Consider the following 55,407-nt stretch of genomic DNA (forward strand, 5'->3'; position numbering starts at 1 on the left):
CTCTCGTCGTGATCCTCGGCATCCTCGAGGTGTCGCTGTCCTTCGACAACGCGGTCATCAACGCGACGGTCCTGCGCCGGATGAGCGAGTTCTGGCAGAAGATCTTCCTGACCATCGGCATCATCATCGCCGTCTTCGGTATGCGGCTGGTCTTCCCGCTGGTCATCGTCTGGGCCGCGTCCGGCCTGGGCCCCGTGGCGGCGCTCCGTCTCGCGCTCAACCCGCCCGCGGACGATGCCGCCTACTTCCCCGACGGCAGCCCGTCGTACGAGACGCTGATCACCGACGCGCATCCGCAGATCGCCGCGTTCGGTGGCATGTTCCTGCTCATGCTGTTCCTCGGCTTCATCTTCGAGGAGCGCGAGCACACCTGGCTCTCGTGGATCGAGAAGCCGCTGGCCAAGGCCGGCAAGCTCGACATGATGTCCGTGATCGTCGCCGGCATCCTGCTGGTTCTCGCGGCCGAGTTCATGGCGGAGGACGACAAGATCTCCACGGTCATGGTGTCCGGCGTGCTGGGCATGGTCACCTACATCGCGGTGAACGGCCTCGGCAATCTGTTCCACGTCCCCGGTGAAGACGAGGAGGAGGAGACCTCCGGCGGGCCGTCGGACCTCGCGAAGGCGACCGGCAAGGCCGGCTTCTTCCTGTTCCTCTACCTCGAGGTCCTCGACGCGTCCTTCAGCTTCGACGGCGTCATCGGCGCGTTCGCCATCACCGCCGACCCCATCATCATCGCCCTGGGCCTCGGCTTCATCGGTGCGATGTTCGTGCGGTCGCTCACGGTCTATCTGGTGCGCAAGGGCACGCTCGACGACTACGTGTACCTCGAGCACGGCGCCCACTGGGCCATCGGCGCACTGTCGATCATCCTGCTGGTCTCGATCGGCGTGCACATCAACGAGATAATCACCGGACTCGTCGGTGTGGTCCTCATCGGACTGTCGTTCCTGTCCAGCGTGCGCCGTAACCGGCGCCTCGCGGCCGAGGGGCATGCCGACGACGCCAAGGTGCACATCCAGGAGTGACGGGCGGACCTCAGAGTTCGTCGATGTCGATCAGGCCGTCCTGCAGGGCCCGCGCGACCAGGGATGCCTTGGTCGGTGCGGGCCGGCCGACGGCCGCGTACTTCTGACGGATCCGCGTCAGGTGGGTGTTCACCGTTCCGAGCGAGAGGAACATGCTGGCCGCGACGGCCGGCTTGGAATCGCAGCGGAACCAGCTGATGAGCACCTCGATCTCACGAACCGTGAGGTTGGGGCGCTGGTAGGTGGTGCTGTCGGTGTGGCCATGCGTGCGAACGGTGGCCGAGCCGTCCTGATCCGGACGGCGCCATGTCGTGGTCGTCACTGGTGTGCCCTTGTTTCTCGTGTCCCTGGTTTCGGTCGAACTGCCGGTTTCTTCAACAGTCTCTCACCGAACAGTCGGTTTTGTCATCGTCCCCCGGAGGATGACTCGTCACGAACTCTGCCGGACGACTGCACACATTCTGTAAAAGGCGCAGGTCGACGGACGGCTCAGCTGTCGATGCGGCTGCGCAGAACGTCCCGGGCCGCCGGCCATTCGTCGTCGGTCATCGAGAACAGCGCCGTGGTGCGCCACGTTCCGTCGACGCGGCGACGATGCTTGCGCAGCAATCCCTCGAACTGTGCGCCGAGCTTGCCGATCGCCGCGCGGGACTGCTCGTTCAGCGCGTCGGTGTGCCACTCCACGCGCACCACGTCGGCGGAGCCGAAGGCGTGCTCGAGCAGAAGGAACTTCGACTCGGGGTTGATCCTGGTTCCCTGGGCCGAGCGCGAGAGCCAGGTGTATCCGATGGCGACGCTCCGGTTCGAGGCGTCGATCTGGTAGTAGGACGTCGTGCCGACCGCGACGCCGGTACGCGCGTCCCGCTGCAGGAACGCCCGCCGCGCCGTGTCCGCGAGGGCGGTGTCGATGTACGCGCGGGCGGTCGTGTCGTCGGACACGACGGATCCGGTCCAGCGGAAGATCGCGGGGTCGTCCGCGGCCGCCGCGAGCGCGCCCGCGTGATCGGGCGTCAGCGGCTCGAGGTGCACGTGCTCGCCTAGCAGGGGGACGGGGTCGAACGGCGTGCTCACACGGGTACCTCCGCTTCGGCGTCGGTCCGGCGGCGCGGGGACCGGGTGGGACGGGCGTCGAGAGTGCGGCGACGGGACCGTGCGAACAGGACGACGAGAACGACCAGCAGCACGGCGCGCACCCACACCCCGAACACCACGACGTTCTCCTCGGTGGTCGCGTCACTGCCACTCGACAACGCGGCGAAGTACCGGAAGACGCCGACACCGAGTACGACGTCGGTGATCAGGTAAGCCGTCACCACGTGCCAGGGAACGTGCAGCAGGACGAAGAACGGGACGAGCCACAGCGTGTACTGCGGTGAGTGCACCTTGTGGAACAGAAGGAACGCCACGAGCATCACCGCGCTGGTCTGCACCCAGGGGTAGGTGCCCTCCGCGAGACGTCGACGCCAGCCGAACCACAGCGCGGCGGCGAACGACACCAGCACCAGCAAAGGCGAGAGCACCGAGACCAGGCTCTGGTACGCCTGGTCGTTGGCGGCGCTCATGTCCGGCGTCGCCGACGGCACGTCGTAGAGGATCCGCAGTCCCCAGTACCAGATCGAGTTGGTCGTGATGTCGGCCTGCCGCATGCCCTGGAAGGCGAACGACGCCCGCCATCCGTCGTAGCCGAGGATCGCGAAGGGCAGGTTGACGGCGGCCACCACGGCAGCGGCGACGGCGATCACTCCGGCTGCCCCGCGCACGTCGAGTCGGCGCGGCGACCGGCGTGCGGACACGGGGGACTCCACCCCGCCCACGCCCCCGGCCAGGACGTACGACGCGAGCGGGAGAACGAAGGCGCCCGGATAGAGCTTGAGGCAGAAGCCCACCGCCAGGAGTGCCGACGCCAGATACGCCCGACGTCGGAGCGGCATGCGGGTGGACATCACGTACACGGCGCCGACGGTCGTCGCCACCACGGGGAGTTCCCAGTTGTGGAACGCGTAGAGAACCAGCGCGGGGCCGGCCGACCAGAGCAGCGCGACGCGGCCGCCGAGGCGTCCGAGCATCCAGGCGGTCACCGCGCCGAACGGTGCGAGCAGGAGCGCCGAGTAGAGGAGGAACTGGGCGTCGGTGTGGCTCGCCAGACCGCCGACCCACATGAGAAGTCCGCTGAGCACCGGGTACTCGACGGTTCCGCCGGTGAGTGTGCCGTCGGCGGAGATACCGCCGGTCAGGTAGGGGAACAGGTGCTGATCGATGCCGCGGTCGAGCCACAGGAACTGGATGTCGGAGTAGCAGACGGACGAGTCCTTGATGCGGTCGAACGCCAGACTGCGTCCGGTCTCGTCGAAGGGTGCTCCCGCGCACCGCGCCTTGTTGACGTAGCCGAGCACCATCGTGATCACCGAGATCGCGGTGACGGCGGCCGCCGTGGCGACCCCGGCGCGGCCGGAGATCGTCGCGCGGCCGGTGGTCATGAGGACAAGAGTAGGTGCCCCGGACCTCGCGCCGTGCTGTCCGCACCGTCGATCCGCCGATTTCGTGGTGAGCCGCGGTCCAGGTACCCTGGACCGGTTGCTGACGCAACGACCCTCCTGTCACGGATCGTCCGTGACCGTTTCACAGTCCATAGGAGGTGATGAGGTCTTATGCGTCATTACGAACTGATGGTCATCCTCGACCCCAATCTCGACGAGCGCACGGTCGCCCCGTCGCTGGATACGTTCCTGAACGTCATCCGCAAGGACGGCGGCAAGGTCGACAAGGTCGACGTGTGGGGAAAGCGCCGTCTCGCCTACGAGATCGAGAAGCACGCCGAAGGCATCTACGCGGTGATCGACATCAACGCGGAGCCCGCCACGGTGTCGGAGCTCGATCGCCAGCTCGGACTGAACGAATCGGTGCTGCGCACCAAGGTTCTGCGCCGCGGCAAGTGATCCCTCGTGTCACCGTCTCGCCCTAGGCTGACGGCAACCGAGAAGATCATGCGCTGACAAGGCACGAGAAAGAGGAATCATGGCAGGCGAAACCGTCATCACCGTCGTCGGGAACCTGACGGCCGATCCCGAACTCCGATTCACCCCCGCAGGTGCAGCGGTCGCGAACTTCACCGTCGCGTCCACGCCCCGCACGTTCGATCGTCAGTCCAACGAATGGAAGGACGGCGACGCACTCTTCATGCGCTGCAACATCTGGCGCGAGGCTGCGGAGAACGTCGCGGAGTCGCTCACCCGCGGTGCGCGAGTCGTCGTGACGGGCCGGTTGCGGCAGCGTTCCTACGAGACGCGTGAAGGCGAGAAGCGCACTGTCGTCGAACTCGAGGTCGACGAGGTCGGTCCCTCCCTGCGGTACGCGACGGCCAAGGTCAACAAGGTCAGTCGTGGCAGCGGCGGAGGCGGCGGCAACAGCGGCGGCGGGTTCGGTGGTTCCTCCGGTGGATCGGGTGGCTCGTCGAGCCGTTCGTCCGGTGGCAGCTCGGGCGGTGACGATCCGTGGGGCAGTGCCCCGCAGGCATCGGGATCGTTCGGTGGCTCCCGTGGCGGCGGCGACGACGAACCGCCGTTCTGATCCGGTACGCACCACACATGCAGTGAATCAAGATTCGGAGATTGTCCATGCCTAAACCGCCGTTGCGCGACAAGGTGATCAAGAAGAAGGTCTGTGCCTTCTGCAAGGAAAAGAACACGTCCATCGACTACAAGGACACGACGTTGCTGCGTAAGTACGTCAGCGACCGCGGCAAGATCCGCGCTCGTCGTGTCACCGGCAACTGCGTCCAGCACCAGCGGGACATCGCCATCGCAGTCAAGAACTCGCGTGAGGTAGCACTGCTGCCCTACGCCGCGACTGCGCGATAAGGGGAAAGGTAACCATGAAGCTCATCCTCACCGCTGATGTCGACAACCTCGGCGCACCCGGAGACACCGTCGAGGTCAAGGACGGCTACGGACGTAACTTCCTGCTGCCCCGTGGACTGGCCATCGCGGCCACCCGCGGAGCACAGAAGCAGGTCGAGGGCATCCGTCGTGCCCAGGAAGCTCGCGCCGTGCGCGGGCTGGACCATGCCAACGAGCTCAAGCAGGCCATCGAGGGCCTGACGTCCGTGACGCTGTCGGTGCGAACCGGCGGCTCGGGCAAGCTCTTCGGTGCGGTCACCGCAGCCGACGTCGCCGCTGCCGTCAAGAGCGCCGGTGGCCCGGTGCTCGACAAGCGCAGCATCGAACTGCCGAAGTCGCACGTGAAGTCCACCGGAACGCACCGCATCACCGTGGCGCTGCACCCCGATGTGACGGCGTCGTTCGACCTCGAGGTCACCGCCTCGTAAGCATCACCGACACGCAGTACCGAATGCCCCGGCCGATTCTCGGCCGGGGCATTCTGCGTTTGCGTTCGTTCTTTTCCTGCCTGTCTCGGCCGTCCTCCGGCGTGGGCGAGGTGGTGATTCTGTACGCGGTGAGTGTTTCCGGGTGGGTCCACTGGCACCGTCCCCACACCTCGGAGCAGACGCGGCCCGAGCACCGTCCGGCGCCGAGGGTGCGCCGAAACCTTTACGTACTCTTCGAGATGTCTTGACCAACGATGCGCCCCGAGGAGAGACCGGGCGTTCTGCACCGACGAAACCGCACAGACCCACACCATCCGTGTCCGCCTGGAGGCTTCACCGTGACTGCACAACTCGATCGCTCGTCCCCCGCCGAACCACCCGTACCCGCCCCGAGCCCCACACCGCGCGACCGGCTGGCGAGCGTCGCCCGGTACGACGTGCCCGCGTCTCTCGTGGTGTTCCTGGTGGCGGTACCGCTCTCCATCGGAATCGCGGTGGCCTCCGGCGCTCCCGTCATGACGGGCCTCATCGCGGCCGTCATCGGCGGCATCCTCGCCGGTGCGCTGGGTGGGTCCCCGCTGCAGGTGAGCGGGCCGGCCGCCGGCCTGACCGTGGTGGTGGCCGAGTTGGTGAACCAGTTCGGTTGGCGCATCACGTGTCTCATCACGGTGTTCGCCGGTGTGCTGCAGGTGGTGCTGGGTCTGAGCCGTATCGCCCGCCAGGCGCTCGCCATCTCGCCGGTGGTGGTGCACGCGATGCTGGCCGGTATCGGTATCACCATCGCGCTGCAGCAGATCCACGTGCTGCTCGGTGGGGAGAGCCGGAGTTCCGCCGTCGCCAACATCACGTCTCTGCCTTCGTCGATCCTGAACGCCGAGGCGGCGCCGGTCGCCATCGGCGGCGTGGTCGTTGCGCTGATGCTGCTGTGGCCGCGCATCACCGGCCCACTCGGTAAGGTCCCCGGCCCGCTGGTGGCCGTGGTCGCGGGAACCGGTCTCTCACTGGCCTTCTCGATGAACGTCGAACGAATCGATCTGCCCGGCAACCTGATCGAGGCCGTGGAGTTGCCGGCATTCCCGGACGGGCAGTGGGCAGCGTTCGCGACCGGTGTGCTGACCATCGCGTTGATCGCGAGCGTCGAGAGTCTGCTCTCCGCCGTCGCCATCGACAAGATGCACTCGGGCAGACGCACCAACTTCGATCGCGAACTCATGGGTCAGGGCGCCGCCAACATGGTGTCCGGTGTCGCCGGCGGACTGCCCGTCACCGGCGTCATCGTGCGCAGCGCCACCAACGTCCGATCCGGCGCCCGATCCCCCGCTTCGGCTGTGCTGCACGGTGTCTGGGTTCTCATCTTCTCGGTCCTGTTCATCGGTGTGGTCGAGCTGGTCCCCTACGCCGCACTGGCAGGTCTGCTCGTCATGATCGGCGTGCAGCTGGTCAAGCTCGCGGACATCCGCTCGGCTACGAAGACCGGCGACGTGGTGGTGTATGCGGCGACGGTCGTCGGTGTCGTCACCCTCAATCTGCTCGAGGGTGTGCTGATCGGCCTCGCCATCTCCGTCCTGCTGGTGTTGCGCCGCGTGCTGTGGGCACGGGTGCGTGCCGAGCAGCTCACCGAGGACTCCTGGCGCGTCGTGGTGGAGGGATCGCTCAGCTTCCTGTCGCTTCCTCGCCTCACGCGGGTGCTGCAGTCCGTTCCTGCCGGCCGATCCGTGACGATCGAGCTGACCGTCGACTTCCTCGACCACGCGGTGTACGACGCACTGCACGAGTGGACGAAGCAGTACGAGGCGACGGGCGGCACCGTCGTCGTCGACGAGGTCGGCGCCGTGGACTTGGCATCGGCCACGGCCGGGCCACCGAAACGCATGCCCCACATGCTCTCCGCGCGCACGTTCATGCCGTGGTCGCAGTGGCAGACCGTCGACAGCCACTCCGGGCCGTTCACCGCCGACGCCGTCACCCCGGCGGCGCTCCGGCCGGTCCTGGCCGGTGTCGAGGAATACCACCGTCGCAGCGCGTCGTCCATGCGCCCGCACCTCGAGAAGCTGAGCGAGTTCCAGGACCCGGACACGTTCCTCTTGAGTTGTGTCGACTCGCGCGTGCTGCCGAACACGATCACCAGCGCCGGACCCGGAGACCTCTTCACCGTCCGCAACATGGGCAATCTGATCCCGGTCGGTGATCCGGACACGTCGCTCGAGGCCGCTCTGGAGTACGGCGTGAACACGCTCGCCATCAGTTCCGTCGTGGTCTGCGGCCACTCCGGCTGTGGAGCCATGCGGGGGCTGCTCGCGGACGCCCACGACGCCGACGGGGTGGTGGGTGAGTGGCTCTCGCACGGCCGGGCGAGCCTCAGTGCGTTCCGGAGTGGCCACCCCGTCGCGCGGGATGCCGCAGAGCTGGGGTTCTCCGAGATCGACCAGCTCGCCATGGTGAACGTGGCAGTACAACTGCAGACCCTGTCGCGTCACGCCGTGGTGGGCAAGGCGGTCGCCGAGGGGAGGCTCGAGGTGGTGGGACTCTTCTTCGACATTCCCACGGCGCGGGTCGTGCTCGTCGACGCGGCCTCGGTCACCGAGCTCGATCAGGAGCCCGCGCAGAACTGACCAGGGTCTCCACGGGGCGCCGCGATGCACTGCATCGCGGCGCCCCGTCGCGTGTCCGGCGGCTGTTATCCGGACCGGATCAGAATCACTCGGCGGTTTCACCGGCGGATACCGACATGTGACCCAGGTCATGTTGATAACTCCAGCCACGGAGACCTGACACGCCCGACATGTCAAGTCGGCAGGACACGCCGAGTGCGGATTCATCCACAGAGAGAAAAATTGAGAAATCGCCCTGACGTGCACTGATGGGCTGTGTGATCTTGTTGCTGCACAGGTTCTGCACAGGTGGTCAACACGACTCGCCTGCGTTGTCCACACCCCGTCCACAGATTGCTCAACAGGCCCGTTTGGTGCTGGCGGACCGAGCACCTAACGTCCCTCCGGCACACCATCGACGGGCCTCGTCGACCGCCGGACAGCCGCTCGCGCACGCGCGTGCAGTCACGTGTTCGGACCGTGTCGGAGGCCGGGGGTACAACGTGGTGAGCACGGACTCGGCCGACACGGCCGAGGACGGACGAGATCTCCGGGGGCGAGCTTCGGTCGAGCGAGAGGGCGGCGAACTTCTGTGGCAGTCGTGGACGATCGGGGAACGAACGACTACCAGGGGCCGTCCGAGGCGCCCGGTGAGGACTTCGGTCGTCAGCCCCCTCAGGACATGGCTGCCGAGCAGTCGGTACTGGGCGGCATGCTGCTCAGCAAGGACGCCATCGCGGACGTCCTGGAGGTTCTGCGTCCCGGCGACTTCTACCGCCCGGCTCATCAGATGGTCTACGACGCCATCCTCGATCTGTACGGCCGCGGCGACCCCGCCGACCCGGTCACCGTCTCCGCGGAGCTCGAACGGCGCGGCGAGCTCAAGCGCATCGGCGGCCCGCCCTACCTCGTCACGCTGACGCAGACGGTCCCCACGGCGGCCAACGCGTCGTTCTACGCCGAGATCGTCGTCGAGAAGGCGATCCTGCGTCGCCTCGTCGAGGCCGGTACGCGCATCGTCCAGTTCGGCTACGCGGGCGCGGACGGTCAGGACGTGTCCGAAGTCGTCGACCGGGCTCAGGCCGAGGTGTACGAGGTCACCGAGCGTCGTACCGCGGAGGACTTCGTCCAACTCGAAGAGCTGCTGCAGCCCACGATGGACGAGATCGACTCCATCGCCAGCCGCGGCGGCATGTCGAACGGTGTCCCCACCGGCTTCACCGAGCTCGACGAGGTGACCAACGGTCTGCACCCGGGCCAGATGATCATCGTCGCGGCGAGGCCTGGTGTCGGGAAGTCAACTCTCGGAATGGATTTCATGCGCTCGTGCTCCATCAAGCACGGCATGGCCAGCGTCATGTTCTCGCTCGAGATGAGCCGCACCGAGATCGTCATGCGTCTCCTCTCCGCCGAGGCCAAGATCAAGCTCGGCGACATGCGCTCGGGAAAGATGACGGACGACGACTGGACCCGCCTCGCCCGCAGGATGAGCGAGATCAGCGAGGCACCACTCTTCGTCGACGACTCCCCCAACCTCACCATGATGGAGATCCGCGCCAAGGCGCGGCGACTCAAGCAGCGACACGATCTCAAGCTCATCGTCATCGACTACCTGCAGCTGATGTCGTCCGGCAAGAAGGTGGAGTCGCGTCAGCAGGAGGTCTCGGACTTCTCGCGATCGCTGAAGCTGTTGGCCAAGGAGCTCATGGTTCCGGTTGTCGCCATCTGTCAGCTCAACCGTGGTCCCGAGCAGCGCACGGACAAGAAGCCGATGGTCTCGGACCTTCGTGAGTCCGGCTCGCTCGAGCAGGACGCCGACATGGTCATCCTTCTCTACCGTCCGGATGCGACCGAGCGCGACGATCCCCGCGGCGGCGAAGCCGACCTGATCCTCGGCAAGCACCGCAATGGACCCACGGCCACCATCACGGTGGCGCACCAGCTGCACCTGTCGCGCTTCGTCGACATGGCGCGCGGCTAGTCCGCCGAGGCCGGCTGGGAGATCGAGGCGGAGAAGGACACGTCGACGTCGTCGACGACCTTCATCGATCCGAGCAGCTGGGAGTAGGGCTTCACGCCGAAGTCCGTCTGCGTCACCACCGCGTCGAAGGCGACGTGCGTCGTCCCGTCGGAGGTGGAGACCGAAAGGTCGACGGTGTGCTCGCGTGTCACGCCGTGGATCGTCAGCGTGCCGTCGAGACGGTAGCCGTCCTTCGTCGACTCGACGGTGGTCGCGTCGTAGCGGATCTCGGGATGGTCCAACGCGTCCAGCGTGCCGAGGGCGTTGGACCGCGCGAGCATCTTCTCGGGGCCGAACATCGGTGTGACGCCGCCCTCGCCACTGACGACCTCCATGGAGTCGACGCGCACCCGAACCGTGACGGCCGTCGGAGCGCCGTCCGACTCGTCGACGGTGACGCTCCAGTCGCGGAACGCGATGGTCAGCCGGTGCCCCATCTTCGACGCTCGACCGGTCACCCCGGTGTGGACGTTCAGCGTGCCGTCCGCAGCGGTCAGGGTCCTGCTCGAGGTGGTCATCACCCGACTGTATCCGCGCTGCTGGGGCAGAATGCGTGGCCGTGACCACACATGGCTTCTCGGACTACGTCGCGCATCCCCGCCACGGGCCGCTGCCGATGATCCTGCTGGCCGTCACGGTCGTCACCGGTGCGATCGACGCGCTCAGCCTGCTGGCTCTCGGTCGAGTGTTCGTGGCCAACATGACGGGCAACGTCGTGTTCATCGGTTTCGCACTGGGCGGGGCGGCCGGTTTCTCGTTGTGGGGCTCGGTGCTCGCCCTGGTCGGATTCCTGGCGGGCGCGATGGTCGGTGGAACACTGATCACGCGGGCCGGTGGTCGACGAGATCATCTGCTACGCAACGCACTCGGGGTCGAGTTCGTCCTCGCGCTCGCATCGCTGATCGCCGCGATCCTCATGGTGGACGGTCCCGGCCGCGGATACGTCATCGTCGTGCTGCTCGCGCTGGGCCTGGGGCTGCAGAACGCGGCGGTGCGGCATCTCGCCGTCCCGGACATGACCACCACCGTGCTGACGATGGCCCTCACCGGCATCGGGTCCGATCTCCGGAAACGGGACGGGGCGGCTGTACTGCGTCGGCTCTCCTCCGTCGTCGCCATGTTCCTCGGTGCGATCCTGGGCACCGTGGTGGTGTTGCATTCGGGTGTGGTGGCGACGCTGGTGCTCGTGGCCGCGCTGTTCGCGGCGATCCTCGTGGTCGTGTGGGCGGTGGGGCGCCGCGAGCGACCATGGCAGGTCGCCGCCTGACGTCGGTCAGTCGAGGCTGACCGCGACCACCGTGTTCCGGCCGCGTCGCTTCGCGTCGTACAGCGCATGATCCGCGGACACGAGCAGCGGCGAGACGGACTGCGGGGCGTAGCTCGTCCAGGCCAACCCGATGCTCACCGTCGCCGTGCGCGACGAGAGGACGTGCAGCCGTTCGTGATCGCGGCGGATCGAGTCGGCGATGGAGGCGGCGTCCTCCTGATCCGCGTGCGGGAGGAGGATCGCGAACTCCTCACCGCCCATGCGCCCGGCGATCGCGTCGTCCGGTAGGGCACCGAGGATGCAGGCGGCGCTGCGGACCAACGCGATGTCGCCCACGGCGTGGCCGAGCGTGTCGTTGATGGACTTGAAGTGGTCGAGGTCGAGCATGAGCAGCGCGACCGGCCGCGAGTCGGTGATGAGGGTGTCGAGGCGCTGCTGGCTCCGTCGCAGGAAGGCGGCGCGGGAGAGGACGCCGGTGAGACTGTCGTACTCGAGGGCCTCGCGGAGCTTGTTCTGCACGGCCATCCGGTCCAGCGACACGGCGGCGACCAGCAGCGGTCCGAGTGCGACCAACGCGACGGACAGCACCGCGGAGGCGCCGTCCTGGCCGTCCGCGCCCAGCAACCCACCGGTCTGGAGTTCCCCGCGTCCGAGGAAGAGCAGCGTCCACGCGGACCACAGTGCGGTGAGCAGCGCGGTGCCGAAGATGGGGATGCGGGTGGCGCACCAGAGCAGCGCGGGCAGCGGCAGCGCGAGCAGCAACGGGCCCTGGACGATGAGACCGGCCAGCATCAGCAGGACGGTCAGCGCGATCGGTGCCGTCTCACCCGTGATCAGGCGCCGGAGCGAGGCGGGGCCGGTGCGGCGGCGCGGCGTCGACGCGCGGAAGGACAGTAGGACGGGGACGATCAGCAGGTAGCTCGTGAGCTCGGATCCGAACCAGCTCAGAGCCTCGACGGCGGGTGCGTGCGGTCCCAGCCGGCCGCTCGAGAGGGTGGCGACGGTCGTCGACAGGAGGGCGGCGACGACGATGCCGAGGCACATTCTGGCGAAGTCCGCGGATCCCGCGAGGGTCATAGGCTCGGGGTGCCGCCGCCGGATCACCAGCGTGCCTCCGAGGACCCCGACGATGTTCGCGACATTGAACGCGAGCGCAGCGTAGACGTCGGTACCCGAGACGAGGTCCGCGGTGACGAGGGCGAGCAGCGCTGCGACGGCCGCCGGCGCGGTGAAGGTGCGGGGCCAGCGTACGAAGACGCTCAGCGCCACCGCGTTGGCCACCCACACCGAGGCGAGAAGTCCCGGTGGCCGCGAATGGATTCCGATGATCGCCGCGATGAAGACGGCGGCGGTCAGGAGGGCGATGTCGGTCGCGGCGCGCGCGGCCGGACTGCGCATGTCCGGCTCGGGTGTCGCAGGCAAGGTCGTCCTTCGCATGGACGGGAACCCCCTGTGACATCTCAGTCGTCCCCAACGGCTTCGTTGTTATCGAGTGCAGTATCTACTACCGCAACCGCACGTGGCGACCGATGCGACAGACTGCTCACTCGCGCTGAGGCGCCGCGCTCGCCCACGTCTCCGGTTCCGGTACGGGGACCGATATTCAGTCCACTGCCGGTCGGTGGACTGGACTCGAGCAGCGGACGGGCGGACAGACTCGAGACATGAACGCCCGCGACCTCGCACTCCGGACCACCCTGCTCGTGGGTGGCCTCACGCTCTACGGCACGTCGATGGCCATGATGATCACCGGTGGTCTCGGGCTCAACCCGTGGGACGTGTTCCACCAGGGGCTGGCCGCACGGCTCCCGATCAGTTTCGGGGCGATCACGGCGGTGACCGGCGTGATGGTGCTGCTGCTGTGGATCCCGTTGCGTCAGCGGCCGGGCATCGGAACCGTCGCGAACATCGTCATCATCGCGGTGAGCGTCGACCTCGCGCTGGACTGGCTGCCCGATGTCACCTCGGTCCCGTCACGCGCAGCGCTGCTCACCGGAGGAGTCGTGCTCAACGGACTCGCCACGGCGGCCTACATCTCGGCCGGCCTGGGCGCGGGTCCGCGCGACGGCCTGATGACAGGACTCGTCGCGCGGACCGGACTGTCCGTGCGCCTGGTGCGCACGGCCATCGAACTCGCGGTGCTGGGAACCGGATGGCTCCTCGGCGGCACGGCCGGTGTGGGGACGGTGCTGTACGCGCTCGCGATCGGGCCGCTGGTGCACTTCTTCCTCGGCGTGATGCCCCAGAAGTTCACGGCCCAGAAGTTCACGGCCCGGAAGTGCGCGGTGCGAGCAGGAGGAGATCACTCCTCGGTGGAGAGCTCCGAACCGGCCGACAGGATCCCGACCGAGACACCGTAGGGAAGGAAGCGGACCTTGCGATTCGGATCCACGTTGTCCCGGTGGGCACGCAGAGCATCGAGTTCGGTCGCGAAGACTTGATCGACGCTCGCCGACCCGTCGGAGTCGACGGAGTAGACGGCCCACACCCCGTCGCCCTTCTGACCCGTGGTCTCCGGCTCCGGGGTGGACTTGGTAGCGGCGGGCGTGAACATGCCGACCCACGGAGCGCCTCCGCCCGACTGATCGGCCATCTTCATGGCCTGGCCCAGCATGTCCCGCAGGCCCTCGCCCGCTTCGCGAGCGACGCGCTCGAAGTCCTCGGGATCGAAACCGAACTGTCCTTTACCGCTCATGGTGTACCTCGCAGAGTGTGGTGTGACGGGCTTTACTCCCCCAACGACCGGTGAGCTTCATCCGTTCCCGGGTCAGTAAGGCGCGGACGGGTACACCATGACGGCAAGTACCCCTCGACGAACGGACATCACCGCATGACGAAGCTTCTGTACGTGGTCACCGGATCGGATCACTGGACGCTGAAGGACGGAACCGCGCACCCCACCGGGTACTGGGCGGAGGAGCTCGTCGAGTCGCACCGGACCTTCACCGAGGCCGGCTGGGACATCGTCGTCGCGACGCCCGGTGGTGTGACCCCGACCGTCGACGAGGGATCGCTGGCCGTCGAGGCGAACGGCGGCGACGAGGCCAAGGTCGCCGACCTGAAGTCGTACCTGGAGTCGGTGAAGGACGTGCTCGCGTCACCCGCGCGCCTCGAGGACCAGACGGCGTCGTCCTTCGACGCGATCTTCGTCCCCGGTGGCCACGGTCCGATGGAAGACCTCGCGGTGTCGGACGACTTCGGCGCCCTGGTCACCGAGTTCCTCGACTCGGGCAAGATCGTGTCGGCCGTGTGCCACGCACCCGCCGCGCTGCTGTCGGCGAAGCGCGACGACGGCAGCTGGCCCTTCTCCGGCTACCAGCTCACGGGCTTCACCAACCAGGAGGAGGAGCAGGCCGGACTGGCCGACAAGGCGCCCTGGCTGCTCGAGACCCGTCTGCGCGACGGTGGAGCGAGCTTCTCGGCGGCGGATGCCTGGTCGCCCCACGTCATCGTCGACCGCACCGTCTACACCGGCCAGAACCCGGCATCGACCAAGGCATTGGCGGATCGTCTCGTCTCTGCTCTGAGCTGACGGCACCCTCGCTGACTCCCGGCGCCCGCTGACCCTCCCTGCCGCCCCCGCGAGTACGTCCACACTGTCGCGATTCCCCGCCGATTCACGACGGTTCGGACGTACTCGCCGGGAGCGGGCGGGGGGAAGGGGGTCAGACCATCGCGGCTGCAGCCCGCTCGGCGAGGTCGAGCAGCGGTTGCGGGAAGACCCCGAGCACCACGGTGGCGACGGCCGAGACGGCGACGGCCACGGTCGCGCCCGTTCCGTGGGTGATCGTCGCCGAGGGTCCCTCCGGTTCGGTGAAGAACAGCACCACGATGACGCGGATGTAGAACGACGCGGCGATGGCACTGCTGACGACGCCGACGATCACCAGCGCGGCACCGCCGTCCTCGAGTGCGGCCTGGAAGACGGCGAACTTGCTCGTGAAGCCGCTCGTCAGCGGGATGCCGGCGAAGGCGAGCAGGAACAGCGCGAAGGCCGCTGCGGTCAGGGGCGACGATCGTCCGAGGCCCGCCCACCGGGACAGTTCGGTGACCTCGCCGCCCTGATCCCGCACGAGGGACACCACGGCGAAGGCGCCGAGTGTGCTGAAGGCGTAGGCCGCGAGATAGAACAGCGTGGCGGACACGCCCGCCGCTCCCGCGGAGACACCCGTCAGGATGAAGCCCGCGTGGGCGATCGACGAGTACGCCAGCATCCGCGTGACGTCGGTCTGCGCCACCGCGATCACGGCTCCCACGAGCATGGTGACGATGGCGACGGCCCACAGCATCGGCCGCCACGCGTCCTGGAGATCGGGCACGCCCACGACGAGAATGCGCAGCAGCGCGCCGAAGGCCGCCACCTTCGTGGCCGAGGCCATGAACGCGGTCACGGGCGTGGGTGCGCCCTGGTACACGTCGGGGATCCACGAATGAAACGGCACCGCACCGACTTTGAACAGCAGGCCGACGGCCACGAGACCGACCCCCAGCACGCCGAGAACCTGGTCCCCGTCGGCCACATCGGCGATGTCGTCGAGTCGGACGCTGCCCGCGTAGCCGTAGAGCAGCGCCGTGCCGAACAGGAAGAAGGCCGACGAGAACGCTCCGAGGAGGAAGTACTTGAGCGACGCCTCCTGGGACAGCAGACGCCGACGACGCGCGAGCCCGCACAGCAGGTACAGCGGGAGCGAGAGCACCTCCAGCGCGACGAACATGCTCAGCAGATCGTTCGAGGCCGGCAACACCATCATGCCGCCGACGGCGAACAGGGTGAGCGGGTAGATCTCGGTACGGGTGACCCGGGCGGTGACGGCACGGGCCTCGGCGACCGTGCCCGGCACCGTGGACGCCGCGGGCGTGAAGGCATCGACCGCAGCCACTTCGGGATGGTCGGACGAGCGATGCGCCATCAGTACGACCGACGCCGCGGACACCGCGACGATGACCCCCTGCAGGAACAGTGTGGGCCCGTCCACGGCCACCGACCCCACCGCGGCGACGGTGCTGGTTCCGGCCAGCGCGACGACGGCGGCGAACGCTGCCGCGAGTGCGCCGAGGGCGAGCACGAGGTGGGTGACGCGGCGCCGATCGGCGGGAACGAACGCCTCGACCAGGACGCCGATCACCGCGGCCGCCAGCACGATGATCATGGGCGACAGCAGGCTGTACTCGAGGGACGGGGTGTCGATGGTCATGGCGCGGCCACTCCTGTCTCGAGTTGCTCGACCGATGTGCGTTCGACGGCCGGCGTGAGGATGTCCAGCGCGGGTCTCGGGTACACGCCCAGCGCGATGACGAGCACGAGAAGTGGAGTGACGACGGCGATCTCGCGTGGCACGAGATCGCGGATCCGTTCCGAGCCGGCGGCGACGGGCCCGGTCATCACCCGTTGATACAGCCACAGCACGTAGATCGCCGAGAGCACCAGCGCCGACGCCGCGATCACCGCCGCGACGCCGTAGCGCGGGAACGTTCCCACGAGGACCAGGAATTCGCTGACGAACGGGGCGAGTCCGGGAAGCGACAGAGTGGCCAGTCCGGCGACGAGGAACGTGCCGGCGAGCACGGGCGCCACCTTCTGCACACCCCCGTGGTCGGCGATGAGCGCGCTCCCGCGCCGGGTGACGAGGAACCCTGCGACGAGGAACAGTGCGGCCGTGGCGATCCCGTGGTTCGCCATGTACAGCGCGGACCCCGCCTGCGACTGGCTCGTCATGGCGAAGATGCCGAGGATGATGAACCCGAAGTGCGAGATGGAGGTGTACGCGATGAGGCGCATGATGTCGGTCGCGCCGATCGCCAGCACCGCGCCGTAGACGATCCCGACGACGGCGAGCGTGATCACCGCCGGCGCGAAGGTCGCCGACGACTCCGGGAACAGCTGCAGGCAGTACCGCAGCATCCCGAAGGTGCCCACCTTGTCGACGACGGCCATCATCAGCACCGCGGTCGCCGGGGTGCTCTCGGTCGCCGCGCCGGGCAACCAGGTGTGCAGCGGCCACAGCGGCGCCTTCACGGCGAAGGCCACGAGGAATCCCAGGAACAGCGCGTTCAGCACGCCGGGAGAGGCGCCGAGTTCGCCGGCCGCCGCGGCGTCCGCGATGGCGCGCAGGTCGAACGTGCCCGCCGAGAAGGGACTCGCATCCGAGGCGGTGACGACGTACAGGCCGATGACGGCCGCCAGCATGACGAGCCCGCCCGCGAGGTTGTAGAGCAGGAAGGTCACCGCGGCGGAACGCGCTCGTCCGGCATCATGGCCGAAGCCGCCGATGAGGAAGTACATCGGCACGAGCATGGCCTCGAAGAAGAGGTAGAAGAGCAGGATGTCGAGGGAGACGAACGAGACCATGACCATCGACTCGACGACGAGGATCAACGCGACGTAGGTGTGGCTGCGGCGTGAGCGCGACGCGGGCGGGGTGTCGTTCCACCCGGCCAGCAGGAGGATCGGGACCAGGACAGCGGTCAGCAGTACGAGAGTCAGTGCGATGCCGTCGATCCCGAGTGTGTAGCCCGCACCGAAGCTCGGGATCCACTCGTGCTCCTCCACGAACTGGTATCCCGGCGCGCCCGCCTCGAATCCGATCGCACACAGCACGGCGAGGATCAGCACGACGCACGATGTCGTGAGCCCCACCGCGCGGGCGGCCGCAGACCGGGTGGGCGGCACGGCGATCACTGCCAGCGCTCCGATCAGCGGGAGGAGCCAGAGCGCGCTCAGCACGGGAAGGTCGGTCATCGCGTCACTCCCAGTGCCACGGTCAGGGCGACGACCACCAGGACGGCCCCGGCGAACATCGAGAGGGCGTACGACCGGACGAACCCGTTCTGCCACCGGCGCAGTCGTGTGGAGGACTCCCGGACCGCGGTGGCGACGGCACTCACCATTCCCTCGACGCCGACGCGGTCGGCGGTGACCACCGCGGCGGTCGCCCGCTGACCCGGCCGCATGAAGACGGCCTCGTTCACCGCGTCCCCGTACAGATCTCGGCGAGCGGCCGCGGTGAGGACCGACCCCGTGGGTGCGGTCACCGGGACCGCCGATCGGCCGTACATGCGCACGGCCACGCCCACCCCCGAGGCGACGGTCACGAGCACCGCGAGGGTGACGGCCCACGCGGGTACGAGGTGTGCGGGGTCGTGTTCACCGACGACCGGGGCGAGCCATCCCTCCAATCGGGTGCCGATCGCGAGAAGCGCACCGGCACCGACGGATCCGACGGCCAGCACGATCATCGGGCCGGTCATGCTCGCGGGTGCCTCGTGCGGGTGGACTCCGCTGCGCCACCGCCGCTCGCCGAAGAACGTGAGGATCATGACCCGCGTCATGTAGAAGGCGGTGAGTCCCGCGCCGACCAGGGTGGCCGCGCCGAGTGCCGCACCCTTCGCACCGCCGGCGTCGATCGCGGCCTCGATGATGCCGTCCTTCGAGAAGAACCCCGAGAACGGTGGGACACCGATGATCGCGAGATAGGCCAGCCCGAACGTCACGTAGGTGATGGGCAGGACGGTGCGCAGTCCGCCGTACCGCCGCATGTCCGTCTCGTCGTTCGTCGCGTGCATCACGGACCCGGCGCCGAGGAACAGGCCGGCCTTGAAGAATCCGTGCGTGAGCAGGTGCAGGATCGCGACCGCGTACCCGGCGGGGCCGAGACCGGCCGCGAGCACCATGTACCCGATCTGGCTCATCGTCGACGCGGCCAGAGCCTTCTTGATGTCGTCCTTCGCGCAGCCGATGACGGCCCCGAAGAGCAGCGTCACGGCGCCGACCAGCACGACGACGTTCTGGGCGGCCGGGGACGCCTCGAAGACGGGCCCGGACCGGACGATGAGGTACACACCGGCGGTGACCATCGTCGCGGCGTGGATGAGCGCCGAGACGGGCGTCGGGCCCTCCATCGCGTCGCCCAGCCACGATTGCAGCGGCACCTGCGCCGACTTGCCGCACGCGGCGAGCAGGAGGACGAGGCCGAGGGCGGTCGCGGTGCCATCGCCCATGCCGTCGACCCCGGCGAACACGTCGTCGTACGAGACGGATCCGACGGACGAGATCATGATCATCAGCGCGATGGCCAGTCCGATGTCGCCGACACGATTGACGACGAACGCCTTGCGTGCGGCCGAGGCCGCCGACGGCCGGGTGGACCAGAACCCGATCAACAGGTACGACGCGAGGCCCACGCCCTCCCATCCGACGTACAGGCCGAGGAAGTTGTCCGCCATGACCAGCAGCAGCATCGCGGCCACGAAGAGATTGAGGTACGCGAAGAATCGGCGGCGCGCGGGATCGTCCCGCATGTACCCGATCGAGTACACGTGGATGAGGGTTCCGACGCCGGTGACGAGCAGGACGAAGCACACCGACAGCTGGTCGAGGCGGAGACCGAACTCGATCTGCAGCGACTCGACCGGAACGTAGGTGAAGACCGTCTGCGAGAGCGCGCGGTCCTCCGCTGCCCGCCCGGCCATGTCGACGAAGGCGACGACGGCCAGCGCGAACGACGCGAGCATCGCCGCGCACGCGAGGAGGTGGCCCCACGCATCGCTCCGGCGTCCACCCAGCAGCAGCACGACGGCTCCGGCGAGGGGAATGAGCGGCAGCAGAACCAGAGTCGTCGCCATGTCAGTACTTCAACAGACTGTCGTCGTCGACCGAGACGGATCGACGAGAGCGGAAGATCGCCATGATGACGGCCAGACCCACCACCACCTCGGCGGCGGCGACAACCATCGTGAAGAACGCGAAGACCTGTCCGTCCAGTCCGCCGTGCATCCGCGAGAACGTCACGAAGGCCAGGTTCGCGGCGTTGAGCATCAGCTCGATGCACATGAAGACGACGATGGCGTTGCGGCGCAGGAGGACACCGGCGGCGCCGATGGTGAACAGGGCCGCGGACAGGTACAGGTAGTACTCCGGGTTCATCGGCTCGGCCCGTCGCGGAACTGCCGACTGACCGACGACTCGGCGTCGCTGCCGTCGGGGAGACGAGCGGGCCGGTCCACACCGTTGTGGCGTGCGTAGACACCCGGACTCGGCAGCGGTGTCACGCGGTCTCCGAAGCGGAACCTGTCCTGCGACAGCTCCTTCTGGGTTCTGGTCCGGCCGACGGGGTCCCGGTGGGTCAGCACCATGGCACCGATCGTGGCAGTGATGAGCAGCGCTCCGGTGAGCTCGAAGGCCCACACGTAGCGCACGAACACCAGCTCGGCGAGCCCCTCGACGTTCGCCGGCGACTGCGCGGTGAAGCCGCGGAAGTCGCTCAGCGCGGCATTGCCGAGCCCCCCGATCAGCAGGACACCGAATCCGAGACCCACGACGATGGCCGCGATGCGGTGCCCCCGTAGCGATTCGACGAGTGAGTCCGACGAGTCCACCCCCACGAGCATGAGTACGAAGAGGAAGAGCATCATCACGGCGCCGGTGTAGACCACGATCTGGACGACACCGAGGAAGACGGCACCCTGGACGATGTAGAAGATCGCGAGCACCACCATCGTCGATGCCAGGAACAGAGCCGAGTACACGGCTTTCGCCGACGCCACGACGCCCAGCGCGCCGATGAGAGCGAGCGGGGCGAGGATCCAGAAGGCGATGGCCTCGGAGGTCGAGACGATCATCGGTCCGCCTCCCGCCGGGCGATGACGGCCCCGCGGTAGTAGTCCTCGTCGGTGGCGCCGTCGGCCATGGCGTGCGGGGGCGCGTCCATCCCCTCGGCGAGCGAGGCCAACAGATCGGTCTTCTCGTAGATCAGGTCGGCGCGGTTGTCGTCGGCCATCTCGTACTCGTTGGTCATGGTCAGGGCGCGGGTGGGGCACGCCTCGATGCACAGACCGCACCCGATGCACCGCAGGTAGTTGATCTGGTAGACGCGCCCGTACCGTTCGCCGGGCGAGTACCGCTCGGTCTCCGTGTTGTCGGCGCCCTCGACGTAGATGGCGTCGGCGGGGCACGCCCACGCGCACAGTTCGCAGCCGATGCACTTCTCCAGGCCGTCCGCGTAGCGATTCAGCTGGTGACGGCCGTGGTACCGCGTCGCCGTCGGTACCTTCTCCTCCGGATACGACTCGGTCTCCGGCTTCTTGAACATGGTGGCGAAGGTGACGCCGAAACCCGCGACAGGTCCCAGGAATTCAGGCATCGGTCGTCTCCTTGGTGATGGGTCGAGGGCGTGCCGGACCGGGTGAGCGGTCCGGCATCGGAGGCACGGGGAACCCGCCCGCCGCGGCATCGACCCCCTGCTGGTCCGCCGTCGCACCGGAGTGGGTCCGTTCCAGGCGCCCACGCCGTAGCGTCCGGGCGAGAACGGCGATCAGGGCGGCGGTGTACAGCAGTGACACCACCACGGTGACCGGCCGGACGTGCGGGGAGTCGAGGAGGAGGACGCGCACGGCCGCGATGACCATGATCCACAGCAGCGCAGCGGGAATGAGCACCTTCCACCCGAAGTTCATGAACTGGTCGTAGCGCAGGCGTGGCAGGGTGCTGCGGAGCCAGACGAAGACGAACAGGAAGCCCCACACCTTGATCGTGAACCAGAGAACGGGCCACCAGCCCTGATTCGCGCCGTCCCACAGGCTGATCGGGAAGGGGGCGCGCCAGCCGCCGAGAAAAAGCGTGGTCGCGAGCGCCGAGACGGTGACCATGTTGACGTACTCCGCGAGCATGAACATGGCGAACCGGAGCGAGGAGTACTCGGTGTGGAATCCGCCGACCAGTTCGCCCTCCGCCTCGGGGAGATCGAACGGCGCACGGTTGGTCTCGCCCACCATCGAGGTGATGTAGACGAGGAACGACGGCAGCAGCATCACGACGAACCACAGGCGCTCCTGCGAGGCGACGATGCCGGACGTCGACATGGTGCCCGCGTAGAGGAACACGGCCGCGAAGCTCAGGCCCATGGCCACCTCGTACGAGATCACCTGCGCGGTCGAGCGCAGTGCTCCCAGAAGCGGATACGTGGAACCGGACGACCACCCGGCCAGGACGATGCCGTACACACCGATCGAGGTCACGGCCAGGATGTAGAGCACCGCGACGGGCATGTCGGTCAGCTGGAGCGGGGTGATGTGCCCGAACACCGACACGGTGGGGCCGAACGGGATCACGGCGAAGGCCATGAAGGCGGGGACGACCGAGATGATCGGTGCCAGCAGGTAGATCGGACGGTCCACGCCCCTCGGGACGATCCCCTCCTTCAGGGCGAGCTTCACACCGTCGGCGAGGCTCTGCAGGATGCCCCACGGCCCGACCCTGTTGGGGCCGATGCGCATCTGCATCCAGGCCATGACCTTGCGCTCGGCGTAGATCGCGATGAGCGGTGTCAGCACGAGGAAGCCGAAGACGGCGAGCGCCTTGGCGACGACCAGCCACAGTGGGTCGATCCCGAAGACGGAGAGGTCGGTCATGACGGTGCTCCTGCCGAGAGACGCACGGCGGCACCGGGTGCGACGTGGAGGGTCGCACTCACTCGGGACGGTGCCGAGTTCCACGGCAGCCACACCACGTGGTCCGGCATGGCGGTGACGCGGAGCGGCAGCGTGATCGACCCCGAGTCGGTGGAGACGGTCAGTGGCTCACCGTCGGACACTTCGGTGTCGGCCGCGGTCGCGGGCGACAGCCGGGCGACGGGGGTCCGCGCCGTGCCGGCGAGATCGGTCTCCCCGTCCTGCATCCGCCCGGCGTCGAGCAGCATCCGCCAGCCGGCCAGTACGGCGGTTCCTGCGCCGAGGGCGGTCGGTGCCGCGCTGCCGCGGTCCGGAACGTCGGGGGATCCGGGTGCCGACCCGGCCGCGTCGAGTTCGCGGCGTGCCGCGTCGGCGTCCGGCAGTCCGAGGCGGTGACCCATCTCGGTGGCGATCGCGTCGAGGACCCGCAGGTCGGCCATCATGGACGGCGTCGGGAGTGCTGCTCCGAACGTGCGCCGGCGGCCTTCCCAGGTGGTGAACGATCCGGCTTTCTGCGCGACGGCGGCGACCGGGAACACGACGTCGGCCCGGTCGGTCACCTCACTGCTGCGCAGGTCCAGTGCGACGACGAAGGGGGCTCGGTCGAGCGCGGCGCGGGCCGCGTCGGGATCGGTGAGGTCGTCGAGCTCGACACCGGCCACGACGAGCGCGCGGAGGTCGGCGCCGAGGATGCCGACCGTGTCCCGGCCCGGTGTCGCCGGCAGATCGTCGACACCCCACGCCGCGGCCACCGCGTGCCGAGCCGCGGAGTCGTCCACCCGGCGACCTCCGTGCAGGAGGGTGGGGAACGCACCCGAGTCGAGAGCGCCGCGGTCACCGGCACGGCGGGGGATCCACGCGACGCGGGCGCCGGTGGTGTCGGCGGTGCGCGCGACCGCGGCGAGGGTGCCGGGGCTCGACGCCGCCCGCTCGCAGACGAGGATCACCGCGCCCGGCACGCGCAGCTGCTCGAGCACGTCCGGGTCCGCCAGCCCCGCGGCCTCCGTCCCCGGCGCCGTGAGACGCACGTCGGCTCTCAGCTTCGTGCTGCCGGGCGACGCGAAGGGCGCCAGTGTCAGTACGCGAGTGTGTCCCCCCCGCACTGCCTTCCGCAGGCGGAGGAAGACGATGGGGCTCTCCTCCTCCGGTTCGAAGGACACGAGGACGACGATCGGTGCGGCCTCGAGTGCGGCGTACGTGACGTCGATACGGCGGCCGGCCACCCGAGCGGACAGGAAGTCGGTCTCCTCCTCGGACGTCGGGCGGGCCCGGAAGTCGATGTCGTTGGTATCCAGCGCGATCCGCGCGAACTTGCTGTAGGCGTACGCGTCCTCGACGGTGAGACGGCCACCGGTGAGCACGCCGGCGTGTCCGCGAGCCTCCGCCAGACCGCGGGCGGCCACCGCCAGGGCCTCCGACCACGACGCGGGCTCGAGGGTGGTTCCGCGTCGGACCAGCGGGGTGTCGAGGCGATCGGGCAGCGTGCCGTACGCGAACGCCCAGCGGCCCTTGTCGCAGCTCCATTCCTCGTTGACCTCGGGATCGTCGCCGGCCAACCGACGCAACACCTTTCCGCGGCGATGGTCCGTGCGCTGGGCGCACCCACTGGAGCAGTGCTCGCAGACGCTGGGAGTCGACACCAGGTCGAAGGGCCGCGCGCGGAATCGGTAGGCGGTGTTGGTGAGTGCACCCACCGGGCAGATCTGCACGGTGTTGCCGGAGAAGTACGACTCGAACGGCTCGGCGCCGTAGATGCCGACCTGTTGCAGCGCACCGCGTTCGAGCAGATCGATGAACGGGTCACCGGCGATCTGCTCGGAGAAGCGCGTGCACCGGGCGCAGAGGACGCACCGCTCCCGGTCGAGCAGGACCTCGGTCGACAGGGGGATCGGCTTGGGATACGTGCGTTTGGTCTCCGTGAAGCGCGACTCGGTGCGGCCGGTGGACATGGCCTGGTTCTGCAGCGGGCACTCGCCACCCTTGTCGCACACCGGGCAGTCGAGCGGATGGTTGATCAGGAGCAGTTCCATCACTCCGCGCTGAGCCTTCTCGGCGATCTCCGAGCTGTGCTGCGTCCGGATCACCATGCCGTCGGTCACCGTCGTGGTGCACGACGCCAGGGGCTTGCGTTGGCCCTCGACGTCGACCAGGCACTGCCGGCACGCGCCGACCGGGTCCAGCAGCGGGTGGTCGCAGAACCGCGGGATCTGCACACCGAGCATCTCGGCCGCCCGGATCACCAGGGTGCCTTTCGGGACCGACATCGGGACGCCGTCGAGGGTGATGTCCACCGTCGTCTCGGCGCGCGCGCCGTCGTTCTGCACCGCGGTCATGTCAGTTGTCCTGCCATCAGGGTGGAGAGGTGCGGATCGAAGGGGCATCCACCCTGCTCCACGTGCGCCACGTACTCGTCCCGGAAGTGGGCGATCGACGAGACGATGGGGCTTGCCGCCCCGTCTCCCAACGCGCAGAACGACTTTCCCAGGATGCTGTCGGCGACGTCGAGCAGCTTCTGCAGGTCACCCTCCGATCCGGTGCCGTTCTCGAGGCGCGCGAGTATCTGCACCAGCCAGTAGGTGCCCTCCCGGCACGGGGTGCACTTCCCACACGATTCGTGCGCGTAGAACTCGCTCCAGCGCCGGACCGCACGGACCACGCAGGTCGTCTCGTCGAAGATCTGGAGTGCTTTCGTGCCGAGCATCGATCCCGCGGCACTCACACCCTCGTAGTCGAGCGGGACGTCGAGGTGCTCGGCCGTGAAGATCGGGGTGGAGGATCCGCCCGGTGTCCAGAACTTCAGCGTGTGCCCGGCGCGGACACCGCCCGCGTGCTCGAGCAACTCGCGCAACGTGATGCCGAGCGGCGCCTCGTACTGTCCGGGGCGGGTGACGTGGCCGGAGAGCGAGTACAGCGTGAAGCCGGGTGACTTCTCACTGCCCATCGAGCGGAACCATTGCGTCCCGCGCGCCAGGACCGTCGGCACACTCGCGATGGACTCGACGTTGTTGACGACGGTGGGGCTCGCGTAGAGGCCCGCCACGGCGGGGAACGGTGGCCGCAGCCGGGGCTGGCCGCGGCGCCCCTCGAGGGAGTCGAGCAGTGCGGTCTCCTCGCCGCAGATGTAGGCGCCCGCCCCCGCATGGACGACGAGGTCCAGATCGAACCCGGAGCCCTGGATGTCCGTGCCCAGGTACCCCGCGGCGTAGGCCTCGGCGACCGCGGCCTGCAGCCGCCGCAGCACCGGCACCACCTCACCGCGGAGGTAGACGAACGCGTGCGACGAGCGGATGGCGTACGCCGCGATCACGATGCCCTCGACCAGCGCGTGGGGTGTGGCCATCAGCAGCGGCATGTCCTTGCACGTGCCCGGCTCCGACTCGTCGGCGTTCACCACCAGGTAGTGCGGCACGGTCTGGTCCGCGGGTGTCGGGCCGTCCTGGGGGATGAAGCTCCACTTCGTGCCGGTGGGGAAGCCGGCGCCGCCGCGACCACGCAGGCCGGAGTCCTTGACCGTGCCGATCACCTCGTCGGGTGTCATCGCCAGGGCTGCGGCGAGACCGTCGTACCCGCCGTGGCGGCGGTAGGTGTCCAGAGTCCAGGACTCGGGCTCGTCCCAGTAGCGGCTCAGAACCGGGGTGAGTGTCACGGCCGGGCCTCCTTCGCTGCAGTGCCGTTCGGGTGGGGCACATCGGCAGACGGGGCGGGCGCGGGCTTGTCCGGGGTGGAGTCCGTCGGCGGCTCGGCTGCCGCCGCCGCGTCGGGTTCCGCGTGATCGGGGGCGCGCATGTCCTTCTCCCGCGCGACACGCAGGCCTGCCAGCGTCGCCTCGCCGGCGGTCGGTGCGTCGAGCGCGCCGGGCCGGGTGTCGGGAAAGCCCGCCAGGATGCGCGAGGTCTCGCGGAAGGTGCACAGGGTCGCGCCGCGCGTCGGGGTGACCGGGCGCCCGGCGCGGAGTTCGTCGACCAGCGTGCGTGCCGACTCGGGAGTCTGGTTGTCGAAGAACTCCCAGTTCACCATCACCACCGGTGCGTAGTCGCAGGCGGCGTTGCACTCGATGTGTTCGAGCGTCACGGTGCCGTCCGTGACGCCGTCGAGGTGGTCGACGAGGGCCTCGTGAATGGCGTCCCCGCCCATCACGGCGCAGAGGGTGTTGGTGCACACGCCGACGAGGTAGTCGCCTGTCGGCTCGCGGCGGTACATCGAGTAGAACGTCGCCACCGCCGCGACCTCGGCACCCGTGAGGTCGAGTGTGTGCGAACAGAAGTCGATCGCGGCGGGGGTGAGGTACCCGTCCTCGGCCTGGAGCAGATGAAGGATCGGGATGATCGCGGACCGGGCGCGCGGGTAGCGGGCGACGATGGTGGCGGCGTCCGCCTCGAGGCGGGCCAGCACGTCCTCGGGGTAGGTCCGCCGGGCGCCTGGTCGCACGAGTTGGACGCGTTCCTCCGGACGGGGTCCGAAGGGTATCGCCACCGGTTCCCGTGCGCTCATCGGTCCACCCCACCCATCACGGGATCGATGCTCGCCACGGACGCGATCACGTCGGACACCATGCCGCCCTCGCACATCGCCGCGACGGCCTGCAGATTGGTGAACGACGGGTCCCGGAAGTGCACCCGGTAGGGCCGGGATCCACCGTCGGAGACCATGTGCACACCCAGCTCGCCGCGGGGTGACTCCACCGCGACGTAGACCTGTCCCTCGGGCACGCGGATGCCCTCGGTGACGAGCTTGAAATGGTGGATCAGCGATTCCATCGATCCGTCCATGATCTTCTGCACGTGCTCGCGGGAGTTGCCCAGTCCGTCGGGGCCCGAGACCAGGTCTGCAGGCCACGCGATCTTCTTGTCCGACACCATCACGGGCCCCGGCGCCAGTCGGTCGAGGCACTGTTCGACGATCTTCAGCGACTCGCTCATCTCGTCGACACGGATGAGATACCGCGCGTAGCAGTCACTCTCCTGTTCGGTGATCACGTCGAACTCGTAGGTCTCGTAGCCGCAGTAGGGCTCCGCGCGACGGAGATCGTGGGGCAAGCCCGTGGCACGCAGCACCGGACCCGTGATTCCGAGTGCCATGCACCCGGTGAGATCGAGGTACCCGATGCCGCGGGTCCGACCCTTCCAGATGGGGTTGTCGTCCAGCATCGCGCTCATGTCGCGCAGGCGGATCGGCAACAGGTGCAGCAGGTCCCGGATCTTCGGCACGGCGTCGTCGGGCAGGTCCATCGCCAGCCCGCCCGGCCGGACGAACGCGTGATTCATCCGCAGGCCCGTGATCGTCTCGAAGATGTCGAGGATCAGTTCACGTTCCCGGAATCCGAAGAGCATGGCGGTGACCGCGCCGAGCTCCATGCCGCCGGTGGCCAGAGCGACCAGGTGCGAGGAGATGCGGTTGAGTTCCATCAGCAACACCCGGATCACGGTCGCGCGTTCCGGCACGTCGTCTGTGATGCCGAGCAGCTTCTCCACGCCGAGGCAGTACGCCGTCTCGTTGAAGAAGGGCGACAGGTAGTCCATCCGTGTCACGTAGGTGACGCCCTGCGTCCAGTTCCGGTACTCGAGGTTCTTCTCGATACCGGTGTGCAGGTAGCCGATTCCGCACCGCGCCTCGGTGACGGTCTCCCCCTCGATCTCGAGGATGAGGCGGAGGACCCCGTGCGTGGAGGGGTGCTGCGGTCCCATGTTGACGACGATGCGCTCCTCACCGGCGGTGCCGGCCAGGTCGACGATCTCGTCCCAGTCCTGGCCCGACGCGGTGTAGACGGTCGGCGTGGTGTGATCCTTCTCGAGTGTCATCAGTTGTACGACCTGCGCTGATCGGGGGGCGCGATCCGCGCGCCCTTGAACTCCACCGGGATGCCGCCCAGCGGGTAGTCCTTGCGTTGCGGGTGCCCCACCCAGTCGTCGGGCATCTCGATGCGTGTCAGGGACGGGTGCCCGTCGAACTCGATGCCGAAGAAGTCGTACGTCTCGCGCTCGTGCCAGTCGGTGGTGGGGTAGATGCCGCACAGCGACGGAATGTGCGGGTCGGACTCCGGCACTGACACTTCGAGACGCAACCGACGACCGTGCGTGATGGACTGCAGATGGTAGACGGCGTGCAGCTCGCGTCCGGTCTCGCCGGGCTGGTGGACGCCACTGACGCCGAGACACAGTTCGAAGCGGAGTGCCTGATCGTCGCGTAGCGCGGACGCGACAGCGGGCAGGTGCGTACGCGCGATGTGCAGAGTCAGCTCACCGCGGTGGAGCACGGCACGCTCGACGGCGTCGTCCCAACGTTCGCCCCGAGCCGCGAGCGCCGACTCCAGTGCGTCCGCCACGACGTCGTGGTCCCCACCGAACGGTCGACTCGCGTTGTCGTGTCGGGGTTTCGGCGGCGCCAGTCGGCCGTAACCCGACGTGTCGCCCGAACCGCGCACTCCGAACATGCCCCGCGCTCTCATCGCAGCAGCGTCTTCGCGTCGATGACGGACGGAGAACTCAGCGCGGCCTTCTCGGTCTCGGCGATGGCCCTCTCGCGGTCGACGCCCAGCGGCATCGCCTGGATCGACGCGTGCAACTGCAGGATGGCATTGATCAGCATCTCGGGCCGCGGCGGACAACCGGGCAGATAGATGTCGACCGGTACCACGTGGTCGACGCCCTGCACGATGGCGTAGTTGTTGAACATTCCTCCCGAGGACGCGCAGACACCCATCGCCAGAACCCATTTCGGCTCGGCCATCTGGTCGTACACCTGTCGGAGCACCGGTGCCATCTTCTGGCTCACCCGTCCCGCGACGATCATGAGATCCGCCTGGCGGGGGGAGGCGCGGAAGGCTTCCATACCGAATCGGGCGAGATCGAACCGGCCGGACGTCGTCGACATCATCTCGATCGCACAGCACGCCAGTCCGAAGGTCGCGGGCCACAGAGACCCCTTGCGGGCGAAGCCGGCGAGGCCTTCGACAGTGGTCAGCAGGAAGCCGCTCGGCAGCTTCTCTTCCAATCCCATGCGATCACTTCTTCCACGGCGAGTGGATCAGTCCCAGCTGAGACCTCCACGACGCCACTCGTATGCGTAGGCGACGGAAACGTTGACGATGAACAGGGCCATCGCGGCGAGACCGAACACACCCAGTGCCTCGAAGTGCACAGCCCACGGGTACAGGAACACGATCTCGATGTCGAAGATGATGAAAAGCATTGCGGTGAGGTAGAACTTGACCGGAAAGCGACCGCCGCCGATGTGCTGCGGGGTGGGCTCGACGCCACATTCGTACGCGTCGAGCTTGGCGCGGTTGTATCGCTTCGGTCCCACTTCCGATGCCACGAGGACCGAGAACAGCGCGAAGGCGACCGCGATCGCGCCGAGAACGAGGACCGGCACATATGCGTTCATGCCACTCGAACTCCTGCCCGTGTCGTGGGTTCCGACCGGAACCGCCCTACGCCTCGAGGTGATCTGTGCCACACAGTAGGACTTTTTCGTCGCGATGGGTCCGGTTTGGTGACTCGGGCTCACAATCGTCGCGAATCGGTGATCCCCCGGCGTCGCGGATCGGAGATCCGGCGGGACCTCAGGCAGGGTCGCTGAGCAGTCCCACCACGGCGCGGCCGAGTTCGAGTGGGTCGATGGGGTGCGACACCGACGCGTCGGCACGCGACCAGGTGGCCAACCACGCGTCGTCGGGGCGGCCGGTGAGCACGAGAAGTGGTGGACACGGGTCGATCTCGTCGCGCAGTTGCTTCGCGAGGCCCATCCCGCCGACGGGAGCGCTCTCACCGTCGAGGATCACCAGATCGACACCGCCGCGATCCAGGTGCTCGATCACGACGGGCGCCGTCGCCACGTCGAGATACTCGATCTCGGGCAGGTCGGGGTGCGGGCGACGGCCCAGCGCCTGGTGGACGAGCGCCCGCGTGGACGCGTGGCTGCTGTAGATCAGCACCGACAACGTTGCGTCCGCCACGGGTGGGACGTTACCCAGTGCGCTTCGCGCCCGTGCGCCTTTTGCGTATGCCTGGATGCGCAAGAGGCGCACAGGCGCGGAGCGCATCTACGACCGGTACAACGACTCCTCGTATGCCGGCCCGTAGTACGCCCGCAGTTCCTCGAGCGATTCCGGCGAGTCGGGGATCAGCGTCTTGGAGATCTCTGCGACCGTCGGCAGCACCGACGGATTCCAGGTGCCCGGCTCCCACAGCCGTGACCGCAGGAACGCCTTGGCGCAGTGATGGAAGACCTGCTCGATGTCGACGACGAGCGCGAGGATCGGGCGGTGTCCCTTGACCACGAGGTCGTCGAAGAACGGCGCGTCGGAGATCAACCGCGCGCGGCCATTGATGCGCAGCGTGTCCCCGCGTCCGGGAACCAGGAAGTCGAGACCCACGAACGGGTTGCTCAGCACGTTGCGGTACCCGTCCATCCGCTTGTTGCCGGGCCGTTCCGCCAGCGCGATGGTGGCGTCGTCGAGGACGTGCACCAGCGAGCCGGGCGGGTCTCCCTTCGGCGAGACGTCGCACCGTCCGGTCTCGTCGGCGGTGGCCACCAGGCAGAACGGCGAGGCCGCGAGGAAGTCGCGGTCGAGCGGATGCAGCCGGGGGCGATCCTTGTGGGCGGCGCGGAAGCTCGGCGTGCCGAACATCGCCGTCAGCGTCTCGCCGTCGGTCACCTGTGTCCACGTCACGACGCGTCACCCACCGGGAGTGCCGGGAGATTCTGCTCGATCTGCTCCCGCGTCGGCTCGAGCCACGGCGGCAGCTTCAACGAGCGCCCGAGTTCGAGCAGTGGCTCGTCGACGTCGAATCCCGGCGCCTCGGTCGCGATCTCGAACAGCACGCCGCCCGGCTCCCGGAAGTAGATCGACTGGAAGTACTGCCGGTCCAGGATCTCGGTGACGTGCGCGCCGCTGTCGACCAGCTCGGTGCGCCAGGCGGTGAGCGTCTCGTGGTCGGGCGCACGGAAGGCGACGTGGTGAACGGTGCCGCCTGCCTGCAGACCACGGTCGCTGCGGTCGGTGACGACGTCGACCAGCGCGCCCGCGCCGCCCGCGGCCATGGCGAACCGCGCGCTCGCGGCACCGTCCGCGGCGACGGTCATGCTCATCCGGTCGGTGAGCAGCTCGGCTGTCGCGTCGAGTGTCGTCTCGGTGAGGGTGACCGAGTGCAGTCCGCGCACCGCGTGTTCAGTGGGCACCGATGCCACGCCGTCCCAGCCGGAGCGGGTGTCCCCGTCGGAGGCGATCAGGTCGAGGACCATGCCGTCGTGGTCGTACAGGCGCAGGACCTCGTCGTCGCCGCGGGTCACCGGCGCCTCGACGCGCACGTTCAGCTCCCGGAGCCGGTCGTGCCAGAAGGACAGCGACGAGTCCGGAACGCTGAACGCTGTCGAGGTCGCGAGTCCGGTTCCCTGTCGTCCGCGCTCGACGTCCTTCCACGGGAAGAAGGTGATGAGCGACGACGGGCTACCGCGGAAGTCCCCGTAATACAGGTGGTAGGTGCCGGGGTCGTCGAAGTTGACGGTCTGCTTCACCAACCGCAGGCCGAGCACGCGCGTGTAGAACTCCACGTTCCGGCCGGGGTCCGACGCGATGGCGGTGACGTGGTGAAGACCGAGAGGGGCGAGTGTCGTCATGGGACCATCGTCCTACGTGTGCGCCGATATCTCCGTGAAAGGGATGCAGTGACCGAAACGAACGATGCCTGGCCGGAACTCGTCGTGGACTCGTGGCAGGACACCCGCGACACCGTGCACATGTGGACGCAGATCGTCGGCAAGGTGCGCATGGCTCTGGCGCCACCGCTCAACCACTGGTGGGGCGTGACGTCCTACGTCGATGCGTCCGGACTCACCACCTCGCTCATGCCGTACCGCGGCGGCGGAGTCGAGATCCGCTTCGACTTCCTCCGACACCGGCTGACCATCGAGACCACGTGGGGCGACGCACGCGAGATGGAGTTGCGGCCGCGCACGGTCGCGGACTTCCACGACGAGTTCTTCGCCCACCTCGAGGCGCTCGGGGTCCACGTCTCGATCATGGGCTCTCCCGTCGAGGTCGACCCCGCCATCCCGTTCGCCCGGGACACCGTGCATGCCGGCTACGACGCCGAGGCGATGACGCGATACTGGCGCTCGCTGGTGTCGGCGCATCGGGTGTTCTCCGCGTTCCGCGGCGAATTCCGCGGGAAGTCCAGTCCGTCCCACTTCTTCTGGGGGGCCTTCGACCTGGCGGTGACCCGGTTCTCGGGTCGCCCGGCGGCGCAGCATCCGGGCGGGGTGCCCAACTGCCCCGACTGGGTGATGCACGAGGCCTACAACGAGGAGGTGTCGAGCGCCGGGTACTGGCCCGGCGGGGCGTCGGAGGGCATCTTCTACTCGTACGCCTACCCGCAACCCGACGGCTTCGACACCGCGGCCGTCGAGCCGGCGCAGGCGTACTTCGATCGCGATCTCGGCGAGTTCGTGCTCCCCTACTCGGCGGTGCGGGAGGCCGAGGACGGCGACGCCCTGTTGCGGGAGTTCCTCGAGAGCACCGCACGCATCGCCGCGGACCTCGCGGAGTGGCCCGACGGTCAGGGCAGGATCGAGTCCACGTAGCCGCCGTCGACTCGCAGTGCGCCGCCCGTGGTGGCCGACGCGAGAGGTGAACTGAGGTAGACCACCATGTTGGCGATCTCCTCGGGCTCGATGAGTCGCTGGATCAGGCTCTGCGGGCGGTACTTCACCATGAACTCGTGCTGCGCCTCGTCCCACGGCAACTCGTCGCCCACCAGGTCGCGGACGAAGGTCTCGACACCTCCCGTGTGTGTCGGTCCGGCGATGACGGAGTTGACGGTCACGCCCGAGCCGGCCGCCTCCTTCGCGAAGCCGCGCGACACCGCGAGCAGCGCGGTCTTGGACATGCCGTAGTGGATCATCTCGGCCGGAATCACGACGGCCGAGTCGCTGGCGATCGACAGGACCCGTCCCCAGCCCCGGTCCTTCATACCCGGAAGGTAGGCGCGGATCAGACGCACGGCGGCGAGGACGTTGACCTCGAAATAGCGGCGCCACTCGTCGTCGTCGATCTCCAGAGCCGGTGTGGCGCCGAAGATTCCGAGATTGTTCACCAGGACGTCGACATCGGGGTGTGCCTGCACCAGGGCGCGTGTGCCGTCCTCCGTGCTGACGTCCGCCGGGGCCGCGACGACCGTCGCGTCGGGTACCTCCGCGGTGAGACGGTCGAGTGCCGCACCGACGGACGCGTCGGACCGGCCGTTGATCAGCACGGTCGCTCCCGCTCGGGCGAGGCCGACGGCGATGGCGTAGCCGATGCCCTGCGTGGAACCCGTGACGAGGGCTGTCCGGCCGCTCAGATCGATCTGCATGTGTCCTCCTGGTGTCAGGTACGGGTCAGCAGCATCGGCAGGTGGTCTATTCCTGCCTCCAGATAGTTCGGCCCGGTGCGCACGAAGCCGAGGCGCACGTACCACTCCTCCAGGTAGGCCTGGGCGGAGATCGCGACGTCGGTGCCCGCGAACTCGATCGCCGCCCGCACCAGGTCGGCGGCCAGCCCGCGTCCGCGTGCCGCCGACGCCGTGGCGACGCGGCCGATGTGGGCCGGCACCTCGTCCTGCAACACCCGCAGTGTCGCGAGCACGTCGCCGTTCGGCTCCTCCGACCAGAACAAGGTGGTCGTGGGTTCGAGATCGCGCCCGTCGATCTCCTGCTCGCCGACGATGCCCTGCTCGTGAATGAACACCTCGGTGCGCAACTGCAGGACGCGGTACAGCGCAACGGGATCGACGTCTCGAACGGTGGCGTGATGGATGCTGGTCACCGCACCACTATCCCAGGGCCGCGAACCCCACCGGATCCGAGAGCAGGGTCGCGACGGTGGACAGGAACTTGGAGCCCTGTTCGCCGTCGACGAGCCGGTGGTCGAACGACAGACTGAGGGTCGTGACGTGTCGCAGCGCGATCTCCCCGCGGTACTCCCACGGCTGACGCCGGACGGCCCCGAAGCACAGGATGGCGGCCTCGCCGGGCGTGAGGATCGGGGTGCCCGAATCGATGCCGAACACGCCGATGTTGGTGATCGTGATGGTCCCGTCGGCGAGCTCCGCCGGACCGGTCTTCCCCTCCTTGGCGACGGCGGTCAGCGCGGACAGTGACGAGCACAGGTCGCGGAATCCGAGGGTCTGCGCGTTCTTGATGTTGGGAACCATCAGCCCGCGCGGTGTCGCCGCGGCGATACCGAGGTTCACGTACTTCTTGGTGACGATCTCGTTCGCCGCCTCGTCCCACGACGAGTTGAGGCTCGGGTGCTCCCGGACGGCGATGAGCAGGGCCTTCGCGACGAGAGCGAGCGGCGTCACGCGGACGCCGGCCAGCAGTGGGCTCGCCTTCAGCTCGTCGAGCAACTCCATCATCGGTGTGACGTCGACGGTGACGAACTCGGTGACGTGCGGCGCGGTGAACGCGCTGCGCACCATGGCCTCGGCGGTGTGCTTGCGGACGCCCTTGATCGGCGTGCGCTCCTCGTCCGCGTGCGGCGCGGAGGAGACGGCCAGGTCGTCGCGGGTCACGTTGCCGTGCGGTCCCGTCGGGGCCACGGTCGCGAGGTCGATACCGCGCTCACGCGCTTCCTTGCGTACCGGCGGCGCGGCCAGGGGCCGACGACTCGATGTCTCCTCCGCGACGCCGTAGCCGACGAGGACTGGCGTCCGCGTCGGCGCGGCCCCGACCGTCTCGGACTCCGCCTTCTCGACCGACGGCTCGGGACGCGCGTCGGCTGCCGCCTCGTCGGCGGTGTCGGGCGAGGCCGGACCGGTCGTCGCCGGACCCGCCACCTCGATGTCGAGGAACGGTGCGCCCACGTCGATGGTGGTGCCCTCCTCGGCGTGCCGCGCCACGACCACGCCGGCATAGGGAGACGGCAGTTCGACGGACGCCTTCGCGGTCTCGACCTCGGCGATGGTCTGGTTGAGCGTGATGGTGTCGCCGACGTCGACCGACCAGGTGAGCAGCTCGGCGTCGGCGAGCCCCTCGCCGAGGTCCGGCAGCAGGAATGTCTTGACCGTGGACATGGCGGATGCTCCTCGTGAGTGCACTCGTGAACGCTGTGTGTCAGATCACACAATCACCACGCCGCACAGTGCGCAAGAGACGGTCGACCGAGTGAGCACGATGACCAACGGCGGCGGTCGAGCGAGGCAGTCGGTCGTGCACCGTGCGTCAGCGCAGTGCGGCCACGATCTCGCGCGCGGTGTTCTGGTGACTCGCCGCCGTGGGGTGCAGCGGCACCACCGCGTCCGGAGACGTCGGCACCGCGCCGACCATCCAGCTGTCGGCGGCGCACACGTCGTGGTCACGGGTGGTCGGCGCGAGGTCGACGAACGTGGCGTCGTGCGCGACGGCGGCGCGACTCATCACCGAGTTGAGCTGATCGATGCGGGCCTGTAGGTAGGTCGCGTCCGCGGGCCGCACGGGCTGCGAGTCGAGGCAGCCACCGGGCCGGATGCCGGTGGGATACCCGACCATCACCACCTGCGCGGCCGGCGCCCGGCGGGCGATCTCGTCGAGGATCGTGTCGTACGTCGCGGCGAACGCGTCGATACGGTCGCTGTAGGTGTCCGGACGATCGGAGCACGATGGCGTCAGAGGAGCCGGGAGCACGCTGAAACAGCCCGCCGCGAGCTGAACCAACTGGATGTCGTTGCCGCCGATTCCCAGGGTGACGAGCGTGGTGTCCGGACCGAGCGCGTCGAACTGCGGTGCGGCGACTCCGCCGCCGAGCCCGGTCTGCGGTCCCGCGAGGTTCTCGCTCTCCGCGGCGCCGCACGTCACGTCGCGCACCGTGTCGATGCCGAGTTCGCGAGCGACGAGCGTGGGGTAGTTCACCGCGGACCGGCCGCAGATCCCGGACGGTGTCTGCGGTGCGATTCCGCTGCCGGCGGAGAACGAATCTCCTAGCGCGACATACGCACCGGGTGCCGGCGCGGCGGCCGCGGGAGCGGCGGACAGAGTGCTCGCGGCGGCGGCAGCCGCCACTGCGACGACGAGTCGGCGTGTCGACATGCGCGCAGTCCTAGTCGGCGTCGTTCGATGCTTCCGACTCCGCGACGTCGGGTGCGTTCTCCCGCGTCGCCATACCGCCGGCGCCGCCCTGATCGGCGGGTCCGGGACGACCGCCCTTGGGCTCGTCGGTGGAGTCGTTCGTCGTCGTCTTCTCGGCCATGGACTCAGCGTAAACGGCCGTGGCGCCGTCGGACGACGAAAGGTCGGGACCGGGTGCGCGCATCCCTACCGCCGCCAGTTCGAGCGCCGCGAGCGAGCGGACCACGGCTGGGTCGCCCGCGCGCCAGGCGCCGGCGGGATCGGGATGGATGTGCGTCAGTTCCGTCAGCGGTCGCCGTGCGAGAGCACGCAGCGCGAAGAGGTCGAGGTCGGCGCCGGACCGGAGAAGCGCCGCCGCGGCGGTGGCCTGCCGGGCGAAGCGGATCCGCCGCGGGAGCCACAGGAGCAGCAGCGCGACGATGGGGAGCAGGGCGACGGTGACACCAAGGAACGACGCCAGCGCCTCGACCGCCGCGACCTGCGCCTCACCTGCGCCGCGCAGTGCGGCGCCGGCGTCCCCGGCCCGGTCGAACGGTGTGCGGACGTCGTCACCGATGAGTGGGACGGAGGACACCCGTTCGCCCGCGGACCGGAGATTGTTCTCCAGTCCGCTTCCGGCGTCGGCGATCTCGCGTCCGGGCGCCGCCAACGCCATCACCGCGTCGTGCAGCGCCAGGCCCACCCGGATCCAGACCACGGTCCACACCGCGACCACCACGTCGGCGACCACCTGGCGGGTCCGGCGGGCGGGCAGCTCCGAGTAGAGGGTCATCACACGGACTCCGACCAGACGCCTGTCGCGAGGAAGTGGTCGATGCTGGCGCGGTGTGCGTCGAGGTTCATGCCGTGGCTCGTCACCCAGGCGTCGTCGTAGTAGGTGCCCTCGTAGCGCTCTCCGCCGTCGCACAGCAGCGTGACGATGCTCCCCTGCTCTCCGCGAGCCTTCATGTCCGCTGCCAACCGGAACGCGCCGACGAGGTTGGTCCCGGTCGATCCACCGGCGTGCAGGCCCGTCACCTGGTCGAGCATGCGGACGGCCGCCACCGAGGCGGCGTCGGGGATCCGCACCATGTGCTCGATGACGGCGGGGACGAACGACGGCTCGACGCGGGGCCGACCGATTCCCTCGATGCGCGATCCGGTGCCGACGGCGTCGCGGGTGTCGTCGCGCCACGCCTCGAAGAACGCGGATCCCTCGGGGTCGACGACGCACACCCGGGTGGGCACGCGCCGGTAGCGGCAGTACCGGCCGATGGTCGCGCTGGTGCCACCGGTGCCGGCGCCGACCACCACCCAGGTGGGGACGGGGAACCGTTCGAGGGCCATCTGATCGAAGATGGAGGCGGCGATGCTGTTGTTGCCGCGCCAGTCGGTGACCACCGACGCATTGGTGAACTGGTCGAGATACAGCCAGTCCTTCTGCGCACCCAGTTCCTCCGCGACGTCGTACACGGCACCCGAGTGCTCGACGAGGCGACAGATGCCGCCGTAGCGCTCGATCAGCGCGATCTTCGTCGGGCTGGTGGTGGCCGGCATGACCGCGACGAACTCGAGGCCGATGAGCCGGGCGAAGTACGCCTCCGACACGGCGGTCGACCCGGACGACGCCTCGACGAGCGTGGTGCGGGGCCCGATGTCCCCGTTGGCCAGGCCGAAGAGGAAGAGCGACCGTGCGAGCCGATGCTTGAGCGATCCGGTGGGGTGGACCGACTCGTCCTTGAGGTAGAGATCGATGCCCCACTCGGCCGGCAGTGGGAAGGGATGCAGATGAGTGTCCGCGCTGCGGTTCGCGTCGGCCTCGACGATGCGCAGAGCGTTCTCCACCCAGGAACGGTCCTCGATTCTCATGACGGTCATTCTGTCCGACGCGCGGACCCGCTCGGTGGTTGACTGCGGTGGTCAGGGGGAACTCGACCTGTCGAGCCCCCACCTTCACGAGAGGCACCTGTGACGATCGCATACATCAATGCCATCTCGACCGCCGTTCCCGAGCACGACGTCCACGACGACTTCGTCGCCTACGCCGACAGCACGTTCACGCTGCGACGTAAGCAATTGCTGTTCCGCCGCATGGCGGATCGCGCGCAGATCTCGCACCGGTGGTCCGCGTTCCCGTCCATCGCCAGTTTCTACGGCGACGATCCCAACGCCGTCGACACGCAGGCGCGGATGCAGGAGTTCGAGCGCACCGCTCCCGGACTCGCCGTTCGTGCCGTCGACGGGCTCGGCCTCGGCGAAACGGCAGGGGCCATCACCCATCTCATCGTCCTGACATGTACCGGGTTCTACACTCCGGGAATCGATTTCGAGATCATGAAGCAGTGCGGCGTGCCCACCACGGCAGAGCGCACCCAGGTCGGCTTCATGGGCTGCTTCGCCGGCATCAACGGTCTCAAGCTCGCCCACCACATCGTGCGCTCCGAGCCCGCCGCGAAGGTGCTCGTGGTCAGCGTCGAACTGTGCTCGCTGCACATGCAGCAGACCGACGATCTCGAGACGATGCTGTCGTTCCTGGTGTTCGGCGACGGCGCCGCGGCCGTGCTGGTCACTGCCGAGTCCACCGGTCTGGCCATGGACTCCTTCCAGGCCCTCATGATCGAGGACTCCCGCGACCTCATCACCTGGCGCATCGGCGGCATGGGGTTCGACATGGTGCTCTCCGGCAAGGTGCCGGGCTCGTTGTCACGCGCGTTGGACGAGACCACGATGAAGACGGTGCTCTCGGGGGCGGAGACGTCGTCGATCGACCTGTGGGCCGTGCATCCCGGTGGTCGCTCGATCCTCGACGCGGTGGAGGGCGCGCTGCACCTCGACGCAGACGCTCTGACGTCGTCGCGCCGCGTGCTCGAGAACTACGGCAACATGTCGTCGGCCACCGTGCTGTTCGTGCTCGCGGACATGCTCGAGCGGGGTGACACCGGGTCGGGATGCGCGATGGCGTTCGGCCCCGGACTCACCGCCGAGACCATGCTGTTCCACGCAGCCTGATCACCCCAGCCGTTCGATCGACCCAGCCGTTCCGTCAATCCAGCAGGCGCGTGGCTTCCTCGCGTAGTTCGATCTTGCGGATCTTGCCGGTCACGGTCATGGGGAAGGCATCCATGACGCGCAGGTAGCGCGGGATCTTGTATCGCGCGATGCGGCCGTCGCAGTAGGCCAGGAGATCGTCGACGGTCATGGCCGCCGCGCCCTCACGCAGACGGACGCAGGCCATCAGTTCCTCGCCGTACTTGTCGTCGGGCACACCGATGACCTGGGCGTCCAGGATGTCGGGGTGGGAGTACAGGAACTCCTCGATCTCACGGGGGTAGATGTTCTCGCCGCCGCGGATCACCATGTCCTTGATGCGCCCGGTGATGGCGACGTAGCCGTCGTCGTCCATGGTGCCGATGTCGCCCGTGTGCATCCAGTGCTCGGAATCGAGTGCCTCGGCGGTCTTCTCGGGGTCGTCCCAGTAACCGAGCATCACGGAGTACCCCCGTGTGCACAGTTCACCGGGCTCTCCGCGGGGAACCGTCTCCCCGGTGACGGGGTCGACGATCTTCACCTCGAGATGCGGTCCGACTCGTCCGACCGTGGACACGCGCTGCTCGATCGTGTCGTCGGAGCGGGTCTGCAGTGACACCGGGGACGTCTCGGTCATCCCGTAACAGATGGAGACCTCCGCCATTCCCATGACGTCGATGACCTGCTTCATCACCTCGGTGGGACAGGGTGATCCGGCCATGATGCCCGTGCGCAGCGACCGAAGATCGTGCTCCGCCAGGTCGGGAACGGCCAGTTCCGCGATGAACATGGTGGGAACTCCGTAGAGCGAGGTGCACCGCTCGGCGGAGACCGCGGCCAGTGTCGCTGCCGGATCGAACAACGGCCCCGGGATCACCATGGTCGAACCGTGCGAGGTGCAGGCGAGGTTTCCCATCACCATCCCGAAGCAGTGATAGAACGGCACGGGAATGCAGACACTGTCCGCCTCGGTGTAATGGCAGAGCTCGCCGACGAAGTAGCCGTTGTTCAGAATGTTGCGGTGGCTCAGCGTCGCGCCCTTGGGGAATCCCGTGGTGCCGGAGGTGTACTGGATGTTGATGGCGTCGTCGGGACCGAGTTCGGCACTGCGCCGGTCGAGTTCGTCCACATCGACGGACTCACCGTCGGTGACGAGGTCGCTCCAGTCGTCGGTGCCGAGGTACACGACGTGGGCCAGATCGGTGCACTCGCCGCGCACGGCGTCGATCATCGAGGCGTAGTCCGAGGTGCCGTGCGCCCGGACCGCCACCAGCATGGTGGCGCCGGACTGGTCGAGCACGTACTGCAGCTCGTGCGCACGGTAGGCAGGGTTGATGGTCACCAGCACCGCGCCGATCTTCGCGGTGGCGTACTGGACGATGGTCCACTCCGGGCAGTTCGGTGCCCAGATCCCCACGCGATCCCCGCGACGGATTCCGCGCGCGAGCAGGCCGCGGGCGAGATCGTCGACGTCGGATCGCAACTCGTCGTACGTCCACCGGCGACCGGACGCGACGTCCACGAGAGCGTCCGACGAGCCCACCCGCGCGGCGGTGCGATCGAAGTTCCGTCCGATCGTCTCGTCGAGCAGCGGCGTGTCGGTCGGGCCGGACGAGTAGGAAGTCTGCGGTGACAAAGTCGCTCCTCGAGGCTCGGGTACCTCCGCGACGCTAATCCATGGGACGGCCGCCCGTCTGCGGTTTCCCCGATTTCGGTTAATCATGATTCATCGAAGTGGCGGTGGTTTCGTTCGGCGTTCACCGGGGGTCCCTATGCTTCGTCGATGCCGCTGCAACGACGACTGACCACGCGCGACGCCGTCGTCATCGGCGTGGGGTCGATGGTCGGCGCCGGGGTGTTCTCCGCCTTCGGCCCGGCCGCGGCGGCCGCGGGTGGCGGGCTGCTGGTCGGGCTCGCCGTCGCCGCCGTCGTGGCGTTCTGCAACGCGACGTCGACTGCCCAGCTCGCCGCGGTGCACCCCACGTCCGGCGGCGCCTACGCCTACGGGCGAGCGCGACTCGGTGACCGGTGGGGCTTCCTGGCGGGCTGGAGCTTCGTGGTCGGCAAGACCGCGAGTTGTGCCGCCATGGCCCTGACGTTCGGCGCGTACGCGTGGCCCGAGCACGCACGGGCGCTCGCCGTGATCGCGGTGGTGGCGCTGGCGGCGGTCAACTGCCTGGGCATCACCCGCACCGCGTCGGTCACGCGCGTGCTCGTGGCGGTGGTGCTCGTCGTGCTCGTCGCGGCACTGATCGTCGGTGCGACCGGCTCGTCCACCGTGACGGGCGCCGGGTTCTCGGCGACCTCGGGTCCGGTGGGCGTTCTGCAGTCCGCGGGGATCCTGTTCTTCGCCTTCGCTGGGTACGCGCGCATCGCGACGCTCGGAGAGGAGGTGCGGGACCCGGCGCGCACCATCCCGCGCGCCGTGGTCGGCGCCCTCGCGTGCGCGGTCGTGATCTACGCGGCCGTCGCAGTGATGCTGCTGCACGTTCTCGGGGCGGACGCACTCGCGCGCTCGACGGCTCCGGTGGCCGCGGCAATGGACGCGGTCGGGGCACACTGGGCGGGCCCGGTGGTGCGCGTCGGGGCATCGGCCGCGGCTCTCGGAGCCCTGCTGGGACTGATCGCGGGGATCGGCCGCACCACGATGGCGATGGCGCGGGAAGGGGACATGCCGCGATACCTCGCGCACGTCGACGAGCGCCGCTCGGTTCCGCGCGCCGCGGAGATCACCGTGGCCGCCGTGGTGGTCGTCGTGGTTCTCACGCTCGACGTGCGGAACGCGATCGGATTCTCGTCGTTCGGAGTTCTCGTCTATTACGCCGTGGCCAATGCCGCGGCATTCACGCAGACCGGTTCCGATCGCCGGTGGCCGCGGGCACTGCAGATGCTCGGGCTCTGCGGCTGCGTCCTGCTGGCGGTCACACTGCCCGCGGCGGCGGTGGTGGTCGGAATCGGGGTTCTGTCGGCAGGGTCGGCCGGACGGTGGATGCTGCAGCGCCGGCGCGCACTGCGGTCATGACATCACTACTGCCCTGACGTCACTGGGCGGAGTTGTACGCCTCTTCGACCTCGGCCGGAATACGTCCGCGGCTCGAGACCGTGTACCCGTTCTGATTCGCCCACTCGCGAATGGCTCTGGTCTGCAGAGGATCTCGCGGAGACGAGCCGACCTGCGTCGCCGTTCCGGTCGCCTTCTTCGCCGTGGCCTTCTTGCCACGTGACGACACCTTCGTGGCGTGCTCGGCCCAGTAATCGAGTTGCTTGCGGAACTCCTTGGCATTCTTCACACCGAGGTCGATCTCGTACTCCACACCGTCGACCGAGAAACCGATGGTCTCCCCTTTACCCGATTTGATGGGTGCGCCGTCGATATCGTCGACCAATTCCACGAAGACCTGTTTCGCCATGACGCTGTGGTTCCTTTCGATGATGAGTTCCCCGACCGAACCGGACATGGATTCATCGAGCCGTCGTCGACTCGTGGGTCCGACCACCATCGCGGTTCTTCCGCCAGAGTTTATCCATCTCGAAGCCCGATTAGCGAGTCACCGCCAATTCCGGTTCGATGTCGTGTACTCGTGCCGGTCCTTCGATACCGCACGGTTCGGTCGTTCGAGGTCACGCGGCTCGGGAAATATTCTCCGCCGGGCGGGCGTTCGCACCTGAGAAGTCTTCTTTTTCTCGAAAGGGTGAACGCACGTGGCCGTACCACTGTCCGTACTCGATCTCGCACAGGTCGGCGAGGGTGAAACTCCTCGAAGCAGTTTCGATGCCAGTGTCGCGTTGGCCCGCCTCGCGGAGGAGAGCGGATATCGGCGAGTCTGGTACGCGGAGCACCACAACATGCCCTCCATCGCGTCCTCGGCGACGTCGGTCCTCATCGCACACGTGGCCGCGCACACCTCGTCCATTCGTCTCGGATCGGGTGGAGTGATGTTGCCGAACCATTCTCCGCTGACCATTGCCGAGCAATTCGGAACGCTGGCCACACTCCATCCGGACCGTATCGATCTCGGTCTCGGCAGAGCGCCGGGATCCGATCAGACCACCATGCGTGCGCTGCGCCGTGACCCGTCGTCGGCCGATTCCTTCCCGCAGGACGTTCTCGAACTCCAGGGCTACCTGTCGGGTTCGAGTCGGGTTCCGGGAGTACAGGCAGTGCCGGGCGCGGGAACCGATGTGCCGCTCTACATTTTGGGATCCTCGCTCTTCGGTGCTCAGCTCGCAGCACATCTCGGCCTTCCGTATGCCAACGCGTCGCACTTCTCTCCCGACTCGCTCGAGGAGGCCGTGGCCGTCTATCGGGACACGTTCGAGCCGTCCGCACAGCTCGCCGAGCCCTACGTCATCGCCGCCGTCAACGCGACGGTCGCACCGACGTCCGCTCGCGCGCACGAGCTGTTCACGGCCGGTCTGCGGCGCCGGGTGGTGCAGATGGTGGGACGCGGCCGTTCCTTCTCCGAGGAGGAGGTCGACATGATCATGGACTCTCCCGCGGGCCGACAGATTCAGGAAATGGTGAAGTACTCGGCCGTCGGAACGCCGGCGGAGGCGTCGGACTACATCGATCGTTTCGCCGCGCACGCCCGGGCGGACGAGGTCATCGTCGCCAGCGGTATCGACGACACCGACGAGCGACTGCTCTCCTACCGCCTGCTCGCCGAGCAGCATCTGCACGCCACCGCGGCCTGACGCCGCACGACCGACACCGCCCGAGCGATGACTTTTCCGCCCGGGCGGTGTCGGTAGTGGTGAGTGGCTCTGACGCCGGGGCCGACGACACCACACCAGGAGACACCATGTCCGGCATGATCTTCGTCAACACCTTCGTCCAGGACGTCGCCGCGAGCCGCGCGTTCTTCACGTCGCTGGGATTCTCTTTCAACGACACCTTCAGCGATGAGAACACCGCGTGCCTGATCGTCAACGAGCAGGCCGTCGTGATGCTGCTGAACGTCCCGCGCTTCAAAGATTTCATCCGCGACGACGTCGCGGACCTCTCCACCTCGCGCGAGATGCTGCTGGCCGTGTCGGCCGACAGCAAGGAGGCCGTCGACGCCATGGCCGACGCGGCGCTCGCCGCGGGCGGCAGTGACTGGATGGATCCGCAGGACCACAGCTTCATGTACGGGCGGTCGTTCCGCGACCTCGACGGTCACGTGTGGGAAGTGACCTGGATGGACCCGGCCGTCGCCTCGGGCGAGGCCACGCCTCCCGACATGTGAGCCGCGGCTGGTGACCCGGGCTCAGCCCGGGTACACCGGTGGCAGTCCGAACCGATCGAACAGCGTGAGATCGAAGAAGCACGCCACATGCGCGACGCGGGCGTCGATGATCTCGAGGACGTGCAGCTGGAACGGACGGTGTACCCCGTCCTCTCCGAGCATGTAGAGGCCGAAGGCCGGCTGCCCGTTGGCGGTGGTCGCCATCATCCGCATCGATTCGGGGCCGGTCGCGGGGCACTTCGTCGAGATGAGGGCGCCGATGTCGGCCGGGCCGCGGTACCACCCGGTGAACGGCGGCATCTCCCAGACCGCCTCTGCGGCGAAGAGTTTCACGATGCCGTCGATGTCGTACGTCTCGAATCCCTCGACGTAGCGTCGCAACAACTCTCGCGTCTCCGGTGACTCCGGCTCGGACACGGAGTTCTCGTCGGGCATGATCGCCTCGATCTGGCCGCGCGCACGTTGCAGCAGGCTGTTGACTGCAGCAGTGGAGGTGCCGAGCAGTTCGGCCACCTCGGACGCCTTCCACTGCAACACCTCTCGGAGTACGAGGACGGCTCGCTGCCGGGCGGACAGATGCTGCAACGCGGCCACGAACGCGAGCCGCACCGATTCACGCGAGCCGATCAGCGATGCCGGGTCGTCGTCCACCGGATCGCCGAACGGCGGCGCCGGCTCGAGCCACGCGATCTCGTGGCGCTCGACCAGCTCGTCCGACGGATCGGACGACGGCGTACCCAGCCCCGACGGCATCGGTCGGCGCTTGCGGCCCTCGAGCGAGGTGAGGCAGGTGTTCGTGGCGATGCGGTAGAGCCACGTGCGCAGCGACGAGTCGCCCTTGAAGTTCGCGTACCCCTTCCACCCTCGGACCAGGGTGTCCTGCACCAGATCCTCCGCGTCGTGGATGGATCCGGTCATGCGGTAACAGTGCGCGAGGAGCTCGCGGCGGTACGGTTCCGCGAGAGTCATGAAGTCGTTGCCGAGCTCCTGCGTCGCAGTCATGCGAGGAGGATAGTCCTCGCAGGGACGACTCGCCGAGGAAAATTTCGGGGCTTCGTGATGAGTTTCCGTGGCGTACGCGGTCGACAGTCACATGACCACACACCTCACCCGCGCCACCACCACCGCACCGTCCCGCGGAGCCGTTCGAGCAGGATGGATCGTCAGCGCGCTGGTGGTCGTCTTCATGCTGTTCGACGCCGTGATCCATCTGCTGAACCTGGACGTCGTGAAGGACGCGTCCGCCGAACTCGGACTCCCCGTCGACATGGCCCCGAAGATCGGCGTCGTCTGCCTCGTGATCGTGACCCTGTACGTGATTCCGCGGACCGCGCCGCTGGGTGCCGTCCTGTTGACCGGCTACCTCGGTGGAGCGGTGATCACGAACTGGCGCACCGACCAGCCACTCGTCAGCACGGTGTTCTTCGCGATCTACGTCGGCATCGCCGCGTGGCTCGGACTCTGGCTGCGTGACGGCCGAGTCCGAGCCCTGCTCGCAGGCTGAGTCACACCACCGAGGACCGGAAGGATCGGAGCCGCAGGCTGTTGGTGACGACGAAGACCGACGACAGCGCCATCGCGGCACCGGCCAGCATGGGGTTGAGCAGTCCGGCGGCCGCGAGCGGGATCGCCGCGACGTTGTAGGCGAAGGCCCAGAAGAGATTGACCTTGATGGTGCGGAGGGTCGCGCGCGAGAGGCGCACCGCGTCGACCGCGACGCGCAGATCTCCCCGCACCAGCGTGAGGTCGCCGGCCTCGATCGCGACGTCGGTGCCCGTGCCCATCGAGAGTCCGAGGTCCGACGTCGCCAGTGCAGCAGCATCGTTGACGCCGTCACCGACCATGGCGACGACCTTGCCCGACGCCTGCAGCTCGCGGATCGCGTCCACCTTCTGCTCCGGCAGCACACCGGCGATGACGGTGTCGATACCGACCGAGGCGGCCACCGTGCGGGCTGCGGACTCGTTGTCACCGGTGAGCATGATCGGGTCGAGACCCAGTGCGCGGAGCTCCGAGACCGCCTGCGCGGACGTCTCCTTCACGGTATCGGAGACCGCGATGACGGCGCGGGCCTCGTCGTCCCACCCGACGACCACCGCGGTGGCCCCGGTGGCCTCGGCGTCCTCGAAGGCCGTCTGCAGAGCACTGGGCAGTGCGCCGCCCACCAGGCCGGGGCGTCCGACGACCACGCGGTGGCCGTCGACCGTCGCGGTGACACCGCGTCCCGCCGTGGTGGTGAAGTCGGTGGCGGCGACGGGCTCTCCGTGCGCGGTCCGGTACGCGTCGACGATCGCGCGGGCGACCGGGTGCTCGGAACCGGACTCCGCCGCCGCGGCGAACCGCAGCGCGTCGTCGCGAGCGTCTCCCACGACGGACTGCACGCTCATGACACCACTGGTGATGGTGCCCGTCTTGTCCAGCACGATGGTGTTCACGCGGCGGGTGCGCTCGAGCACCTCGGGTCCCTTGATGAGGACGCCGAGTTGGGCGCCGCGTCCGGTGCCCACCATCAGGGCTGTCGGAGTGGCCAGGCCCAGCGCGCACGGGCACGCGATGATGAGGACCGCGACGGATGCGGTGAACGCGGCGGACCAGCTGCCGCTGACGAGGACCCAGCCCAGCAGGGTGGCCAGGGCGAGACCGATCACGACGGGGACGAAGACGCCCGAGATGCGGTCGGCCAGGCGCTGCGCCTCGGCCTTGCCGTTCTGCGCGTCCTCCACGATGCGGGCCATGCGCGCGAGCTGCGTGTCCGCGCCCACGCGGTCGGCGACGACGGTGAGCGCGCCACCCACGTTGACGGTCCCGCCCGTGACCGTGGCGCCCGGACCGACCTCCACGGGGATGGACTCACCGGAGATCATCGAGGCGTCGACGGCGGACGTGCCGCTCTCGACGGTGCCGTCGGCGGCGATCTTCTCGCCCGGCCGGACGACGATGCGGTCTCCGACCACGAGCTCGTCGGCGGGCACGCTGACCTCACTGCCGTTGCGCAGCACGGTCGCGTTCCTGGAGCCGACCTCGAGCAACGCACGCAGGGCGGCGCCGGCGCTGCGCTTGGACCGCGCTTCCAGATACCGACCGGCGAGCAGGAACGTCGTGACGCCGGCCGCCGCCTCGAGATAGATGTTCGCGCTGCCGTCGCCACGCGAGACGGTGAACTCGAAGGCGTGGCGCATGCCGGGCATGCTCGCGTGGCCGAAGAAGAGCGCGTACAGCGACCAGCCGAAGGCGGCCAGCGTGCCCACCGACACGAGCGTGTCCATGGTGGTCGCGCCGTGCCGCGCAGTGGTGAAGGCGGCGCGGTGGAACGGCAGTCCGCCCCACACGACGACGGGCGCGGCGAGGGTGAGCGAGAGCCACTGCCAGTTGTCGAACTGCAGCGGCGGAATCATCGCCATCGCGATGACGGGAACGGACAGCAGCGTCGACACGAGCAGACGCGTGCGCAGGGGATCGGACTCGGCTGCGGCGGCATCGGACTCGGCTGCGGGAGGGCCGGCCGGTCGGTGGGGTTCGTGCACGGTCGCGGTGTAACCGGCCTTCTCGACGGTGCCGATGAGGTCCCCGGTCTCGACGGTCGCGTCCGTGGCGATGCTCGCCTTCTCGGTGGCGTAGTTGACCGTCGCGGTCACACCGTCGAGGCGGTTGAGCTTCTTCTCGATGCGGTTGGCGCACGACGCACAGGTCATGCCGCCGATGTCGAGCTGGATGTTCGCGGCCTTCTCCCCGGTGGTCACGGCTGAGCCAGCTCGTACCCGGCCTCGTCCACCGCGGCCGTGAGGGCAGCGTCGTCGACGGGTGTGTCGGACTCGACATCGACGCGTCCGGACTCGAGGTCGACGCGGACCGAGGTGACTCCCTGCAGGGCGCTCACCTCCTCCGTCACGGCTGCGACGCAGTGCTGGCAGGTCATTCCGACGACGGTGACAGTCTTCGTGGTCATGAGAACTACCATACCCCCCTACGGTATGCCGTCAACCCCGTGTCGCCCGGCGTTCGGCGGCTCGACACCTCCTGTGGTTAGGGTGGACGAGCCCGGTACACACAGGGTGACCGAGCTCCGATCCGGGAGCACTGGGAAGCGAGAACTCATGGAGCCAGTCGAGCAGACCTGGCGCACCGCCGAGCATCCACGGCCGGACCATTTCCTCCTGCACATCAGTGACACGCACCTGGTCGGCGCCGGCGAGTTGTACGACGCGGTCGACAGCGAGGCGCGTCTTCGCCAGATCTTCGCGGAGCTCGAGGCGACGGGTGCCCGGCCGGAGGCTCTGGTGTTCACGGGTGATCTCGCGGACAAGGGCGAGCCCGACGCGTACGACTCGTTGCGCGCGCTGGTCGATCCGGTCGCCGCAGCCCTGGGGTCCGAGGTGATCTGGGCGATGGGCAACCACGACGACCGAGCGGCGTTCCGTCGCGGCCTGCTCGACGAGCGCGGATCGACCGAGCCCGTGGACAGGGTCTACGACATCGGTGGGCTGCGAGTCATCACGTTGGACTCGACCGTCCCCGGCCACCACTACGGCCAGATCTCCGCGGAACAGTTGCGGTGGCTCGCAGCAGAACTGGCGATGCCGGCGCCGGACGGCACAGTGCTCGCGCTGCACCATCCGCCGGTTCCCTGCGTGCAAGATCTCGCGGTGTTGGTGGAACTCCGCGACCAGGACTCGCTCGCGGAGGTGCTCGCTGGCAGCGACGTGCGGGCGATCCTCGCGGGCCACCTGCACTACTCCACGTCCGCGACCTTCGCCGGAATCCCGGTGTCGGTGGCGTCGGCCACCTGCTACACCCAGGACCTCAACGTCCCGGTGGGTGCGCAACGCGGGCGCGACGGGGCGCAGGCCTACAACCTGGTGCATCTGTACCAGGACACGGTGGTCCACTCGGTGGTGCCCATCGGGACGGGCGACACCGTCGGCACCTACGTGTCGGCCGACGAGGCCGCCCAGCGCCTGCACGATGCCGGCGTCGTCATCGCCGACGCTCCCCAGAAGGCGATCAGCCGGCAGTCGTAGCTGTGGCGATCAGCCGGCAGTCGTAGCTGTGGCGATCAGCCGACCGGTGTGACGGCGTGTTCCCAGGGCGCCGGCACCGGGAAGTAGGTGCTCAGGAACGTCGTCACCGCCGCTGCGCGCTCGTCGGCGTCGATCTCGGGGAAGCTGCCGTCGTTGAGGCAGAAGAAGTCCATCGACCGCTTCGCGAGCAGGCGGTCCATGTCCCGCAGTCCACTGCGCATCGTCGTGTCGACGTACTTGACCGAGGCCTGCGTCTGCACCACGGCGCGGCCGGTGAGCAGGGCGTAGTAGTGGTACAGCGAGTTGGTCACCGAGATGTTGGAGCTCGCGCGGAATCGACTGGCGGCCGTGGCCGCGAACTCGTCGGGGAACTCCTTCTCGAGCTCGAACATCACACTGCGCCGGAGCGGCACGGGAGCGTGCTCGAGGTGGCGCGTGGTGATGCGACCGAATCGGTCGTGGAGCAGGCGACGGTTGACCCGCGCGGCGTTCTCGAATCCGCTGCGCTGCTCGTCGTTGGCGCCCAGTCCGATCCGGGTTCCCGCCTCGACGAACATGCTGATGCCGCCGGGTGAGAAGAACATCTGGGGACCGACCGGGCGGCCGAAGAACATGTCGTCGTTCGAGTACAGGAAGTGCTCGGCGAGACCGTCGATGTGGTGGAGCTGGCATTCCACGGCCTGCGAGTTGTAGGTGGGCAGCACGGAGGTGTCGGTGAAGAACTCCTCGCTGCGCACGAACGTGACGTCGGGATGGTCGTCGAGCCACCCCGGCTTCGGTGAGTCGGTGACGACGAAGATGCGCCGGATCCACGGCGCGTACAGGTGTACCGAGCGCAGGGCGTACTTGAGTTCGTCGATCTGGCGGAAGCGGGCCTCGTGATCGTCGCCCTCGCCCACGACGACCTCACGCAGCATCGCCGCGCGTTCCGCCTGCCACTCCACGTCGGTGCCGTCGACCCAGGAGAAGATCAGGTCGATGTCGAAGTCGATGTCCGACGCGTGGTCGGCGAACATGTTCTCGATGGTCGGCCAGTGTCGGCCGAAGCGCTCGACCGTGCCACGAACCGCCTCGTCCTGACGGATGGTGCGTCGGGTCAGCGAGTTCTCGACGGGGAGAACGATCGTGTCGTCCGAGAACTCCCACAGTTCGATCTGGATGCCCTTGCCGGATCCGTAGAAGAGCCCGCTCGGGCGGTGCGCACGAGGGCGGAACAACCGGAAGATCCGCGCCTGCGTGGCCGACGCCAGGAGCCCGTCCGCGATGAGCAGGGCCGGGGATCCCTTGACGTCCATCGGCTTGGAGTAGAACGGCTCGTCCGCGCAGGCCGCGACCAGGGCGTCGCGCAACGTCGGCCTGTCGTGCCTGTCGATGGCGATGACGGGCCGCTCGTCGTTGCCGCGGACGAGCAGGTACTCGATCGCGGTCGCGTCCAGCACATCGCGGACGAACAGGAGGTCCTCCACCATCGCCTCGTGGGGCGTCGTGGTGGTGATGGACAGTGCGAACTTGTCCTTGACCCACACGATGTCGGAGCGCTCGGTCAACCGATGTCGGGACGCCGCGGACGCGACGCGCGCCCGTTCGATCTCGCCGCTGTCGGGCGGGACGAGGTAGACATCGGGCGTCTCGACGTTCTGCAGGGCTGGCGGTTGTGTGATGGTGGACCTTCCCGACGTGCTGGTGGGCGAGCCTGTGCGGCGCTGTGACCTGCTCATTCTAAGTGATGCCGAGGGTGGGTCCGGACCACGGGAGTCATCGGCCGCGAAGCTGGCCGAGTGCGTCCTGCACGTGCGTCAGGTGTCGGCTCATCGCCTCGGACGCGGCCTCGCCGGACCCCGAGTCGATGGCGTCGACGATGCTCTCGTGCTCGACGTTGGACCGGTGCCGACGGTCGGGCAGCAGGTTCACCATCTCGGACTGCTGCGACAGGGCCTCGCGGATCTCGGTGATGACGGCGGCGAAGACGTCGTTGCCGCTCGCGGTCGCGATGAGCAGATGGAACTCCGCGTCGAGACGGACCCACTCCTTGGGATCGTTCTCGGCGATCATCCGATTCAACAGGCTGCGGATCGCGTCCATCTGCTCCGGCGTCCGCCGTTCGGCAGCGAGTGCGGCGGCAGGAATCTCGATGTGCGGGCGGGCCTCGCGCAGGGAATCGACGGAATGGTTGCCGAAGACTCTGTCGGTCTCGACGGTCTTCGCCAGGACGAACGTTCCCTTGCCGGTGTGCGTCTCCGTCAGTCCGAGAGCCGTGGTCGAGCGCAGTGCCTCGCGAACCACCGACCGGCTCACGCCGAAGCGCGTCGCGAGAGCGGCCTCGGACGGGAGCTTGGTGCCGACCTCGAGTTCGCCGCTCTCGATCGCCGAACGCAGCTCGCGCAGGACGGCCTCGGCCGCCCCCACGCGCGTCACTGTGGCCTGTTTGCTGGCCCAACTGTCCGACAGGGTCATGGCGTCACTGTGAACGAGGAATGGTGGTCAGGCAAATCGGACGTGCACAGGACGATATTCGCGGTTCTAGTCTCAGCGCTAGAGAGCGAGAGAGAGCCCGATGGAACGGTGATCGGGTGCAGTCCGACACACATCCGTGCACTCGGTCGACTGCCGGATCTACGGTCGAGGGGAACGAAGGAGTTCACATGGCGCACAGCATCGTCACCGTCACAGGCGCGGCCGGCAGCATCGGCTACGCGGCACTGTTCCGCATCGCATCGGGTGCGATGCTCGGTCCGGACACGTCCGTCACATTGCGGCTTCTCGAGATCCCGCCGGCACTGCGCGCAGCCGAGGGCACGGCCATGGAACTGCACGACAGTGCGTTCCCCCTGCTGCGGTCGGTGGAGATCCACGACGATCCGGTCGACGCCTTCGACGGCGCGAACGTCGCGCTGCTGATCGGCGCTCGCCCTCGTACCGCGGGGATGGAGCGCGCCGACCTGCTCGAGGCCAACGGGTCGATCTTCGGGCCGCAGGGCGCCGCTCTCGAGGCGGGCGCCGCGTCCGACATCCGGGTGGTCGTCGTGGGCAATCCCGCCAACACCAACGCGGCCATCGCCGCGGCGCACGCACCCAGCATCCCCGCCGATCGGTTCACCGCGCTGACCCGGCTCGATCACAACCGCGCCGTCGCGCAACTGTCCGCTCGTGCGGACGTCCCGGTGGGTGAGATCTCGCGGGTCAGCATCTGGGGCAACCATTCCGCCACGCAGTACCCGGACATCTTCCACGCGCGGGTCGGTGACCGGTCGGGCGCCGAGTTCGCCGCGGACACCACCTGGCTCGAGGACGTCTTCGTGCCGACGGTGGCGCGCCGCGGTACCGCGATCATCGAGGCGCGCGGTGCGTCGTCCGCTGCCTCCGCGGCGAACGCCACCATCGATCATGTGCGCGACTGGGTCCTGGGCACTCCCGCCGACGACTGGACATCCGTCGCACTCCCGTCGACGGGTGCGTACGGCGTGCCCGAGGGACTGGTGTCCTCGTTCCCCGTGCGGTCCTCCGGCGGCGCCTGGCAGATCGTGGAGGGACTCGAGATCGGCGAGTTCTCCCGGCGCCGTATCGGCGCATCCGTCGCGGAACTGCAGGCCGAGCGCGAGGCTGTCACGAGACTCGGGATGCTGCCGAACTGACTCGACCGTCCATGTCCCGCCGTCGAGGCTGTCGTGGCCACACCGTGTAGGTGATCGCGGCGACGACGTCGACGGCGAGCACGACGAGGGGCACGGGCATGAAGGCCGTCAGCGCCTCGGTTCGCTCGGGAGACCCGACCAGCGCGACGAGGCCGGCGAGCAGCCCGACGGTGACGGCCACGGCGATCAGGGTTCTGACCACGTCCGCCCAGCACGCTCTCGCATAGGCAGCGCCGTGGAGACGAACCGGCGCGGGCCCGCCGCGGAAGTGGTGGGCCACTCGCACGTCTGCCCAGCGAATCATGCGGTGTCCGTACGCGATCGAGAAGCCGATGTAGGCAGCGGCCAGCGCGTGATGCCACGTGGCGGTACTGCCCGACCGCAGGTCGATGACGGTGGCGCAGAGCAGGACGAGATCGACGACCGGGGCGCAGGCCAGAACCACGGCACCGGCACGAGGTCGCCGTGCGCCGTACCGGAGCGTGAGGCCGGCGGCGATGGCCACCCAGAATCCGATCTCGCACGCGACGATGACTGCCAGAACCATGAGCGCTCCTTGTTGGTACGATCGTGTTCACAACAAAGTAGCACAACTGTGTACATTTAGGGAGTGCCGAAACTGATCGATCACGACCAGCGGCGACGCGACGTCGCCGACGCCGCCTGGCGCATCATCGGTCGAGACGGCCTGCTCGATCTGTCGGTGCGCAACGTGGCCGAGGAGGCCGGGCTGGCGACGGCCTCCCTCCGTCGCTCCTTTCCCACTCAGGACGACCTGCGAGCGTTCTGCCTCGAACACGCAGCCGAACGCGTCGTCGAACGCCTGGAGCGCATCGACCCGCAGCTGTCACCCCGCGAGTACAGCGAGGCGAGCCTGCGAGAGTTGTTGCCGCTCACCGACGAGAGTCGCCTCGAGATGGAGGTGCAGATGTCGCTGGGCGCTCTCGCCTTCACGAACGCCGCGATGCGCGTCGCCTACGACCGGGCGCACCAGTACCTGGCCGCGGGGTGCAGGCGACTGGTGAACCTACTCGCCGAGAACGACACCGACTACGCGTCACTGTCCGACCGGGTACCCGACGAGGCGCGTCGACTTCATGCATTCCTGGACGGACTCGCGCTGCACCTGGTCCACGCGCCACACGACGAGAACCGCGCGTGGGCCGAGGCGGAGCTGGCGGCACATCTCGACTCGCTGCGAGGGCCGTAGGGTCTACAGCCATGCCCGACACCTGCCCGTGCGGCACTCCCCTACCGATGTCCGAGTGCTGTGGATCCTTGCTCGAGGGACGGATCGGTGCGCCGACCGCCGAGCGGCTCATGCGCTCGCGGTACACCGCCTTCACGGTGCTCGACGCCGAGTATCTGCTGCGCACATGGCATCCCGATACTCGACCGTCGGCGCTCGACCTCGACGACCGCCGCCGGTGGACCGGGCTCGAGATCCTGGGCACCACCGGAGGCGGCATGCTGCACACCACGGGCACGGTCGAGTTCGTGGCTCACTTCCGTGACGCGGGTGCCCGGCGACCGGGTTCGCAGCGGGAGAACAGCACGTTCTCCCGCTGCGATGGAGCCTGGGTCTACGTCGACGCGGTCTGACGCCGCGACTCGATGCCGTCGACGAACTCGGACGTGATGCGCGCGATGTCCCACGGATGCGACAGCGGCGACCAGTGTCCTGCATCGAGATCGGTTCGCGACAGGTCGGCCACCCAGCGCGGCGTGTCCTCGTAGTGGAACGGACGCACCGCGGCGTCACGGGT

58 protein-coding genes (2 of these 58 only partly in view) are annotated in these 55,407 nt (G+C 68.3%); 20 read left to right on the forward strand and 38 right to left on the reverse strand.

From position 1 onward, the window contains the following. A protein-coding gene (locus OHB23_RS04905) for a DUF475 domain-containing protein (RefSeq protein WP_027506016.1) crosses the window boundary here: on the forward strand, positions 1-1,028 show its 3' portion. 88 nt of this gene lie to the left of the window's left edge; 1,028 of the gene's 1,116 nt are visible here — the last part of the coding sequence; its start codon lies beyond the left edge, outside the window; its stop codon occupies positions 1,026-1,028. 10 nt (positions 1,029-1,038) lie between these two features. Here OHB23_RS04905 and OHB23_RS04910 read toward each other — a convergent pair whose 3' ends face one another. The 3 genes from OHB23_RS04910 to OHB23_RS04920 all read right to left on the reverse strand — a co-directional run bounded on the left by OHB23_RS04910 (position 1,039) and on the right by OHB23_RS04920 (position 3,505). After that, positions 1,039-1,350: a helix-turn-helix transcriptional regulator gene (locus OHB23_RS04910; RefSeq protein ID WP_081821310.1), complete on the reverse strand. Its 312-nt coding sequence runs from the start codon at positions 1,348-1,350 to the stop codon at positions 1,039-1,041. 167 nt (positions 1,351-1,517) lie between these two features. Further along, positions 1,518-2,099, reverse strand: coding sequence for a GNAT family N-acetyltransferase (locus OHB23_RS04915; protein WP_328810999.1), 582 nt, complete (start codon positions 2,097-2,099; stop codon positions 1,518-1,520). Next, on the reverse strand, positions 2,096-3,505 hold the full coding sequence (locus OHB23_RS04920; protein ID WP_056440943.1) for a glycosyltransferase 87 family protein: 1,410 nt from the start codon (positions 3,503-3,505) through the stop codon (positions 2,096-2,098). The genes OHB23_RS04915 and OHB23_RS04920 overlap by 4 nt, the downstream gene beginning before the upstream one ends. A gap of 171 nt (positions 3,506-3,676) precedes the next feature. Between OHB23_RS04920 and rpsF the strand changes: the two genes are divergently transcribed. From rpsF to dnaB, 6 genes are all read left to right on the forward strand, one after another. Continuing rightward, positions 3,677-3,964 carry a 30S ribosomal protein S6 gene (gene rpsF / locus OHB23_RS04925; RefSeq protein ID WP_027506019.1) on the forward strand — a complete coding sequence of 96 codons (288 nt, stop codon included), beginning with the start codon at positions 3,677-3,679 and terminating at the stop codon, positions 3,962-3,964. Positions 3,965-4,043: 79 nt separating this feature from the next. After that, a complete protein-coding gene (locus tag OHB23_RS04930; RefSeq protein ID WP_027506020.1) occupies positions 4,044-4,595 on the forward strand; it encodes a single-stranded DNA-binding protein in 552 nt (183 codons plus the stop codon). 47 nt (positions 4,596-4,642) lie between these two features. Beyond that, entirely contained in the window at positions 4,643-4,885 is a 243-nt protein-coding gene (rpsR, locus tag OHB23_RS04935) for a 30S ribosomal protein S18 (RefSeq protein ID WP_027506021.1), read from the forward strand. Positions 4,886-4,899: 14 nt separating this feature from the next. Continuing rightward, a complete protein-coding gene (gene rplI / locus OHB23_RS04940) occupies positions 4,900-5,352 on the forward strand; it encodes a 50S ribosomal protein L9 (RefSeq protein WP_027506022.1) in 453 nt (150 codons plus the stop codon). A 338-nt stretch (positions 5,353-5,690) separates the two neighbouring features. After that, positions 5,691-7,964: a bifunctional SulP family inorganic anion transporter/carbonic anhydrase gene (locus tag OHB23_RS04945; protein WP_328811001.1), complete on the forward strand. Its 2,274-nt coding sequence runs from the start codon at positions 5,691-5,693 to the stop codon at positions 7,962-7,964. Positions 7,965-8,535: 571 nt separating this feature from the next. Next, positions 8,536-9,924: a replicative DNA helicase gene (gene dnaB / locus OHB23_RS04950; RefSeq protein ID WP_056440948.1), complete on the forward strand. Its 1,389-nt coding sequence runs from the start codon at positions 8,536-8,538 to the stop codon at positions 9,922-9,924. Here dnaB and OHB23_RS04955 read toward each other — a convergent pair. Further along, a complete protein-coding gene (locus OHB23_RS04955) occupies positions 9,921-10,481 on the reverse strand; it encodes a YceI family protein (RefSeq protein ID WP_328811002.1) in 561 nt (186 codons plus the stop codon). The genes dnaB and OHB23_RS04955 overlap by 4 nt on opposite strands. A 41-nt stretch (positions 10,482-10,522) precedes the next feature. Between OHB23_RS04955 and OHB23_RS04960 the strand changes: the two genes are divergently transcribed. Further along, on the forward strand, positions 10,523-11,230 hold the full coding sequence (locus OHB23_RS04960) for a YoaK family protein (protein ID WP_328811003.1): 708 nt from the start codon (positions 10,523-10,525) through the stop codon (positions 11,228-11,230). 6 nt (positions 11,231-11,236) lie between these two features. On the opposite strand, the gene OHB23_RS04965 is transcribed toward OHB23_RS04960, so the two are convergent. Further along, positions 11,237-12,652, reverse strand: coding sequence for a GGDEF domain-containing protein (locus OHB23_RS04965; RefSeq protein ID WP_328811004.1), 1,416 nt, complete (start codon positions 12,650-12,652; stop codon positions 11,237-11,239). Between the two features lie 242 nt (positions 12,653-12,894). On the opposite strand from OHB23_RS04965, the gene yczE reads away from it, so the two are divergent. Beyond that, positions 12,895-13,590 carry a membrane protein YczE gene (yczE, locus tag OHB23_RS04970; protein ID WP_328811005.1) on the forward strand — a complete coding sequence of 232 codons (696 nt, stop codon included), beginning with the start codon at positions 12,895-12,897 and terminating at the stop codon, positions 13,588-13,590. Here yczE and OHB23_RS04975 read toward each other — a convergent pair. Then, on the reverse strand, positions 13,533-13,925 hold the full coding sequence (locus tag OHB23_RS04975) for a hypothetical protein (RefSeq protein WP_027506026.1): 393 nt from the start codon (positions 13,923-13,925) through the stop codon (positions 13,533-13,535). The genes yczE and OHB23_RS04975 overlap by 58 nt on opposite strands. A gap of 135 nt (positions 13,926-14,060) precedes the next feature. On the opposite strand from OHB23_RS04975, the gene OHB23_RS04980 reads away from it, so the two are divergent. Continuing rightward, the gene (locus OHB23_RS04980) at positions 14,061-14,762 is read left to right on the forward strand and encodes a type 1 glutamine amidotransferase domain-containing protein (RefSeq protein WP_328811006.1); all 702 of its coding nucleotides are present in this window, start codon (positions 14,061-14,063) and stop codon (positions 14,760-14,762) included. Between the two features lie 133 nt (positions 14,763-14,895). Here the strand turns inward: OHB23_RS04980 and nuoN are convergent, their stop codons facing one another. The 17 genes from nuoN to OHB23_RS05065 all read right to left on the reverse strand — a co-directional run bounded on the left by nuoN (position 14,896) and on the right by OHB23_RS05065 (position 32,293). Beyond that, on the reverse strand, positions 14,896-16,425 hold the full coding sequence (gene nuoN, locus OHB23_RS04985; RefSeq protein ID WP_328811007.1) for an NADH-quinone oxidoreductase subunit NuoN: 1,530 nt from the start codon (positions 16,423-16,425) through the stop codon (positions 14,896-14,898). Then, positions 16,422-17,969, reverse strand: a complete 1,548-nt coding sequence (locus OHB23_RS04990; protein WP_328811008.1) for an NADH-quinone oxidoreductase subunit M — start codon at positions 17,967-17,969, stop codon at positions 16,422-16,424. Before OHB23_RS04990 ends, nuoN begins: the two co-directional genes overlap by 4 nt. Continuing rightward, on the reverse strand, positions 17,966-19,852 hold the full coding sequence (nuoL, locus tag OHB23_RS04995; protein WP_328811009.1) for an NADH-quinone oxidoreductase subunit L: 1,887 nt from the start codon (positions 19,850-19,852) through the stop codon (positions 17,966-17,968). The genes OHB23_RS04990 and nuoL overlap by 4 nt, the downstream gene beginning before the upstream one ends. 1 nt (position 19,853) lies before the next feature. After that, complete coding sequence (nuoK, locus tag OHB23_RS05000; RefSeq protein WP_056440973.1) at positions 19,854-20,153, reverse strand: NADH-quinone oxidoreductase subunit NuoK; 300 nt, start codon at positions 20,151-20,153, stop codon at positions 19,854-19,856. Further along, a complete protein-coding gene (locus OHB23_RS05005) occupies positions 20,150-20,848 on the reverse strand; it encodes an NADH-quinone oxidoreductase subunit J (protein WP_328811010.1) in 699 nt (232 codons plus the stop codon). The genes nuoK and OHB23_RS05005 overlap by 4 nt, the downstream gene beginning before the upstream one ends. Continuing rightward, positions 20,845-21,369: an NADH-quinone oxidoreductase subunit NuoI gene (gene nuoI / locus OHB23_RS05010; RefSeq protein WP_027506032.1), complete on the reverse strand. Its 525-nt coding sequence runs from the start codon at positions 21,367-21,369 to the stop codon at positions 20,845-20,847. Before nuoI ends, OHB23_RS05005 begins: the two co-directional genes overlap by 4 nt. Continuing rightward, positions 21,362-22,636 carry an NADH-quinone oxidoreductase subunit NuoH gene (gene nuoH / locus OHB23_RS05015; RefSeq protein WP_307096995.1) on the reverse strand — a complete coding sequence of 425 codons (1,275 nt, stop codon included), beginning with the start codon at positions 22,634-22,636 and terminating at the stop codon, positions 21,362-21,364. Before nuoH ends, nuoI begins: the two co-directional genes overlap by 8 nt. Next, positions 22,633-25,008, reverse strand: a complete 2,376-nt coding sequence (locus tag OHB23_RS05020; RefSeq protein WP_328811011.1) for an NADH-quinone oxidoreductase subunit G — start codon at positions 25,006-25,008, stop codon at positions 22,633-22,635. Before OHB23_RS05020 ends, nuoH begins: the two co-directional genes overlap by 4 nt. Then, on the reverse strand, positions 25,005-26,321 hold the full coding sequence (nuoF, locus tag OHB23_RS05025; RefSeq protein WP_222629538.1) for an NADH-quinone oxidoreductase subunit NuoF: 1,317 nt from the start codon (positions 26,319-26,321) through the stop codon (positions 25,005-25,007). The genes OHB23_RS05020 and nuoF overlap by 4 nt, the downstream gene beginning before the upstream one ends. Further along, positions 26,318-27,166, reverse strand: coding sequence for an NADH-quinone oxidoreductase subunit NuoE (nuoE, locus tag OHB23_RS05030; protein WP_328811012.1), 849 nt, complete (start codon positions 27,164-27,166; stop codon positions 26,318-26,320). Before nuoE ends, nuoF begins: the two co-directional genes overlap by 4 nt. Then, positions 27,163-28,473, reverse strand: a complete 1,311-nt coding sequence (gene nuoD / locus OHB23_RS05035; RefSeq protein WP_056440985.1) for an NADH dehydrogenase (quinone) subunit D — start codon at positions 28,471-28,473, stop codon at positions 27,163-27,165. Before nuoD ends, nuoE begins: the two co-directional genes overlap by 4 nt. Further along, positions 28,473-29,120, reverse strand: coding sequence for an NADH-quinone oxidoreductase subunit C (locus tag OHB23_RS05040; RefSeq protein ID WP_222649955.1), 648 nt, complete (start codon positions 29,118-29,120; stop codon positions 28,473-28,475). Before OHB23_RS05040 ends, nuoD begins: the two co-directional genes overlap by 1 nt. Further along, a complete protein-coding gene (locus tag OHB23_RS05045; protein ID WP_027506037.1) occupies positions 29,117-29,671 on the reverse strand; it encodes a NuoB/complex I 20 kDa subunit family protein in 555 nt (184 codons plus the stop codon). The genes OHB23_RS05040 and OHB23_RS05045 overlap by 4 nt, the downstream gene beginning before the upstream one ends. Positions 29,672-29,698: 27 nt before the next feature. Beyond that, the gene (locus OHB23_RS05050) at positions 29,699-30,058 is read right to left on the reverse strand and encodes an NADH-quinone oxidoreductase subunit A (RefSeq protein ID WP_027506038.1); all 360 of its coding nucleotides are present in this window, start codon (positions 30,056-30,058) and stop codon (positions 29,699-29,701) included. Between the two features lie 178 nt (positions 30,059-30,236). Beyond that, entirely contained in the window at positions 30,237-30,629 is a 393-nt protein-coding gene (locus OHB23_RS05055) for an Rv3143 family two-component system response regulator (RefSeq protein ID WP_328811013.1), read from the reverse strand. A gap of 87 nt (positions 30,630-30,716) precedes the next feature. Continuing rightward, the gene (locus OHB23_RS05060; protein ID WP_307097003.1) at positions 30,717-31,346 is read right to left on the reverse strand and encodes an MSMEG_1061 family FMN-dependent PPOX-type flavoprotein; all 630 of its coding nucleotides are present in this window, start codon (positions 31,344-31,346) and stop codon (positions 30,717-30,719) included. Further along, complete coding sequence (locus tag OHB23_RS05065; RefSeq protein WP_328811014.1) at positions 31,343-32,293, reverse strand: ring-cleaving dioxygenase; 951 nt, start codon at positions 32,291-32,293, stop codon at positions 31,343-31,345. Before OHB23_RS05065 ends, OHB23_RS05060 begins: the two co-directional genes overlap by 4 nt. 48 nt (positions 32,294-32,341) lie before the next feature. Here OHB23_RS05065 and OHB23_RS05070 point away from each other — a divergent pair, with 48 nt between their 5' ends. After that, complete coding sequence (locus tag OHB23_RS05070; RefSeq protein WP_328811015.1) at positions 32,342-33,256, forward strand: DUF5996 family protein; 915 nt, start codon at positions 32,342-32,344, stop codon at positions 33,254-33,256. Here OHB23_RS05070 and OHB23_RS05075 read toward each other — a convergent pair. The 6 genes from OHB23_RS05075 to OHB23_RS05100 all read right to left on the reverse strand — a co-directional run bounded on the left by OHB23_RS05075 (position 33,232) and on the right by OHB23_RS05100 (position 38,614). After that, positions 33,232-34,026 carry an SDR family NAD(P)-dependent oxidoreductase gene (locus tag OHB23_RS05075; RefSeq protein WP_027506043.1) on the reverse strand — a complete coding sequence of 265 codons (795 nt, stop codon included), beginning with the start codon at positions 34,024-34,026 and terminating at the stop codon, positions 33,232-33,234. The genes OHB23_RS05070 and OHB23_RS05075 overlap by 25 nt on opposite strands. A gap of 14 nt (positions 34,027-34,040) precedes the next feature. Beyond that, a complete protein-coding gene (locus OHB23_RS05080; protein ID WP_027506044.1) occupies positions 34,041-34,478 on the reverse strand; it encodes a GNAT family N-acetyltransferase in 438 nt (145 codons plus the stop codon). A 7-nt stretch (positions 34,479-34,485) separates the two neighbouring features. After that, positions 34,486-35,727 carry a dihydrolipoamide acetyltransferase family protein gene (locus OHB23_RS05085; protein ID WP_222632348.1) on the reverse strand — a complete coding sequence of 414 codons (1,242 nt, stop codon included), beginning with the start codon at positions 35,725-35,727 and terminating at the stop codon, positions 34,486-34,488. Positions 35,728-35,875: 148 nt separating this feature from the next. Continuing rightward, on the reverse strand, positions 35,876-36,718 hold the full coding sequence (locus tag OHB23_RS05090) for an SGNH/GDSL hydrolase family protein (protein ID WP_328811016.1): 843 nt from the start codon (positions 36,716-36,718) through the stop codon (positions 35,876-35,878). Positions 36,719-36,728: 10 nt separating this feature from the next. Then, a complete protein-coding gene (locus OHB23_RS05095; protein WP_222650101.1) occupies positions 36,729-37,532 on the reverse strand; it encodes a hypothetical protein in 804 nt (267 codons plus the stop codon). Next, positions 37,529-38,614 (reverse strand): PLP-dependent cysteine synthase family protein, encoded by a 1,086-nt coding sequence (locus OHB23_RS05100; RefSeq protein ID WP_328811017.1) that lies wholly within the window; start codon positions 38,612-38,614, stop codon positions 37,529-37,531. Before OHB23_RS05100 ends, OHB23_RS05095 begins: the two co-directional genes overlap by 4 nt. 90 nt (positions 38,615-38,704) lie before the next feature. Here OHB23_RS05100 and OHB23_RS05105 point away from each other — a divergent pair, with 90 nt between their 5' ends. After that, positions 38,705-39,745, forward strand: a complete 1,041-nt coding sequence (locus OHB23_RS05105) for a type III polyketide synthase (RefSeq protein ID WP_222637888.1) — start codon at positions 38,705-38,707, stop codon at positions 39,743-39,745. A gap of 34 nt (positions 39,746-39,779) precedes the next feature. Here OHB23_RS05105 and OHB23_RS05110 read toward each other — a convergent pair whose 3' ends face one another. Continuing rightward, positions 39,780-41,399, reverse strand: coding sequence for an AMP-binding protein (locus OHB23_RS05110; RefSeq protein WP_261782036.1), 1,620 nt, complete (start codon positions 41,397-41,399; stop codon positions 39,780-39,782). 147 nt (positions 41,400-41,546) lie between these two features. On the opposite strand from OHB23_RS05110, the gene OHB23_RS05115 reads away from it, so the two are divergent. Then, entirely contained in the window at positions 41,547-42,785 is a 1,239-nt protein-coding gene (locus tag OHB23_RS05115; RefSeq protein ID WP_222637890.1) for an APC family permease, read from the forward strand. Between the two features lie 19 nt (positions 42,786-42,804). On the opposite strand, the gene OHB23_RS05120 is transcribed toward OHB23_RS05115, so the two are convergent. Further along, positions 42,805-43,173, reverse strand: a complete 369-nt coding sequence (locus OHB23_RS05120) for a histone-like nucleoid-structuring protein Lsr2 (RefSeq protein ID WP_027506050.1) — start codon at positions 43,171-43,173, stop codon at positions 42,805-42,807. Positions 43,174-43,465: 292 nt separating this feature from the next. Between OHB23_RS05120 and OHB23_RS05125 the strand changes: the two genes are divergently transcribed. Beyond that, complete coding sequence (locus OHB23_RS05125) at positions 43,466-44,458, forward strand: LLM class flavin-dependent oxidoreductase (protein WP_328811018.1); 993 nt, start codon at positions 43,466-43,468, stop codon at positions 44,456-44,458. Between the two features lie 107 nt (positions 44,459-44,565). Beyond that, positions 44,566-44,991 (forward strand): VOC family protein, encoded by a 426-nt coding sequence (locus OHB23_RS05130; RefSeq protein ID WP_222637892.1) that lies wholly within the window; start codon positions 44,566-44,568, stop codon positions 44,989-44,991. A gap of 21 nt (positions 44,992-45,012) precedes the next feature. Here OHB23_RS05130 and OHB23_RS05135 read toward each other — a convergent pair whose 3' ends face one another. Continuing rightward, the gene (locus tag OHB23_RS05135; RefSeq protein WP_056441007.1) at positions 45,013-45,993 is read right to left on the reverse strand and encodes a sigma-70 family RNA polymerase sigma factor; all 981 of its coding nucleotides are present in this window, start codon (positions 45,991-45,993) and stop codon (positions 45,013-45,015) included. A gap of 91 nt (positions 45,994-46,084) precedes the next feature. On the opposite strand from OHB23_RS05135, the gene OHB23_RS05140 reads away from it, so the two are divergent. Beyond that, on the forward strand, positions 46,085-46,495 hold the full coding sequence (locus tag OHB23_RS05140; RefSeq protein ID WP_027506054.1) for a DoxX family protein: 411 nt from the start codon (positions 46,085-46,087) through the stop codon (positions 46,493-46,495). Between the two features lies 1 nt (position 46,496). On the opposite strand, the gene OHB23_RS05145 is transcribed toward OHB23_RS05140, so the two are convergent. Both OHB23_RS05145 and OHB23_RS05150 read right to left on the reverse strand, forming a co-directional pair. Then, positions 46,497-48,731, reverse strand: a complete 2,235-nt coding sequence (locus tag OHB23_RS05145; protein WP_328811019.1) for a heavy metal translocating P-type ATPase — start codon at positions 48,729-48,731, stop codon at positions 46,497-46,499. Further along, a complete protein-coding gene (locus OHB23_RS05150) occupies positions 48,728-48,937 on the reverse strand; it encodes a heavy-metal-associated domain-containing protein (protein WP_328811020.1) in 210 nt (69 codons plus the stop codon). The genes OHB23_RS05145 and OHB23_RS05150 overlap by 4 nt, the downstream gene beginning before the upstream one ends. A gap of 148 nt (positions 48,938-49,085) precedes the next feature. Here OHB23_RS05150 and OHB23_RS05155 point away from each other — a divergent pair, with 148 nt between their 5' ends. After that, complete coding sequence (locus OHB23_RS05155) at positions 49,086-50,009, forward strand: phosphodiesterase (RefSeq protein WP_027506057.1); 924 nt, start codon at positions 49,086-49,088, stop codon at positions 50,007-50,009. A 35-nt stretch (positions 50,010-50,044) separates the two neighbouring features. On the opposite strand, the gene OHB23_RS05160 is transcribed toward OHB23_RS05155, so the two are convergent. Further along, positions 50,045-51,478: a stealth family protein gene (locus tag OHB23_RS05160; RefSeq protein WP_373425307.1), complete on the reverse strand. Its 1,434-nt coding sequence runs from the start codon at positions 51,476-51,478 to the stop codon at positions 50,045-50,047. A gap of 286 nt (positions 51,479-51,764) precedes the next feature. Then, entirely contained in the window at positions 51,765-52,463 is a 699-nt protein-coding gene (locus OHB23_RS05165) for a FadR/GntR family transcriptional regulator (RefSeq protein ID WP_056441016.1), read from the reverse strand. 188 nt (positions 52,464-52,651) lie between these two features. On the opposite strand from OHB23_RS05165, the gene OHB23_RS05170 reads away from it, so the two are divergent. After that, on the forward strand, positions 52,652-53,641 hold the full coding sequence (locus OHB23_RS05170; RefSeq protein WP_328811021.1) for a malate dehydrogenase: 990 nt from the start codon (positions 52,652-52,654) through the stop codon (positions 53,639-53,641). Here the strand turns inward: OHB23_RS05170 and OHB23_RS05175 are convergent. After that, entirely contained in the window at positions 53,613-54,188 is a 576-nt protein-coding gene (locus OHB23_RS05175; RefSeq protein WP_027506061.1) for a hypothetical protein, read from the reverse strand. The two genes, OHB23_RS05170 and OHB23_RS05175, sit on opposite strands and share 29 nt — an antisense overlap. 63 nt (positions 54,189-54,251) lie before the next feature. On the opposite strand from OHB23_RS05175, the gene OHB23_RS05180 reads away from it, so the two are divergent. Next, on the forward strand, positions 54,252-54,851 hold the full coding sequence (locus OHB23_RS05180; RefSeq protein ID WP_328811022.1) for a TetR/AcrR family transcriptional regulator: 600 nt from the start codon (positions 54,252-54,254) through the stop codon (positions 54,849-54,851). Between the two features lie 11 nt (positions 54,852-54,862). Next, positions 54,863-55,243, forward strand: a complete 381-nt coding sequence (locus OHB23_RS05185; protein ID WP_442973019.1) for a YchJ family protein — start codon at positions 54,863-54,865, stop codon at positions 55,241-55,243. Here OHB23_RS05185 and OHB23_RS05190 read toward each other — a convergent pair. Beyond that, on the reverse strand, positions 55,225-55,407 hold the 3' end of the coding sequence (locus OHB23_RS05190) for an alpha/beta fold hydrolase (protein WP_328811023.1). Its footprint extends 744 nt past the window's final position; the window shows 183 of its 927 coding nt (coding positions 745-927); the start codon falls outside the window, past its right edge; the stop codon is at positions 55,225-55,227. The two genes, OHB23_RS05185 and OHB23_RS05190, sit on opposite strands and share 19 nt — an antisense overlap.

This window comes from Rhodococcus sp. NBC_00294, assembly GCF_036163995.1.
Classification (GTDB): Bacteria; Actinomycetota; Actinomycetes; order Mycobacteriales; family Mycobacteriaceae; genus Rhodococcoides.

Excerpts from the sequence above, each read along its gene's own strand:
- OHB23_RS04920 (WP_056440943.1), bottom strand. The coding sequence starts at position 3,505 with ATGACCACCGGCCGCGCGACGATCTCCGGCCGCGCCGGGGTCGCCACG.
- rpsF (WP_027506019.1), top strand. The coding sequence starts at position 3,677 with ATGCGTCATTACGAACTGATGGTCATCCTCGACCCCAATCTCGACGAG.
- OHB23_RS04930 (WP_027506020.1), top strand. The coding sequence starts at position 4,044 with ATGGCAGGCGAAACCGTCATCACCGTCGTCGGGAACCTGACGGCCGAT.
- rpsR (WP_027506021.1), top strand. The coding sequence starts at position 4,643 with ATGCCTAAACCGCCGTTGCGCGACAAGGTGATCAAGAAGAAGGTCTGT.
- rplI (WP_027506022.1), top strand. The coding sequence starts at position 4,900 with ATGAAGCTCATCCTCACCGCTGATGTCGACAACCTCGGCGCACCCGGA.
- OHB23_RS04955 (WP_328811002.1), bottom strand. The coding sequence starts at position 10,481 with ATGACCACCTCGAGCAGGACCCTGACCGCTGCGGACGGCACGCTGAAC.
- yczE (WP_328811005.1), top strand. The coding sequence starts at position 12,895 with ATGAACGCCCGCGACCTCGCACTCCGGACCACCCTGCTCGTGGGTGGC.
- OHB23_RS04975 (WP_027506026.1), bottom strand. The coding sequence starts at position 13,925 with ATGAGCGGTAAAGGACAGTTCGGTTTCGATCCCGAGGACTTCGAGCGC.
- OHB23_RS04980 (WP_328811006.1), top strand. The coding sequence starts at position 14,061 with ATGACGAAGCTTCTGTACGTGGTCACCGGATCGGATCACTGGACGCTG.
- nuoN (WP_328811007.1), bottom strand. The coding sequence starts at position 16,425 with ATGACCATCGACACCCCGTCCCTCGAGTACAGCCTGCTGTCGCCCATG.
- OHB23_RS04990 (WP_328811008.1), bottom strand. The coding sequence starts at position 17,969 with ATGACCGACCTTCCCGTGCTGAGCGCGCTCTGGCTCCTCCCGCTGATC.
- nuoL (WP_328811009.1), bottom strand. The coding sequence starts at position 19,852 with ATGGCGACGACTCTGGTTCTGCTGCCGCTCATTCCCCTCGCCGGAGCC.
- nuoK (WP_056440973.1), bottom strand. The coding sequence starts at position 20,153 with ATGAACCCGGAGTACTACCTGTACCTGTCCGCGGCCCTGTTCACCATC.
- OHB23_RS05005 (WP_328811010.1), bottom strand. The coding sequence starts at position 20,848 with ATGATCGTCTCGACCTCCGAGGCCATCGCCTTCTGGATCCTCGCCCCG.
- nuoI (WP_027506032.1), bottom strand. The coding sequence starts at position 21,369 with ATGCCTGAATTCCTGGGACCTGTCGCGGGTTTCGGCGTCACCTTCGCC.
- nuoH (WP_307096995.1), bottom strand. The coding sequence starts at position 22,636 with ATGACCGACCTCTCCGTCTTCGGGATCGACCCACTGTGGCTGGTCGTC.
- OHB23_RS05020 (WP_328811011.1), bottom strand. The coding sequence starts at position 25,008 with ATGACCGCGGTGCAGAACGACGGCGCGCGCGCCGAGACGACGGTGGAC.
- nuoE (WP_328811012.1), bottom strand. The coding sequence starts at position 27,166 with ATGAGCGCACGGGAACCGGTGGCGATACCCTTCGGACCCCGTCCGGAG.
- nuoD (WP_056440985.1), bottom strand. The coding sequence starts at position 28,473 with ATGACACTCGAGAAGGATCACACCACGCCGACCGTCTACACCGCGTCG.
- OHB23_RS05040 (WP_222649955.1), bottom strand. The coding sequence starts at position 29,120 with ATGAGAGCGCGGGGCATGTTCGGAGTGCGCGGTTCGGGCGACACGTCG.
- OHB23_RS05045 (WP_027506037.1), bottom strand. The coding sequence starts at position 29,671 with ATGGGATTGGAAGAGAAGCTGCCGAGCGGCTTCCTGCTGACCACTGTC.
- OHB23_RS05050 (WP_027506038.1), bottom strand. The coding sequence starts at position 30,058 with ATGAACGCATATGTGCCGGTCCTCGTTCTCGGCGCGATCGCGGTCGCC.
- OHB23_RS05065 (WP_328811014.1), bottom strand. The coding sequence starts at position 32,293 with ATGACGACACTCGCCCCTCTCGGTCTTCACCACGTCACCGCCATCGCG.
- OHB23_RS05075 (WP_027506043.1), bottom strand. The coding sequence starts at position 34,026 with ATGCAGATCGATCTGAGCGGCCGGACAGCCCTCGTCACGGGTTCCACG.
- OHB23_RS05085 (WP_222632348.1), bottom strand. The coding sequence starts at position 35,727 with ATGTCCACGGTCAAGACATTCCTGCTGCCGGACCTCGGCGAGGGGCTC.
- OHB23_RS05090 (WP_328811016.1), bottom strand. The coding sequence starts at position 36,718 with ATGTCGACACGCCGACTCGTCGTCGCAGTGGCGGCTGCCGCCGCCGCG.
- OHB23_RS05100 (WP_328811017.1), bottom strand. The coding sequence starts at position 38,614 with ATGACCGTCATGAGAATCGAGGACCGTTCCTGGGTGGAGAACGCTCTG.
- OHB23_RS05115 (WP_222637890.1), top strand. The coding sequence starts at position 41,547 with ATGCCGCTGCAACGACGACTGACCACGCGCGACGCCGTCGTCATCGGC.
- OHB23_RS05120 (WP_027506050.1), bottom strand. The coding sequence starts at position 43,173 with ATGGCGAAACAGGTCTTCGTGGAATTGGTCGACGATATCGACGGCGCA.
- OHB23_RS05130 (WP_222637892.1), top strand. The coding sequence starts at position 44,566 with ATGTCCGGCATGATCTTCGTCAACACCTTCGTCCAGGACGTCGCCGCG.
- OHB23_RS05135 (WP_056441007.1), bottom strand. The coding sequence starts at position 45,993 with ATGACTGCGACGCAGGAGCTCGGCAACGACTTCATGACTCTCGCGGAA.
- OHB23_RS05140 (WP_027506054.1), top strand. The coding sequence starts at position 46,085 with ATGACCACACACCTCACCCGCGCCACCACCACCGCACCGTCCCGCGGA.
- OHB23_RS05150 (WP_328811020.1), bottom strand. The coding sequence starts at position 48,937 with ATGACCACGAAGACTGTCACCGTCGTCGGAATGACCTGCCAGCACTGC.
- OHB23_RS05155 (WP_027506057.1), top strand. The coding sequence starts at position 49,086 with ATGGAGCCAGTCGAGCAGACCTGGCGCACCGCCGAGCATCCACGGCCG.
- OHB23_RS05160 (WP_373425307.1), bottom strand. The coding sequence starts at position 51,478 with ATGGTGGAGGACCTCCTGTTCGTCCGCGATGTGCTGGACGCGACCGCG.
- OHB23_RS05165 (WP_056441016.1), bottom strand. The coding sequence starts at position 52,463 with ATGACCCTGTCGGACAGTTGGGCCAGCAAACAGGCCACAGTGACGCGC.
- OHB23_RS05170 (WP_328811021.1), top strand. The coding sequence starts at position 52,652 with ATGGCGCACAGCATCGTCACCGTCACAGGCGCGGCCGGCAGCATCGGC.
- OHB23_RS05175 (WP_027506061.1), bottom strand. The coding sequence starts at position 54,188 with ATGGTTCTGGCAGTCATCGTCGCGTGCGAGATCGGATTCTGGGTGGCC.
- OHB23_RS05185 (WP_442973019.1), top strand. The coding sequence starts at position 54,863 with ATGCCCGACACCTGCCCGTGCGGCACTCCCCTACCGATGTCCGAGTGC.